At 47.8% G+C, this 57671-nt stretch carries 45 protein-coding genes and 1 tRNA gene (2 of these 46 only partly in view); 26 read left to right on the top strand and 20 right to left on the bottom strand.

Going from position 1 to position 57671, the window contains the following annotated elements; translation table 11 throughout:
• The 5 genes from GQE98_RS17465 to GQE98_RS17445 form a co-directional block, all read left to right on the top strand.
• On the top strand, positions 1–813 hold the 3' portion of the coding sequence (locus GQE98_RS17465; protein WP_161317149.1) for a transcriptional regulator GcvA. Its footprint begins 111 nt before the window's first position; 813 of the gene's 924 nt are visible here — the last part of the coding sequence; its start codon lies off the left edge, out of view; it ends in the stop codon at positions 811–813.
• Positions 814–1077: 264 nt separating this feature from the next.
• A complete protein-coding gene (locus GQE98_RS17460) occupies positions 1078–2280 on the top strand; it encodes a pyridoxal phosphate-dependent aminotransferase (RefSeq protein ID WP_161317147.1) in 1203 nt (400 codons plus the stop codon).
• 191 nt (positions 2281–2471) lie between these two features.
• The gene (locus GQE98_RS17455; protein WP_161317145.1) at positions 2472–4487 is read left to right on the top strand and encodes an elongation factor G; all 2016 of its coding nucleotides are present in this window, start codon (positions 2472–2474) and stop codon (positions 4485–4487) included.
• A gap of 100 nt (positions 4488–4587) precedes the next feature.
• Positions 4588–5562, top strand: coding sequence for a protein-methionine-sulfoxide reductase catalytic subunit MsrP (gene msrP / locus GQE98_RS17450; protein WP_161317143.1), 975 nt, complete (start codon positions 4588–4590; stop codon positions 5560–5562).
• Between the two features lie 143 nt (positions 5563–5705).
• Positions 5706–5999 (top strand): encapsulin-associated ferritin-like protein, encoded by a 294-nt coding sequence (locus GQE98_RS17445; protein WP_161317141.1) that lies wholly within the window; start codon positions 5706–5708, stop codon positions 5997–5999.
• 771 nt (positions 6000–6770) lie between these two features.
• Here the strand turns inward: GQE98_RS17445 and GQE98_RS17440 are convergent.
• From GQE98_RS17440 to GQE98_RS17430, 3 genes are all read right to left on the bottom strand, one after another.
• On the bottom strand, positions 6771–7661 hold the full coding sequence (locus tag GQE98_RS17440) for a LysR family transcriptional regulator (protein WP_161317139.1): 891 nt from the start codon (positions 7659–7661) through the stop codon (positions 6771–6773).
• Between the two features lie 54 nt (positions 7662–7715).
• Positions 7716–8684 (bottom strand): thioredoxin-disulfide reductase, encoded by a 969-nt coding sequence (gene trxB, locus GQE98_RS17435; RefSeq protein WP_161317137.1) that lies wholly within the window; start codon positions 8682–8684, stop codon positions 7716–7718.
• A gap of 116 nt (positions 8685–8800) precedes the next feature.
• Entirely contained in the window at positions 8801–9787 is a 987-nt protein-coding gene (locus GQE98_RS17430) for a mitochondrial fission ELM1 family protein (protein WP_202526371.1), read from the bottom strand.
• A 156-nt stretch (positions 9788–9943) separates the two neighbouring features.
• Here GQE98_RS17430 and GQE98_RS17425 point away from each other — a divergent pair, with 156 nt between their 5' ends.
• From GQE98_RS17425 to GQE98_RS17415, 3 genes are all read left to right on the top strand, one after another.
• Positions 9944–10447 (top strand): Lrp/AsnC family transcriptional regulator, encoded by a 504-nt coding sequence (locus tag GQE98_RS17425; RefSeq protein WP_161317135.1) that lies wholly within the window; start codon positions 9944–9946, stop codon positions 10445–10447.
• A gap of 50 nt (positions 10448–10497) precedes the next feature.
• A complete protein-coding gene (locus GQE98_RS17420; protein WP_161317133.1) occupies positions 10498–12123 on the top strand; it encodes an acyl-CoA synthetase in 1626 nt (541 codons plus the stop codon).
• 89 nt (positions 12124–12212) lie between these two features.
• The gene (locus GQE98_RS17415) at positions 12213–12485 is read left to right on the top strand and encodes a histidine kinase (RefSeq protein WP_161317131.1); all 273 of its coding nucleotides are present in this window, start codon (positions 12213–12215) and stop codon (positions 12483–12485) included.
• A 400-nt stretch (positions 12486–12885) separates the two neighbouring features.
• Here GQE98_RS17415 and GQE98_RS17410 read toward each other — a convergent pair whose 3' ends face one another.
• Complete coding sequence (locus GQE98_RS17410; protein WP_161317129.1) at positions 12886–13068, bottom strand: DUF1192 domain-containing protein; 183 nt, start codon at positions 13066–13068, stop codon at positions 12886–12888.
• 107 nt (positions 13069–13175) lie between these two features.
• Between GQE98_RS17410 and GQE98_RS17405 the strand changes: the two genes are divergently transcribed.
• The 3 genes from GQE98_RS17405 to GQE98_RS17395 all read left to right on the top strand — a co-directional run bounded on the left by GQE98_RS17405 (position 13176) and on the right by GQE98_RS17395 (position 17104).
• A complete protein-coding gene (locus GQE98_RS17405; protein ID WP_202526370.1) occupies positions 13176–14174 on the top strand; it encodes an NAD(P)H-quinone oxidoreductase in 999 nt (332 codons plus the stop codon).
• Positions 14175–14264: 90 nt separating this feature from the next.
• Complete coding sequence (locus GQE98_RS17400) at positions 14265–15035, top strand: DUF1013 domain-containing protein (protein ID WP_161317127.1); 771 nt, start codon at positions 14265–14267, stop codon at positions 15033–15035.
• Positions 15036–15199: 164 nt separating this feature from the next.
• The gene (locus GQE98_RS17395; protein ID WP_161317125.1) at positions 15200–17104 is read left to right on the top strand and encodes a propionyl-CoA synthetase; all 1905 of its coding nucleotides are present in this window, start codon (positions 15200–15202) and stop codon (positions 17102–17104) included.
• Positions 17105–17123: 19 nt separating this feature from the next.
• On the opposite strand, the gene GQE98_RS17390 is transcribed toward GQE98_RS17395, so the two are convergent.
• Positions 17124–17606, bottom strand: coding sequence for an Hpt domain-containing protein (locus GQE98_RS17390; protein WP_161317124.1), 483 nt, complete (start codon positions 17604–17606; stop codon positions 17124–17126).
• Between the two features lie 54 nt (positions 17607–17660).
• Positions 17661–18146, bottom strand: a complete 486-nt coding sequence (locus GQE98_RS17385; RefSeq protein WP_161317122.1) for a response regulator — start codon at positions 18144–18146, stop codon at positions 17661–17663.
• 168 nt (positions 18147–18314) lie between these two features.
• Between GQE98_RS17385 and GQE98_RS17380 the strand changes: the two genes are divergently transcribed.
• Positions 18315–18701, top strand: a complete 387-nt coding sequence (locus GQE98_RS17380; RefSeq protein WP_161317120.1) for a cupin domain-containing protein — start codon at positions 18315–18317, stop codon at positions 18699–18701.
• Positions 18702–18770: 69 nt separating this feature from the next.
• Here GQE98_RS17380 and greA read toward each other — a convergent pair whose 3' ends face one another.
• The 3 genes from greA to carA form a co-directional block, all read right to left on the bottom strand.
• Positions 18771–19247: a transcription elongation factor GreA gene (greA, locus tag GQE98_RS17375; protein ID WP_161317118.1), complete on the bottom strand. Its 477-nt coding sequence runs from the start codon at positions 19245–19247 to the stop codon at positions 18771–18773.
• Positions 19248–19323: 76 nt separating this feature from the next.
• Entirely contained in the window at positions 19324–22566 is a 3243-nt protein-coding gene (gene carB, locus GQE98_RS17370) for a carbamoyl-phosphate synthase large subunit (protein WP_161317116.1), read from the bottom strand.
• Entirely contained in the window at positions 22559–23743 is a 1185-nt protein-coding gene (gene carA, locus GQE98_RS17365; RefSeq protein ID WP_161317114.1) for a glutamine-hydrolyzing carbamoyl-phosphate synthase small subunit, read from the bottom strand. The genes carB and carA overlap by 8 nt, the downstream gene beginning before the upstream one ends.
• A 220-nt stretch (positions 23744–23963) precedes the next feature.
• Between carA and GQE98_RS17360 the strand changes: the two genes are divergently transcribed.
• The 8 genes from GQE98_RS17360 (at position 23964) to GQE98_RS17325 (ending at position 35483) form a co-directional block, all read left to right on the top strand.
• Positions 23964–24422 carry a GatB/YqeY domain-containing protein gene (locus tag GQE98_RS17360; protein ID WP_161317113.1) on the top strand — a complete coding sequence of 153 codons (459 nt, stop codon included), beginning with the start codon at positions 23964–23966 and terminating at the stop codon, positions 24420–24422.
• 75 nt (positions 24423–24497) lie between these two features.
• Complete coding sequence (dnaG, locus tag GQE98_RS17355) at positions 24498–26387, top strand: DNA primase (protein ID WP_161317111.1); 1890 nt, start codon at positions 24498–24500, stop codon at positions 26385–26387.
• 69 nt (positions 26388–26456) lie between these two features.
• Positions 26457–28529 carry an RNA polymerase sigma factor RpoD gene (rpoD, locus tag GQE98_RS17350; protein WP_161317109.1) on the top strand — a complete coding sequence of 691 codons (2073 nt, stop codon included), beginning with the start codon at positions 26457–26459 and terminating at the stop codon, positions 28527–28529.
• A 127-nt stretch (positions 28530–28656) separates the two neighbouring features.
• Positions 28657–28733 (top strand) — tRNA-Ile (locus tag GQE98_RS17345).
• 501 nt (positions 28734–29234) lie between these two features.
• Positions 29235–31916, top strand: coding sequence for a calcium-binding protein (locus tag GQE98_RS17340; protein WP_161317107.1), 2682 nt, complete (start codon positions 29235–29237; stop codon positions 31914–31916).
• 293 nt (positions 31917–32209) lie between these two features.
• Positions 32210–33454 carry a polysaccharide biosynthesis/export family protein gene (locus GQE98_RS17335; protein WP_161317105.1) on the top strand — a complete coding sequence of 415 codons (1245 nt, stop codon included), beginning with the start codon at positions 32210–32212 and terminating at the stop codon, positions 33452–33454.
• A gap of 59 nt (positions 33455–33513) precedes the next feature.
• The gene (locus GQE98_RS17330; protein ID WP_202526369.1) at positions 33514–34446 is read left to right on the top strand and encodes an XrtA system polysaccharide deacetylase; all 933 of its coding nucleotides are present in this window, start codon (positions 33514–33516) and stop codon (positions 34444–34446) included.
• Entirely contained in the window at positions 34443–35483 is a 1041-nt protein-coding gene (locus tag GQE98_RS17325) for a hypothetical protein (protein WP_161317103.1), read from the top strand. Before GQE98_RS17330 ends, GQE98_RS17325 begins: the two co-directional genes overlap by 4 nt.
• An 84-nt stretch (positions 35484–35567) precedes the next feature.
• Here the strand turns inward: GQE98_RS17325 and galE are convergent, their stop codons facing one another.
• Positions 35568–36557 carry a UDP-glucose 4-epimerase GalE gene (gene galE, locus GQE98_RS17320; RefSeq protein ID WP_161317100.1) on the bottom strand — a complete coding sequence of 330 codons (990 nt, stop codon included), beginning with the start codon at positions 36555–36557 and terminating at the stop codon, positions 35568–35570.
• A 614-nt stretch (positions 36558–37171) separates the two neighbouring features.
• Between galE and GQE98_RS17315 the strand changes: the two genes are divergently transcribed.
• A complete protein-coding gene (locus GQE98_RS17315; RefSeq protein WP_161317098.1) occupies positions 37172–38047 on the top strand; it encodes a glycosyltransferase family 4 protein in 876 nt (291 codons plus the stop codon).
• A 46-nt stretch (positions 38048–38093) separates the two neighbouring features.
• Positions 38094–39533 (top strand): oligosaccharide flippase family protein, encoded by a 1440-nt coding sequence (locus GQE98_RS17310; RefSeq protein WP_161317096.1) that lies wholly within the window; start codon positions 38094–38096, stop codon positions 39531–39533.
• A 328-nt stretch (positions 39534–39861) separates the two neighbouring features.
• Here GQE98_RS17310 and GQE98_RS17305 read toward each other — a convergent pair whose 3' ends face one another.
• The 8 genes from GQE98_RS17305 to GQE98_RS17270 all read right to left on the bottom strand — a co-directional run bounded on the left by GQE98_RS17305 (position 39862) and on the right by GQE98_RS17270 (position 49863).
• Positions 39862–40854 (bottom strand): glycosyltransferase family 2 protein, encoded by a 993-nt coding sequence (locus tag GQE98_RS17305; RefSeq protein ID WP_161317094.1) that lies wholly within the window; start codon positions 40852–40854, stop codon positions 39862–39864.
• Positions 40854–41594 carry a class I SAM-dependent methyltransferase gene (locus tag GQE98_RS17300; RefSeq protein ID WP_161317093.1) on the bottom strand — a complete coding sequence of 247 codons (741 nt, stop codon included), beginning with the start codon at positions 41592–41594 and terminating at the stop codon, positions 40854–40856. Before GQE98_RS17300 ends, GQE98_RS17305 begins: the two co-directional genes overlap by 1 nt.
• Positions 41584–42663, bottom strand: coding sequence for a hypothetical protein (locus tag GQE98_RS17295; RefSeq protein ID WP_161317091.1), 1080 nt, complete (start codon positions 42661–42663; stop codon positions 41584–41586). The genes GQE98_RS17300 and GQE98_RS17295 overlap by 11 nt, the downstream gene beginning before the upstream one ends.
• Complete coding sequence (locus GQE98_RS17290) at positions 42656–43849, bottom strand: glycosyltransferase family 4 protein (protein WP_161317089.1); 1194 nt, start codon at positions 43847–43849, stop codon at positions 42656–42658. Before GQE98_RS17290 ends, GQE98_RS17295 begins: the two co-directional genes overlap by 8 nt.
• Positions 43846–44718 (bottom strand): polysaccharide deacetylase family protein, encoded by an 873-nt coding sequence (locus GQE98_RS17285; protein WP_161317087.1) that lies wholly within the window; start codon positions 44716–44718, stop codon positions 43846–43848. The genes GQE98_RS17290 and GQE98_RS17285 overlap by 4 nt, the downstream gene beginning before the upstream one ends.
• 219 nt (positions 44719–44937) lie before the next feature.
• On the bottom strand, positions 44938–46326 hold the full coding sequence (locus GQE98_RS17280; protein ID WP_161317085.1) for an exopolysaccharide biosynthesis polyprenyl glycosylphosphotransferase: 1389 nt from the start codon (positions 46324–46326) through the stop codon (positions 44938–44940).
• 507 nt (positions 46327–46833) lie between these two features.
• Positions 46834–48351 (bottom strand): O-antigen ligase family protein, encoded by a 1518-nt coding sequence (locus GQE98_RS17275; protein WP_161317083.1) that lies wholly within the window; start codon positions 48349–48351, stop codon positions 46834–46836.
• Positions 48352–48372: 21 nt separating this feature from the next.
• A complete protein-coding gene (locus tag GQE98_RS17270; protein ID WP_161317081.1) occupies positions 48373–49863 on the bottom strand; it encodes a GumC family protein in 1491 nt (496 codons plus the stop codon).
• Between the two features lie 521 nt (positions 49864–50384).
• On the opposite strand from GQE98_RS17270, the gene GQE98_RS17265 reads away from it, so the two are divergent.
• On the top strand, positions 50385–51269 hold the full coding sequence (locus GQE98_RS17265) for a class I SAM-dependent methyltransferase (RefSeq protein ID WP_161317079.1): 885 nt from the start codon (positions 50385–50387) through the stop codon (positions 51267–51269).
• A gap of 214 nt (positions 51270–51483) precedes the next feature.
• Here GQE98_RS17265 and GQE98_RS17260 read toward each other — a convergent pair whose 3' ends face one another.
• On the bottom strand, positions 51484–53208 hold the full coding sequence (locus GQE98_RS17260; RefSeq protein ID WP_161317077.1) for a cation:proton antiporter: 1725 nt from the start codon (positions 53206–53208) through the stop codon (positions 51484–51486).
• A 336-nt stretch (positions 53209–53544) separates the two neighbouring features.
• On the opposite strand from GQE98_RS17260, the gene GQE98_RS17255 reads away from it, so the two are divergent.
• The 3 genes from GQE98_RS17255 to GQE98_RS17245 all read left to right on the top strand — a co-directional run bounded on the left by GQE98_RS17255 (position 53545) and on the right by GQE98_RS17245 (position 56245).
• Positions 53545–54408, top strand: a complete 864-nt coding sequence (locus tag GQE98_RS17255; protein ID WP_161317075.1) for a universal stress protein — start codon at positions 53545–53547, stop codon at positions 54406–54408.
• 434 nt (positions 54409–54842) lie between these two features.
• Positions 54843–55835 (top strand): virginiamycin B lyase family protein, encoded by a 993-nt coding sequence (locus tag GQE98_RS17250; protein ID WP_161317413.1) that lies wholly within the window; start codon positions 54843–54845, stop codon positions 55833–55835.
• A complete protein-coding gene (locus GQE98_RS17245; protein WP_161317073.1) occupies positions 55832–56245 on the top strand; it encodes a c-type cytochrome in 414 nt (137 codons plus the stop codon). The genes GQE98_RS17250 and GQE98_RS17245 overlap by 4 nt, the downstream gene beginning before the upstream one ends.
• Before the next feature lie 163 nt (positions 56246–56408).
• On the opposite strand, the gene atzF is transcribed toward GQE98_RS17245, so the two are convergent.
• Positions 56409–57671 carry the 3' portion of an allophanate hydrolase gene (gene atzF, locus GQE98_RS17240; RefSeq protein WP_161317071.1) on the bottom strand. 528 nt of this gene lie beyond the right edge of the window, so 1263 of the gene's 1791 nt are visible here — the last part of the coding sequence; its start codon lies beyond the right edge, outside the window — the gene reads right to left on this strand; it ends in the stop codon at positions 56409–56411.

The raw sequence follows: 57671 nt of genomic DNA, 5'->3' as shown, positions 1-57671 counted from the left end.
CAAATCAAGGCGCTGGAGGATTGGCTCGGTGTAACTTTATTTAAGCGATTAAACCGGGCAGTTATTCTGACGAATGAAGGGCAGAATTATCTTGTTGGTGTCAGAAATGGTCTTGAGACAATTAGTTCTGCGACTGAAAAAATTATGCAGCAGGATGTTTCCGGTGCTTTACATGTGGATACCTTGCCCTCATTCGCTTCGCGTTGGCTACTGCCACGCCTACGCCTATTCCGGGAAGCCCATCCTGATATAGATGTACGGCTTTCCGCGTCTGACCATCTCACAGATTTCAACCGTGAGGACGTAGATGTTGTCATACGGTATGGACATGGGAATTATCCCGGCCTTCGCGTGGATAAGATATTGACGGAAGAGGTGATGTTTCCTGTTTGCAGCCCGAGCCTCCTAGAAGGCGAAAATCCTCTTCGCACGCCGGCGGACCTGAAATACCATACCTTGTTGCATGACGATATGCGGATTGACTGGCAGGCCTGGCTCGCCATGGCCGGAGTGATGGATGTAGATCCGAAACGCGGGCCAAGCTTTAATGACAGCTCTATGCTACTCACCGCCGCAATGGAGGGGCAGGGGGTGGCGCTGGGCCGGAGCACGCTTGCTGCAGACGACCTGATCGCGGGCCGACTGGTCCAGCCTTTTGATGTCCAGCCCATGAGAGCTGATCACGCCTACTATATCGTGTGCCCTGAAGAAGTTTCTGATCGCCCGCGGATTGTTGCATTTCGAAACTGGATATTGGAAGAAGCGTCGGTTAGTTCAGGACGCTTTAAATCCCGCACGGAAAAGGCAAGCTGATCACCTCAGTTAAGAAAATCAAGCATCTCTGCCTGTGTTCAACGCGGAACCGGTTCTGTTGGACCGATCTAGGAAAAGGCCAGCCGTTATTGTACGGGTAGTAAAAAATTTCACGATTACGAAATGACCCCGAATTTTATTACGATTTTTGGTTTTTACTATTGAAAACGGGTGGCCTCAGAGTGGAATAAGCGCTATAGACCAATTGCTTGTTGGTGCGAAATTGCACCTTGAATTTACGCTAGCCGAGAGAGATAGGAAGTTATGTCTATAATTGCGGAAAGCCTGGGACGCATTAAACCCTCTGTTACCATTGCTGTGACCACTAAGGCCGCCGAACTCAAGGCAGCCGGACGTGATGTGATTGGCCTGGGTGCCGGTGAGCCGGATTTTGATACGCCGGACAACATCAAGGAAGCTGCAATCCGTGCCATTAATGAAGGCAAGACGAAATATACGGCTGTGGATGGTATACCGGAGCTGAAACAGGCGATCTGCAAGAAATTCAAGCGCGACAATAACCTCGACTATGAACCCTCTCAAGTGACGGTGGGAACCGGCGGCAAACAGATTATTTATAATGCGCTGGTTGCGACCTTGAACCCGGGCGACGAAGTTTTGATCCCGGCACCTTACTGGGTTTCCTATCCTGATATGGTGCTACTTGGTGGCGGGGAGCCGGTTTTTGTGCCGACGACGGCCGCAAATGGCTTCAAGATGCAGGCGGCGGATCTGGAGGCGGCCATCACGCCGAAGACGAAATGGCTAATTTTCAACTCTCCGTCAAACCCTTCTGGCGCAGGCTACAGCCATGACGAACTTAAGGCGCTGACCGACGTATTGGTTCGTCATCCACAGGTCTGGATCCTGACAGACGATATGTATGAACATCTGGTCTATGATGATTTCAAATTTGCAACTCCGGCGGAAGTGGAGCCGGCGCTTTATGACCGGACACTGACAATGAACGGGGTCTCAAAATCCTATGCGATGACGGGCTGGCGGATTGGTTATGGTGCGGGTCCGGTGGAACTGATCAAGGCGATGGCGAAGGTACAATCGCAAAGCACGTCCAACCCCAGTTCAATTAGTCAGTACGCTGCGGTTGAAGCATTAAACGGGCCGCAGGATTTTATTGCGGAGCGGGCAAAAGTTTTTGAAGAGCGACGCGATCTTGTCGTTGGCATGCTCAACCAGGCGACTGGTTTAAGTTGCCCAATGCCCGAAGGAGCCTTTTACGTTTATCCGTCCTGTACGGGCTGCATCGGTAAGAAAACACCGGAGGGTAAGGTGATCGAGAATGATTTCGACTTTGTCTCGGCACTTCTGGAAACCGAAGGCGTGGCCGTGGTGCATGGTGAGGCATTCGGCCTGTCTCCACATTTCCGTGTTTCCTACGCCACCTCGACCGAGGCGTTGACAGAAGCCTGTGAACGTATCCAGCGGTTCTGTGCCAGCCTGAGTTAAGAGATAAAAAATATCAGTTAAAAGGCGGCCGATGATTCGGTCGCCTTTTTTTATGTCTGCCAGAATAATAAGAAAAATAAACTGGTGAGCCCACAATTCTGCGCGTCGTTGTTCCTTGCTGAAATTTTTCCTTGCGCCATTGAGAGCGGAAGAAGAACATTAGAAATATCTAACAAACAAGGGAGGCACGCATGGTCGTAGACAAACCAAAGGGGCCTCGCAGCATCGCGCTGGTAGGCCCCTATTCAAGCGGGAAAACAACTCTTTTAGAAGCCATCCTGCATATCTGTAATGAAACAGACAGAAAGGGGAGCGTTACGGCGGGCACCTCTTGTGGGGATAGCTCCAAGGAGGCGCGGGAGCGTCAAATGGGGGTAGAGGTCAATGCGGCCCATGCTCAATATCTTGGAGATGAATTCACGATCCTGGATTGTCCCGGTTCCATTGAATTTTTTCAGGAAACGGAGAATGCGTTGGCTGGCGTAGATGCCGCTGTGGTCGTCTGCGAACCTGAAAGTGAACGCGTGTTGACATTATCGCCGCTACTGAAAAGCCTGCAGGAAAAAGGGCTGCCAACGTTTATCTTTGTCAATAAAATGGATAAAGCCTATGGGTCTGTGCATGACCTGTTCAACTCCCTTCAGGCTGTTACCGATCGTGCGCTCGTATTGCGCCAGGTTCCTATTTTCAACGATAGTATCATCAGTGGGTATGTCGACCTCGCATCCGAGAGGGCCTATGTCTATAAGGAAGGCGAAGCCTCGCGCATAATCGACCTCCCGCCGGAAATGGCGGAGGAAGAGGGGACGTCTCGTTTTGCAATGCTCGAAAAACTGGCGGACTTCGATGATCATCTGATGGAGGAACTGTTAGAGGATATTGAGCCCGAAAGAGAAGAGATTTATGCGCTGCTCCAGAATGACCTCCGCGAAGGACTGGTTACGCCCGTATTCCTTGGATCAGCCGAGAATGAAAACGGGGTACGCCGCCTGTTGAAAGCCTTACGTCATGAAGCGCCGGAGGCTTCGGTTGCCGCAAAGCGCGCAGGTTATAATCCTTCTTCAGGTGAACCGGTCGCGCAAATTCTCAAGACCTATATGTCCGCACAGGCGGGAAAGCTCTCTCTTGCCCGAATCTGGTCGGGAGAAATAAGCGATGGTGATAGTTTTGCGGTTGGCCGGGTTGGCGGCATTTATCGGTTACAAGGTGGAAAATCTGAAAAGCTGGAAAAGGCGACCGAGGGTGAGATAGTGGCTTTTGGCCGTTTGGATTCGGCACAAACCGGAGATGTCCTTATGGTGGACAAAACAATTAATGCGCCACAAGATGGCGCTTTTGCACCTGTTTACAGTATCGCGCTGGTACCGGAGAGACGAGACGATGAGGTCAAACTCTCGGCGGCGCTGAGCAAGATCCTTGAAGAAGATCCGTCCCTAAAAATGGAGCATAAACAGGAAACGCAGGAGCTGCTGCTCTGGGGGCAGGGGGAAATCCACCTGAACGTTGCCCTTGACCGGATGCGGAATAAATATGGTCTTGAGGTCAAATCTCGACGCCCGAAGGTCGCGTACAAAGAGGCAATCCGCAAGGCGGCAAAGCAACATGCCCGTTATAGAAAACAAAGTGGCGGTCATGGCCAGTTCGGCGACGTGCATATTGAGATAAAGCCGTTGCCGCGTGGATCTGGTTTTAATTTTGACGAGAAAATTGTCGGCGGCTCTGTGCCGCGCCAGTATATTCCGGCGGTCGAGCATGGAGTGAAGGAGTATCTTGAAGAAGGTCCACTTGGTTTTCCAGTAGTCGATGTCGCCGTTACCCTGTTTGATGGGCAGTTCCACTCAGTTGACAGTTCTGAAAATTCCTTCCGCTCTGCCGCGCGAATTGCCATGAGTGAGGGTATGCCGAAATGTGAACCGGTTCTTCTGGAGCCCATTTACAAGGTGGAGCTGTCGATGCCATCGGAATATACGTCAAAGGTAAACAGCATTGTCAGCGGTCGTCGCGGTCAGATCCTCGGCTTTGATGCGCGTGAAGGCTGGGGCGGCTGGGATGTTCTTGAGGCCATGATCCCGGAATCAGAAGTGCACGACCTCATTGTTGATTTGCGGTCTGCAACGCTCGGGGTGGGAACCTATCGGAGTGAGTTTGATCACCTGCAGGAGCTGACAGGACATAATGCGGATAAGGTCCTTCAGAACAAGAATTGAAAAGTTTTCTGAAGGATGCTCACAGACAATTGACTTGTAGTTGATGGTGCGTCGCCTGATTATTCCTCATTTGCTATAAAATATGGAAGGAACAGGGCGCGTGTTGATTAAAATTCCAAAAGGCTGGGAAATTTCCGGAGGCCGAGCGACATCCGAAACCATCTATATGAACCGCCGGAACATACTGAAAGGTATGGCAGGGGCAGGGTTGATTGCCTCCATAGGATCCAATGCCGCTTTTGGTACTGCTTTCGCCGCCGATGGGGAAGACCCGAGCGCAAGTCTTTATCCTGTCCCGCACAATGACTTTTATAAAGTGACGCGGGCGCTGACGCCGGAAAAGATCGCGACAACATATAATAACTTCTATGAGTTCGGTTCACATAAGGAGATTTCCGAAGCTGCTCAGGCTCTTAAAATCCGTCCCTGGACTGTCAAAATTGATGGTATGGTCGAAAAGGAAATGGAAATTGACATTGATGATCTGCTCGCGAAGATGCCGCTTGAAGAGCGTGTGTACCGCCATCGCTGCGTAGAAGCCTGGTCAATGGTGGTTCCCTGGAGTGGGTTCCCGATGAAAGAGCTCGTCAAGCTGGCGGCGCCTATGTCTGGCGCCAAGTATGTCGTCATGCAAACCTTTGAAGATAAATCTGTCGCGCCGGGACAGAGGCAATTCTGGTACCCTTGGCCCTATACAGATGGGTTGACGATCGAAGAGGCGACGAATGATCTTACGTTCCTCGTGACGGGGCTTTATGGGAAGCCCCTGCCGAAGCAAAATGGATCTCCCTTACGGCTCGCGGCACCTTGGAAATATGGTTTCAAGCAGGTCAAATCTATTGTTCGGTTTTCTTTTACGGATAAGCGGCCAGAGACCTTTTGGGAAAAGTTGATTAAGAATGAGTATGGCTTCTGGGCTAATATTAATCCAGAAGTTCCGCATCCGCGTTGGTCACAGGCGACTGAGCGGGATATTGGGACGGGAGAGAGGATTCCGACACTCCTTTATAATGGTTACGGTGAATATGTCGCCGACATTTACAAGAATATGGCGGGGGAACGGCTCTTTATGTAGCACGCCCCTGCTGGCCTCTTTGGATTCTCCATGCATTTGATAAATGAATGCCCATCGGCTTGCGAATGCCGTCGGTTCTGCTAACAATGTGTGACCAATCAATTTGGAAATAGTCGAAACAACGCCAAGGAGGGCGATGCTAAATGGCAAATGAAGGGTATCACGAGCCGATCGAGGAACTTTCTGACGAAACACGGGATATGCATAGAGCAATTACCTCTTTGATGGAGGAGCTTGAGGCTGTTGACTGGTACAATCAGCGAGTTGATGCATGCAAAGATGAGGAATTGAAGAAAATTCTGGCCCATAACCGTGATGAGGAAAAAGAGCATGCCGCGATGGTTCTGGAATGGATTCGCCGGAGAGACTCGACCCTCGATAAGGAACTGCGGGATTATCTATTCAAAGAAGGCAGTATCGGCCATCATCACGGATGATCGGTAATATCAAAAAATTGCCGGCCATAAGTATGGCCGGCAAGTCTGACAGGGAGATGCATCTTCGTAGAAGATGCAAAGGGGTAGACAAGGCAGGGAGGAAGCCTTTTTGACCCCAGCCGGCAAAGCCGATAGTCAGATGATATATATTTCAATATCACATGTTTGTTATATTAGATTTTTCCCCTAAATGTGAATATTTAAAGCCACATGTTGGGTAAGTTTTTCGGAAATGTTGCAAAAAAAGACCGGCCTCAATAAAGAGGCCGGCTTAGTCTAACAGGGAGGTATTGTCTTTCGACAATACAGATTACATGTGATTGGGAGGAATACATGTAACCAATATCAGCAGGGAGCTGATATATAAGGAATGCTGCAATGCAACATTCATGCATTATAAGTAGCCATTGTTAGTCCGGATTTCCACCCTTAATATTGCAGTGCACCCATGCAAAAAATGCATACCTCTATTAAAGCCAATGATTGCTTATTATGCCCATGCCGAGCATATCGACTTAAATTCATTGAAAAAAAATGCCGGCCAAATGAATGGCCGGCAAGTCTAACAGGGAGGTAATATGTCAAGAAGACATAGGATTGCATAAATCAGGGAGGAGATTTTGCAAACCCACCAAAGTACAAGACTTCGGTGAAAACGATTATTGCGTTGCAACATCGTTCGCCGTCTTTGTATAAAATTAGGGTGGAATAGAAAAGATCAATCTTGGCAATGCTACCATGCGCGCTCTGCATAGCTTTATCTGAGATATGCTAAAAGGCGTACTCAGCAACCTTCTGGATCAGGAAATCACGAAAAATAGTCACTCTTTTGGATTTGCGCAGTTCTTCCGGATATACATAATATGAATCGAAGGTCGGACCCCCAATATCCGGCAAAATGCGTATGACGTTGCTATGGCCATGGACAATATAATCCGGCAGGCTGGCAATGCCGAGGCCGCTTTGTACCGCAAGCAGCAATCCATAGACATTATTGACTTTAAAAACCGGTTCTCTCGTTCGCCCGATCTTTGTTAGCTTCTTCATCAGCCAATTTACATTTGATATATTGGAAGGAGCTTCATTCCCGTAAATAATAAGATTGCTTTCGATGATGTCTTCCAGGCTCTTGGGGGTGCCATGCTTCTTGAGAAAATCCGGGGAGGCATAAACATGATGATTGACGGTCATCAGTTTGCGCTGGATGAGGTCGGGCTGTACAGGTGCGCGTAAACGAATGGCAATATCAGCCTCGCGCATACCAAGATCAAGCTCCCGATCAGCAAGGATCAGGTTGACGGTAATTTCAGGGTATAACTCAATAAATTCTCTTATCCGAGGTGTCAGCCAGTTGGCACCTAAGCCAACTGTTGCCGTTACCCTCAATTCTCCAGAGGGCTTCTCGTGAGCATCCATCAGCTGGGCTTGTGTCATCGCAAGCTTCGCAAAAACTTCATGGGCGGTCTGAAACAGCAACTCGCCCTGCTCGGTCAGCAGAAGGCCACGGGCATGCCGATGGAAAAGGGCGACTTGCAGACTCTCCTCAAGCGCGCTTACCTGGCGGCTGATAGCGGATTGACTTAAGTGTAGAGTTTCACCGGCCCGCGTAAAGCTGCCGGCCTCAGCGACCGCATGAAATATGCGTAACTTGTCCCAATCCATTTTTCTGCTCGCAGTGGCGTTCCGACAGTAGTGCCCGTTGGCCTTGCGACCTCTCTATTCGGCGGCTTCAGCCGAGGTGCTTTCATTTTCCGCAAGGAATTTCTCAGCTTCCAGTGCAGCCATACAGCCAGTACCTGCGGCAGTGACCGCTTGACGGTATATTTTGTCCTGGACATCTCCACAGGCAAAGATACCAGCAATATTTGTCGCCGTGGAGTCAGGAGAGGTGATTAGATATCCTTCCTCATCCATGTCGAGTTTACCTTTAAACAGCTCCGTATTTGGCGAATGCCCAATGGCAATGAAGACGCCATGGACGGCAATATCCTGTGTCTTACCGGTTTTGGTATGACGAAGGCGCGCGCCTGTAACACCAAAGGGATCCTCTTCCCCGAGAATCTCCTCCAGAACATGATCCCATATAATTTCGATCTTCGGGTTCTTTTTCAGTCGCTCTACTAATATTTTTTCCGCGCGAAGCTCGTCTCTGCGATGCACCAGCGTGACTTTATCCGCATGATTGGTGAGGTAGATGGCTTCTTCCACTGCCGTATTGCCCCCGCCGATGACCATGACTTCCTTGCCACGATAGAAAAAACCGTCACAGGTCGCACAGGCGGAAACGCCAAAGCCCATGTATTTCTGCTCTGTCGGCAGGCCGAGCCATTTCGCTGCGGCGCCGGTTGCGATAACAACGGACTGGGCAATATACTTGGTGCCTGAATCGGCGGTCGCAACGAATGGGCGCTGCTGCATATCCAGGTCGACTATATAATCATTGAAAATGCGCGTTCCGACATTGCGGGCCTGGGCTTCCATCTGCTCCATCAGCCATGGGCCCTGGATAGGATCTGCGAATCCGGGATAGTTTTCGACGTCGGTTGTAATCGTCAATTGGCCTCCGGGCTGCAATCCATGCACGAGAATTGGGTCAAGAGAGGCGCGGGCCGCGTAAATTGCAGCTGTATCGCCGGCCGGGCCGGAGCCAATGATAAGAACATCCGTGTGGTGAATTTCCGCCATGCCGAACTCCGGGACCAATTGTGCTGTGTTTAAGATACAGGATTATTTATAGCTTGCGGAGAGGCCATGCAAGGGGCAGCTGCAACTTTGCGGGTCAAGACGCCCTTTTTGCTAATTTACCGACCCTGAGAGTGATTATTCCAAGCTTCTGCAACTTCACAGGCAATTTTTTGCGTTTCAAGGAGTGGCGTATAGCTCCAATGTTCAAGCTTACCTGTGAAAGGCCGTATATATCCTTTATCACGCATGCTTTGGTGAAAATGGTTGAACTTCGGATTACCCCCGGGAAGGTCGAAAATATAGACTGGTTTTCCCATGGAGCAGGCTTCACACACCATGTTGACAGAATCGCCTGTTACGATTAGCGCCTCAGCGAGGGCGAGATATCCAAAGTAAGGATTTTCACCCTCCCCCGTCCATAGTTGATGTGGGAGGTCCTTAAGCACCGATTTCAGGATACGTTCATTTTTCGCACCCGTTCGCCGTGATGTTGTTATGAGAAAACTGCAATTTGTCTCTTGATGCAGCGCTTCCAACCTATCGGCAAGATCCTGCATCACCTTATCAGTCATGTCATAGCAACGATTGCTTCCTCCCACCAGGACAGTAACGAGGGGAGAGGGTAAATGTGCTACCTGCGGGGTGAATTTTTCGCCAGCTTCATGCAGTTTGTCCGGTGTGATCCGGCCTAGTGCCCCTAGGCAGACCAGCACATTATCCCCGCGCAGCTTGTCATGCTCGGGCACAATAACCAGGTCGAACTTGCTTGCATCGCAGTTCGGTGTCTGGATATGAATAGTGAATGTTTTTTCGCCACTTGCCTTTTTTATCGCCAGATTAATCGGTATGGCCTGTCGCCCGCAGGTAATCAGAATATCTGGCCAAGGGGGTTCTGGTAAGTCGCCGCTTTTATCGAGGAATTTTAGGGGGCTAATCCAAAGATGGGGGGGCAACCAGCGCCAGGGCTTCGTGGTGACAATTCTTTTCACTTGAAAATCAAGCCCTAAAGCCTCGGCAAGGCCAATACACTGGATCTCCATTCCCGCGCTACCATCGGTGAGAACCCAGCAGGAAGCCTCCTTGATTGTGCTTTCCATAGTCATTTTGCTGGCATAGGCCCTGTATCCCGCATGGGTCAAGTGTTTTGGGGCAGGTTCGTGTAATTTTCTTTCTCTTTTTGGCATAGTCCCTGCTTCTATTGCTTGGCCTTGCGCAATCTTTGTAATAATATTGCGCGCAACTGATAGTCGGAGGACATAATGCAACGCGTTAAGCTGGACGAAATCGATCGCCGTATCCTGCATGATCTGCAGGAAGATGGACGTATCACCAATGTGGAACTGGCCAAAAATGCCGGTATTTCCGCGCCTCCGTGCCTCAGGCGTGTCCGGGCCCTTGAAGAGGCAGGGTATATCGGAGGGTATCATGCGCAGTTAAACGCTGAGCATCTGGGATATGGCGTTACTATTTTTGCGCTGGTCGGACTGCAAAGTCAGGCGGAAACTGATCTTTCCGCTTTCGAAGGGCTGGTCAAATCCTGGCCATTAGTTCGCGAGTGCTACATGCTTGCGGGCGAAAATGATTTTATCTTGAAAGTGGTGGCAAAGGACTGGGACACATACCAGCATTTTCTGACGCATGAACTAACGGCTGCCCCGAATGTCGAACATGTCAAGACATCTCTGGGCATTCGGGTTTCGAAATTCCTACCCGGAGTACCAGTGGACCTGGGCGATAACCTTGAAGATGGCAAAGAAGGCTGAAAAGGCCCGACAAGCAGAAGTACGTTCTGGAAAAAGATTGGGAGACTCTTTTGACTAAAAATCCATATCAAACGGATCTTGACAGTAATTCCGCAAATTACGATTCCTTGTCACCCCTGACTTTCCTGTCCCGGTCGGCGGAAGTTTATCCTGAGCAGACCGCAATCATTCACGGAGATCTCAAATATAACTACCGGGAGTTCTATGCGCGGTCGCGTCAGCTAGCGAGTGCGCTGACGAAGCGCGGTATCGCTGAAGGGGACACGGTATCGATGATGGCGCCGAATATCCCATCGGTTCTGGAGGCACATTACGGTGTTCCCATGACGGGGGCGGTCCTGAATACGCTTAATACTCGCCTTGATGCCGCAGCGCTCGCTTTCATTCTGGATCATGGAGAATGCAAGGTCTTGCTAACGGATCGTGAGTATTCTTCTTTGGTCAAAGAGGCTTTATCTCTTGCTGAAGTCAAACCCTTTGTCATTGATATCGATGATTCTCTTGCCGATGGCGGTGAAATGATCGGTGATATGGAATACGAAGATTTTCTGGCTACAGGTGATCCGGAGTTTGAATGGCGTGGCCCCAAGGATGAATGGCAGGCGATCTCACTTAATTACACTTCCGGGACGACCGGGGATCCAAAGGGCGTTGTCTATCATCATCGTGGCGCGTACCTCGCGGCAATGGGAAATGCGGTTTCGTGGAGTCTGCCGAAACATCCAATATATCTATGGACCCTCCCGATGTTTCATTGCAATGGATGGTGCTTTCCCTGGACCCTGACCGCAGTCGGCGGCACTCATGTTTGCCTTCGCAAGATCGAGGCGAGTGCGATTTATAGCGAGATGCAGAGGTGTCAGGTGACCCACATGTGCGGCGCGCCGATTATTCTATCTATGTTGATCAATGCGTCAGATGAAGACAAGGCAAAGGCGCCTTCTGGTGTGAAATTTATGGTTGCTGCGGCGCCGCCACCGGCCGCAGTTCTTGCCGAAATGGATAGCATGGGATTTGATGTCACGCATGTGTATGGTTTGACAGAAACCTACGGCCCTTCAGTCCTATGTGACTGGAATTCCAACTGGAATGAAAAACCGGTGGAGGATAGAGCTGCACTCAAGGCCCGTCAGGGCGTTCGCTATCATGCGCTTGCCGATCTTGAAGTCATGGACTCAAAGACGATGACGCCCGTCCCGCGGGACGGGAATACGATGGGTGAGGTGATGTTGCGTGGCAACTTGATCATGAAGGGTTATCTCAAGAACCCTAAAACCACCCAGGATTCTTTTGCAGGCGGTTGGTTCCATTCAGGGGATCTTGGTGTCGTTCATGAAGATGGTTATCTGGAGCTCCGCGATCGCTCCAAAGATATTATTATCTCTGGCGGAGAGAATATATCCACCATTGAAGTCGAAAGCGTGCTCTACAAGCATCCGGCGGTTCTGGAAGCTGCTGTAGTTGCGCGCCCGGATGAAAAATGGGGTGAAACTCCCTGTGCCTTTATTACGCTGCGCGCGGGAAGAAATGTGTCAGAGGCAGAGATCATCAAATTCTGTCGTGATAACATGGCTCACTTCAAATGTCCGAAAACGGTCGTCTTTGACGAGCTGCCAAAAACCTCTACGGGTAAGGTGCAGAAGTTTGTTCTTCGTGAAAGGGCGAAGAATTTTTAGTGTAATTTGGAAGTAAACTGGCAAATTATCAAAAATTTAACCGAAAATAGGCATATTGATCCCCAGATCCTGGTAAGGAGGGCATTAATGTGACCCACTATTTGGTAACTGAAGAAAATCCTGAGGGTAAAAAACTTGAAGATGTCCTTTCTATGGTGCGAAAGGATATTCTGGAACGCTGCGCATTGATCACCGATGATCAGCGAACCGAGGCGAAAGCAGTGTTGGCCAACAATATGCGTATCCTCAACCTATTGACGGATGCTGTATTACTGGCAGAAGACAGCACAAACATTCTTGATAAGGCATTTGGGCCGAGCCAGGCATCAAAAGGGGGGCCGCCCCGTATTGGTCATTTATGAGAATTTGGAAATTGTACTAGAAATAGCTGAGGGGGCTGTCATTTCCGACGCCCCCTCTTTTTTTTATGCCTCAACCTGTCAGACTTGCTTCTGATGGGCGAAATTAAAACTCTGAATACGCGAAAGAGTCAAGGGCTATGTTGCATTTTTATGAAGCATCGAAAATGCCATCATACAAAAAAGGAGCCGCCCTTATAAAAGGCGGCTCAAGTCAACAGGGAGGCGTCATAAAGACTGGAAATAGGGATTCCAACCTTATGTAACCCAAGCCGGGTTACAGTATCCAATTTAACCATCATTCCTTAAATTACAATTAATGAATATACACTTTTAGGTTTTTTTTGAAGAAAACAAAGCCTTGATTCGCCCTTAAGGAGGCTTGAAACTGGAGTGTTTAGCGTTAGTTTTTAAAGAATCCGGAGGCGGCTTTTTGGGCTGCTTCCTTTTTGGTGATTATTTTCCTGGTTTTCTCAATTTCCTCATTCAAGCTGGCAATATATTCATATAGATCTGTAATTGACATACTGTCGAAATTTACGGGGCTGTTCCCGAAGATAGGTTTATCGTCATCATTACTTGTCATCGCCAAATTCCTCAATATGCTAGGCAGCCATTTCAATAAGATAATGAATCATGATCCGACTGTCTGCGCCTTTAGGTCGGACTTTCTAAAAAATCCTGGAGATTAAAATGACAAATTTGCCCGAAACAATGACAGCCATCGAAATCAAGGAATTTGGCGGGCCGGAAGAATTGGTCCCGACAAGTCGCCCGGTACCGGAACCTGGTCATGATGAGGTGTTGATTAAAGTTGCTGCCGCCGGGGTGAATCGGCCTGATGTGCTGCAGCGAAAGGGTGGATATGCGCCACCTCCCGGTGCATCTGATATTCCGGGTCTTGAAGTCTCCGGGACAGTTGCAGCAGTAGGCGCGGGCGTTACAAAATATAAAGCGGGAGATCAGCTCTGTGCGCTGGTTGCCGGCGGCGGCTATGCAGAATATTGCGTTGCTCCCGAGGCGCAATGTCTGGATGTTCCGCAAGGTTTTGATTTGGTGCAAGCTGCGGCGATACCGGAGACCTTTTTTACCGTCTGGACAAATGTATTTGACCGTGGTCGGCTAACAGGGGGCGAGACCTTCCTGGTGCATGGCGGTGCGAGTGGTATTGGCACAACGGCAATTCAGCTTGCCAAGGCGTTTGGCGCGCGTGTTTTCACGACGGCGTCGACAGATGAAAAATGCCGCGCCGTAGAAGAACTCGGGGCAGAACGTGGAATCAATTATAAAACCGAGGATTTTGTCTCGGTCGTCAAGGAACTCACCGGTGGCAAGGGCGTCGATCTTGTTCTCGACATGATCGGGGGTGATTATATTCAACGAAATATTTCGGCAATGGCGGTCGAGGGGCGTCTTGTCTATATAGCTTTCCTCGGCGGTGCGGAGGTTAAAGTTAATTTCGCTCCCATGATGCTGAAACGTTTGACAATTACCGGATCGACCCTGCGCCCCCAATCCGTTCAGGCGAAATCGGATATCGGGGATCGGCTGAAGGCGAAAGTCTGGCCTTTGCTGTCTGCCGGTACCGTCAAGCCTGTGATGGATAGTACCTTCCCCCTTACCGATGCCGCGGCAGCGCATCGACGTATCGACGATAGCGCCCATATTGGGAAAATCGTTTTAAAGGTTTAGGTGTGGACTTTGCGGCGGTTTTTCGCCATATACATAAAAGAATTATGTAGGGGTTCGTATGTTCAGTAGTCGGACCGAAAAGGAGACTTTATGGTAACGCCATTATTGCCAAAGGCGACGGCTGTTTGGCTCGTTGACAATACATCCTTGTCATTTGGTCAAATCGCGGATTTTTGCGGCCTGCATTCGCTGGAAGTTCAGGGAATTGCCGATGGCGAAGTTGCTGTGGGTATTGTTGGACTGGATCCCATTGCCAACGGGCAGCTTACGCAAGAAGAGATTGACCGCTGTCAGGGCGACCCGGCAGCGCGGCTTGAAATCAGCAAGCCCGCAGGCGATGTTCCGCAACCTCGTCGGAGGGGAGGACGATACACGCCGGTTTCCCGTCGTGGTGATCGACCAGATGCTATTTCCTGGCTGATCAAATTTCATCCTGAGCTTACTGATGCGCAGATTTCCAAGCTGGTTGGAACAACAAAAACCACGATTACGGCGGTGCGCGACCGGAGCCATTGGAATGCTCAGAATATTCGTCCCCGGGATCCGGTTAGCCTTGGCATTTGTACACAGCTTGAACTTGACGAGGCTGTCCAGAAATCCGCTCATCGCCGTACGGATGAAGATCGCGGTAAATTGATGGAAGAAGTTGCTGCCGCCGTTGCGGCGGAAGCTGCGGCTGTGCCACTCACACCCTATGAGTTGAAGAAGCAGCAGGTTCAAAAAGAAGAGGCCTATGATCCGCGCGCTGAGGCTGAGGCAGTTTTTGGTAAAACGGCTGCCAAGAAAAAGGAAGATGAGGAGGATCGGAAGGGCGGCGCCAAGACGTTTGATGATCTGTTTAAATCTTCTTCAGAAGATTGAGTAAGAAGTAACCACCGAAACCCGCGGGAATGCAATTTCCCGCGGGAATTTTTTTGATGTCAACTGTTGGAGATGCGATAATTTGTCTCGCTTGTTTCTGTTGACATTCCCGTCTGACAATTGTTTTTCTATAAATAAATAGAAGAAACTCAGGGAGGCAATCCATGGCCAGTTATGAAGAAGATTACAAAGAATCTTTGCAAAACCCGGAGACGTTCTGGGCTAATGCCGCGAAAGAGATTAGCTGGAGCAAACCCTGGGATCGTGTGCTGAATTCAGATAATCCCCCCTTTTACCGTTGGTTTGAAGGGGCGGAGATGAATACCTGCTATAATTGTCTCGACCGTCATGTCGAAGATGGGAGAGGTGATCAGGATGCCCTTATTTATGACAGCCCGATAACCGGCCAAATCAAGAAATATACCTATCGTGAACTTACCGATGTGGTGGCACGGTTTGCTGGTGCTCTGACGGGTCTGGGAATCAAAAAAGGCGATCGGGTGCTGGTTTATATGCCGATGATACCAGAGGCATTGGTGGCCATGCTGGCCTGTGCGCGCATCGGTGCAATACATTCTGTCGTCTTTGGTGGGTTTGCGCCACAGGAATTGGCAACACGTATCGACGATGCCAAACCTGTCGCGATAATCGCCGCCTCCTGCGGAATAGAACCTAACCGCACCATCGCCTACAAACCCCTGATTGATGCGGCGATTGACATGTCCAATCATAAACCGGCCAACAGTATTATTTTGCAGCGCCCAGAGTGTGAAGCGGAAATGAAGGCCGGACGGGATCATGACTGGCGTGAGTTGGAGGCCGGGGCTGAGCCCGAACCATGTGTGCCCGTTGCGGCAACCGATCCGCTTTATATTCTCTATACATCGGGCACGACCGGTGTACCAAAAGGGGTGGTTCGCGATAATGGCGGGCATGCGGTTGCCCTTCGATGGTCCATGAAATATGTTTACAATATTAACCCGGGCGATGTTTTCTGGGCGGCATCCGATGTCGGCTGGGTGGTAGGCCATTCCTATATTGTTTATGCGCCACTCCTGCATGGGTGCACGACTATTCTGTTTGAAGGAAAACCTATCGGGACTCCGGATGCCGGGACATTTTGGCGGGTCATACAGGATCACAAGGTTAAAGCTCTTTTCACTGCGCCGACTGCTTTTCGCGCTATTCGTCAGCAGGATCCGGAGGGGAAATTCATATCAAAATATGACTTGAGTAACTTTGATACCTTGTTTCTCGCAGGAGAACGAGCAGATCCTGATACAATCAGTTGGGCACAGGAACAGCTTAAGGTTCCCGTCATCGATCATTGGTGGCAGACGGAAACTGGCTGGGCTATTGGTGCCAATTGTATGGGGTACGGCATGAAGCCAGTTAAGCTTGGCAGTCCGACGTTCCCGGTTCCAGGTTATGATATCCGGATCATCAATGAAGAGGGCGGCTTTGCTGAAATGAAGCGCGGTGACATTGGTGTGATTGCCGTGAAATTACCACTCCCCCCCGGATCATTACCAACGCTTTGGCAGAATGATGACGGGTATGTCAAAGCCTATATGGCGGATATTCCGGGGTATTATAAGACCGGGGATGCCGGATATATTGATGAGGACGGATATCTCTTCATCATGGCGCGAACCGATGATATCATCAATGTCGCGGGCCATCGTCTTTCTACAGGCGGTATGGAGGAAGTGCTCTCCGGTCACCGTGATGTTGCTGAATGCGCAGTGATGGGGGTTCAGGACAGCTTGAAAGGGCAGGTGCCCATGGGGTTCGTTGTTCTCAACGCTGGTGTCAATCGTCCGGAAGAAGATATCCAGAAGGAGTTGGTTGCCCTCGTTCGAGAGAAAATCGGCCCTGTCGCAGCCTTCAAACTTGCCCTTGTCGTGAAACGGCTTCCCAAAACCCGGTCAGGAAAAATCCTGCGCGGGGTTATGCGGAAGATTGCAGATGGAGAAGAGTATAAAGCTCCTGCGACGATAGATGATCCTGAAGTACTGACAGAAATTACAGAGGTTCTGACAAAAGTGGGCTATCCTGCCGAGAGATAGAGGTCTCTCCTCGTTGCTGTCATTTAGGCTTTGCTCCAGATAACGCATTAAGAATCGGTACGGCGTTTGGGTCCGTATCGTCCTTGATGCGTTTAGCCATCACATAACCCAATATATCCAAATGAACCCGTATTAAAGGCAGGTTCATTGACGAGGTATTGACTTCGTCATTCGTCAACTCACATAAGCCTTCGCCGATTGTACCCATAATAGGGTAGCCGAAAGATCCGCCCATGCCTTTCAAGTCGTGTCCTTGGCGAAAGAGGATTGCCTTTTCCGCATCTCCGCCACTGCCATTTTCTAGTTGGTTCAAGGCTCCCTGGATATTTTCAATTACGGCCGGTATTCCAGCCAGAAATTGTTCGCCCAGGCTATCCATCTTCTTGGACATGCGTTTTTCTATTTCAGGAAGCGATAACCCGCCTTCTTTATCTACTTTACTGTCTAGTGTGACACTTGGATGATGAATTTCATACCCATCCATCTTGACAATTTTAGTCATAAGGATCCTCTTAACGTACAGCTTTTTCGGGCTAGAGCCATAAATAATCTCATGCTACTTCCGTCGCTCCATGCCTTCATAGCCGCGCATTGCACGTCGGCGATCAGGTCCGATGAACTCAGATGCCTTGATAAATACACGCGGATTTTCAATCATCCACACCAGCCGATCATATAGAGAACCGACCGATACCGGTTTAGCCAAGAATTCAGTTGCGCCAGCATCTCTTGCTTCAATGACATTTTGTAACTTGGTTTGGCCAGATATCACCAGGATGGGGGTGTATGGATCAACACCTAGTTCTCCCTGCCGGATACGTCGTATTAAATCCAGTCCATTTTCGGGATTGGGAGATAGGTCAGAAATGACAATATCTGGTGCTTCCTCATGCATCTTCTCGATGCAGCTTTTCGCATCATAGCATCCCCTTGAATTGACAATATTCATTGCCAGCAGGATACTTCTCATAAGCAAATGCATATTTCTGTTGTCATCGACGAAGATGACATTGAGATTTCTAAAATTGTAGTAGTTTGTCATTCGTTCAACTTATGATTATTTACCCGTCTCAATATGCTGTTTATCCCGGAAAGATAGCTAAAAATCCCTAATTTTTTATAAAGCGATACATTAAGCATTTACGATATATAGTAAATAGCTGAATATTAGTTTATCGGTGTAGTGTCGTCTTTGAAACAAGGGATAAAAATGCCTAAAGCCATTGATATTAATGCGATTCTTAATACCTTATCTCCACTTCGCAATCGTGGCCTCGAAACCACAGAAGAAGAAGCAAAGGCAGCTTTCGCCACTCTTGAGTCATTTAACAACGGGGCTGTTTTCACAGGTAGTTTCGATGGGGTAAGTCCATGGGAGCGGCATTGCGGAGGCGATGAACTGGTTCATATCCTAAAGGGAGAGACCCGTCTGACAGTTTTATCAGATAGTTCGGAGGATATACTGACCCTTAAATCAGGGATGATGACGGTGGTTCCGCAAGGATGCTGGCATCGATTTCATGCACCGGGTGGGGTTACGGTACTAACAGTGACACCGCAACCGACAGACCATTCTACGGCGGATGATCCGCGCTAATTTGTTTGATGTACAAATAAAATACCCATGGCGTGGCGCGCCATGGGCATAATTCCAAAGGCTATATTATTAGCCTACGTAGCTGACTTCAATTACCTCATAGGCTTTTGAGCCACCAGGTGTAGTTACTTCGATACTGTCGCCTTGTTCTTTACCAATTAGAGCCCGGGCAAGCGGCGCCGTTACCGAAAGGCGTCCTTCTTCAATGTTGCTTTCATCTTCGCCGACAATCTGATAGCTCGTTTCTTCATCGGTATCCTCATCCGCAAGCAAGATCGTTGCGCCAAACTTAATCTGACGGCCGGAAATGGACGTTACATCAATGACTTCGGCACGACCAAGTTTATCCTGCAATTCGGCGATACGACCTTCGATATGAGATTGCTGTTCTTTTGCCGCATGATATTCGGCATTTTCCGACAGGTCTCCATGTTCGCGCGCCGTTGCAATCGCCTGAATCACGGCAGGACGGGCAGTCGATTTCAACTCTTTTAATTCTTGTTCAAGCCGCGTATATCCCGCAGCCGTCATTGGTAGTCTTTCCATTTGAAATCTCGATTACGTAATTTGTTAATCGCAAAAGCTGCATTGACTAATGTTTGGTGCGCAGCTTGTCAAGGAATTAAGAATAGGATTGAAGGGAATTAACTTCAAGTGTGCCCGTTACAATTTTCTCGATTGCTTGCACTGTTGCGTTGGCGCCGGCGACAGTTGTTGAATAAGGGGTTTTCATAACCAGGGCCGTATGGCGGATATCATAGCTATCCCGAAGTGCCTGGGCACCTTCTGTTGTGTTGAAGACCATCGCTATTTCCCCATTTTTCATGGTATCAACGATATTTGGCCGCCCTTCCATGACTTTGTTGACGCGCGTAACTTCAAGACCCTGCTCGCTCAAGTACTGAGCGGTCCCGCCAGTAGAGACAATCTTGAACCCAAGGCCAATAAGCTTGGCGACGGCATCCTTTATGGGGCTTTTGTCCAGATCTTTGACCGATACGAAGACAGTGCCTTCTGTAGGTAATTTGACACCAGCGGCGATCTGGGATTTCAGGAAGGCCGCGCCGAAATCTTTATCGATCCCCATAACTTCACCCGTGGAACGCATTTCCGGTCCCAAAACAACATCAACGCCGGGAAACCGGGAGAAAGGGAAAACGGCTTCCTTGACGGTTACATGGTCAAGTTTCCGGTACTTGAGATCGAACGAGGCAAGGCTTTCGCCAGCCATGATACGCGCGGCAATTTTCGCTATGGGGTAGTTGATGCTCTTTGCGACAAAAGGAACAGTCCGGCTTGCGCGCGGGTTGACTTCCAGAATAAAAATTACGCCATCTTTGATCGCGAACTGGACGTTCATCAGGCCAACAACATTGAGCGCAAGAGCCATTGCCTCGGTTTGCCGTTTGATCTCCTCGATAATTTCGCCAGAAAGCGTATGCGGCGGAAGGGCACAGGCACTATCCCCGGAGTGGATGCCCGCTTCCTCGATATGTTCCATGATGCCGGCGACAAAGACCTCTTTACCATCACTCAGGCAATCGACATCGACTTCAATGGCATTCTGCAAATATCCATCGACGAGAACAGGATCTTCCCCGGAGACGATTACGGCCTCGCGCATGTAACGATCAAGGGACTCACCATCGCGGACAATTTCCATTCCACGGCCACCCAGCACATACGACGGGCGGACAACAACCGGGTAGCCAATTCTCTCAGCGATTTTGAAAGCTTCCGCCACGGATCGGGCGATGCCATTTTCCGGCTGCTTAAGACCAAGCTTGTGAAGTAGTTGTTGAAATCTTTCCCGGTCTTCCGCGAGGTCAATGGCATCTGGTGAGGTGCCAAGAATCGGAACGCCTGCGGCTTCCAGTCCTGCCGCCAGTTTAAGCGGTGTCTGGCCACCGAATTGGACGATCACGCCATGAAGCGCCCCTTTCGATTGTTCTTTCCTGATAATTGCCAGCGTGTCTTCGACCGTCAAAGGCTCGAAATAAAGGCGATCAGACGTATCATAATCAGTCGAGACGGTTTCCGGATTGCAGTTCACCATAATCGTTTCATAACCTGCCTCAGAGAGAGCGTAGGCGGCATGAACGCAGCAATAGTCAAACTCGATTCCCTGGCCGATGCGGTTGGGGCCGCCTCCAAGGATAACAACCTTCTTTGCCTCAGTCGGTTCCGCTTCGCAGACGGCCTCGTCCCATTCATTGCCTTCATAGGTCGAATACATATAGGGCGTTTGCGATGAAAATTCCGCAGCGCAGGTATCAATGCGCTTATAAACAGGCTCGACCCCAAATTTCTGTCGGGCAGCAAGCACATGTTCCTCGCGCGTGCCGGCAAGCTCGGCAAGGCGATGGTCACTGAACCCCATGGACTTGAGGGTCAAAAGGCCGCCTTTGGTCGTTGGAATGCCGCCAGTGCGCACCGCGTTTTCCATCTCGACGATGGACTGGATCTGGGAGAGGAACCAAGGCTCATATTTACTGGCAGCCCGAACTTCTTCAAGGGTTAGCCCTTCACGGAAGGCTTGCGCGATGTTTAGAAGACGCTCCGGTGTTGGCTGCGCGAGTATAGCCTGAATGCGTTGTTTGTCGGCATGTTGCTCGCCGGGGCCTGCGAAATTCTGTTCGTTGAGACCGGTTAGGCCTGTTTCCAAGGACCGGAGGGCTTTCTGAAGGCTTTCCGTAAAAGTCCGGCCGATTGCCATGGCTTCGCCCACGGATTTCATGGCTGTACCAAGCTTAGCTTCGGCGCCTGTGAATTTTTCAAAGGTGAAGCGCGGAATCTTGGTGACGACATAATCGATTGTTGGCTCGAACGATGCCGGCGTCACGCCGGTAATATCATTATTGAGCTCATCAAGCGTATAGCCGACGGCCAGCTTTGCCGCAATTTTCGCAATTGGAAAACCCGTAGCCTTGGAAGCGAGCGCGCTGGAGCGTGAGACGCGCGGGTTCATTTCGATAATAATCAGGCGGCCATTTTCTGGATTAACGGCGAACTGCACATTGGAGCCACCCGTCTCTACACCAATTTCACGCAACACCGCAATCGAGGCATTGCGCATAATCTGATACTCTTTGTCCGTGAGGGTCAATGCGGGGGCGACTGTAATAGAATCGCCCGTATGGACGCCCATCGGATCGACATTTTCGATGGAACAGATAATGATACAGTTATCCGCTTTATCGCGAACAACTTCCATCTCATATTCCTTCCAGCCGACGATGCTTTCCTCCACCAGCACTTCAGTGGTGGGGGAGGCATCAAGTCCGCTGGTGACAATTTCTTCAAATTCTTCCCGGTTATAGGCGATACCACCACCGGTGCCGCCCATGGTAAACGAGGGACGGATAATACAGGGGAGCTTTACCTCTTCCAATACCTTCCAGGCTTCCTCGAGTGTGTGGGCGACTGCGCTTAAGGGCATGTCCAGGCCGATTTTCAACATGGCGGTCCGGAATTGGTCTCGGTCTTCCGCCTTGGCAATGGCCTCTTTATTGGCGCCGATCAACTGTACACCGAGCCGATCAAGCGCACCGCTTTCGGCAAGCGCTAGGGCCGTATTAAGCGCGGTCTGGCCTCCCATAGTCGGCAGAATGGCGTCCGGCCGTTCCTTTTCAATGATCTTTTCGACGACTTCCGGGGTGATAGGCTCCACATAGGTGGCGTCCGCAAGGCCCGGATCGGTCATAATTGTCGCCGGGTTGGAATTAACCAGGATAACTCTGTAGCCCTCTTCCTTAAGAGCCTTACAGGCTTGAGTGCCAGAGTAATCGAATTCGCACGCCTGCCCAATAATAATGGGGCCGGCGCCGATGATCATTATGGACTGGATATCTGTACGTTTAGGCATTTTTTCTATCAACCAGATCTATGAAACGCTTGAAAAGATAATAACTGTCCTGTGGGCCCGGGCTCGCCTCGGGGTGGTACTGCACCGAGAAAACAGGTTTTCCGTCGATCTCAATCCCTTCGACAACACCATCAAACAAGGATTTATGGGTTTCCGTTACGCCTTCAGGCAGGCTTTCGCGGGTGACGACGAAGCCGTGGTTCTGTGAGGTGATTTCGACCTTCCCCGTTGTTAAATCCTTAACGGGCTGGTTGGCACCACGATGGCCCTGATGCATCTTCATGGTTTTCGCGCCAACAGCAAGGGCTAGCATCTGGTGGCCAAGGCAAATTCCAAATGTAGGAATGCCACTATCCACACATTTGCGGATTACAGGGACAGCGTATTCCGCGGTGGCCGCGGGATCACCAGGTCCATTGGCGAGAAATATTCCGTCGGGATTAAGCGCCAGGATGTCGTCAAATGTTGTCTTTGCGGGCACTACCGTAATGCGGCAGCCAAGCTCAGCGAGGCAGCGGAGAATATTGCGCTTTATGCCGTAATCTACAGCGACGATATGACGGGTCGGCGTTTCCTGCTGGCCAAAACCTGTGTTGCTATCCCAGTTAGTTTCTGACCATTCATAGGGAGCGGTACAGGAAACCTCTTTCGCAAGATCCATGCCTTCAAGTCCTGGCCAGCTTGCGGCCTTCTCCTGAAGGGCGGCAATGTCAAACTTGCCATCCTTACTATGCGCAATGATCCCGTTTGGTGCGCCGGATTTACGGATATGGTGGGTAAGGCGGCGCGTATCGACCCCGGTAATACCAGTAAGTTTTCTTGACACTAACCAGTCATCAAGAGGACCAACCGCTCGCCAGTTTGCCGGTTCTGTGATGCTTGCCCGAATAATCAGGCCATTTGCCGCAATGCCGGAAGTCTCGATATCCTCGTCATTGAAACCGACGTTACCGATATGCGGGAAGGTAAAGGTGATGAGCTGTCCGGCAAATGAGGGGTCTGTAAGGCTTTCCTGATAGCCGGTCATCGAGGTGTTAAAGCATACCTCACCGACTGTCTCGCCTTCCATTCCAATGCCAAAGCCGTGAAAAACAGTGCCATCGTCCAGAACAAGAACAGCCGTTGCAATCCGTTCGCTGTTCAGATCGACCGCGTTGCCATTGTTTACATAAGACATGATAATAGGGACCCTCTTGCGGCAATTCCGCTGAGCCGAAAATTCTCTGGCCTGATAGTTGAATATTGCGCAGCAACATAAGCAGTTTGTAAGTGCGCGTCAAGTTTTTAGACATAAAAAAAATTGTTTAATATCAATAACTTAGCAATAAAATTTGGTTTGCCTTAAGCGGAGGTTTCGGCTAGTATGGCGACTTTCTTCATAACGGATTCGGTTATTTATGTTACGAAACGAAATAAAAGAGTCACTGAAAGAAGCAATGAAATCAAAGGATAAGCGACGAATTTCAACGCTTCGTCTTATCCTTGCGACACTGCAGGACCGGGATCTCGCCGCCCGAGATAAAGGTGCGGAAGAGGGAATCACGGATGAGGAGATTCTGCAGATGCTGACCACCATGGTTCGCCAGAGAAAAGACTCTATCGCCGCCTATGAAAAAGGGGGGCGTGTTGACCTTGCTACCTCGGAACAGGAAGAAATTGACATTATTTCTGGCTATCTTCCGAAGCAGTTTGACGAAGCCAAAACGCGCGCAGCAGTAGAGGCTGCAATTAGTGAGATCGGGGCGACTGGTCTGAAAGACATGGGGCGCACTATGGCTGAACTGAAGACGCGGCATGCCGGGCAAATGGATTTTTCCAAGGCGAGCGCCATTGTAAAGAGTATACTCGGAGCATAAATCTGGCATATTGCACTGGTTAATCTTGATTATCCAATTAACCGGTTAACATAAAAAAATAGGTTGGAAGTAGCAATGGCGTTTCCGCCGCAATTTATGGAAGAACTTAAGGCGCGTGTCAGCCTTGCGGATTTGATCGGGCGGCGGACAAAGCTAACCAAAAAGGGCAGGGAGCACTCAGGTCTCTGTCCCTTCCACAACGAAAAAACACCTTCTTTCACAGTGAATGAGGAAAAGGGTTTCTATCATTGCTTCGGCTGTGGCGCGAACGGCGACTTAATTGAGTTTGTTAAGCAGACTGAAGGCGTTGCCTTTCCCGAAGCCGTGGAGCGGCTCGCTGCTTTCGCTGGCCTTCAGGTGCCCGAGGAACGACCAGAAGAAAAGGCGCGACAGCAACGGACGGCCACTCTACATGAAGCGATGGAACTGGCCGGAAAGTGGTTTACCTCACAGTTGACAAGTCAGGCGGGAGGGCGAGCGCGAGAGTATCTGTCACGCCGTCAGGTGTCCGAGGCTGCGGTGGCGTCTTTTCGACTCGGATTTGCGTCGAATAGCCGGACAGCGTTAAAAGAAGCGTTAATTGCCCGCGGCGTCACGGAGGCAACCCTGATTGAGGGGGGGCTTGTTATAAAGCCAGACGACGGGCGAGAGAGTTATGATCGCTTTCGGGATCGTTTGATGTTTCCTATCACAGACCGTCGAGGGCGCATTATCGCCTTTGGAGGCAGAGCGCTTGGCGACGCGCCGGCGAAATACCTTAATTCCCCGGAAACGCCGCTCTTTCACAAGGGTCATGTGCTGTACAATATGGCGATGGCGCGCCAAAAGGCATTCGATACCGGCACGATTATCGTGGCCGAGGGCTATATGGATGTCATTGCCTTGAGCGAGGCTGGCTTCACGCAATCTGTTGCGCCGCTGGGGACGGCAATAACGGAAGATCAATTGCAGATATTGTGGCAGATGGCGGCAGAGCCAATTATGTGCCTGGATGGCGATACGGCGGGTTGGCGGGCAGCTTTGCGGGCATCGGAACGTGCATTGCCCCTTTTGCGTCCGGGCTATTCCCTCCGATTTGCCCTGTTACCGGAAGGAGTGGACCCAGATGATTTGATTCGTAAAGAGGGGGCGGGGGCCATCAAGGCCATTCTCGATAAGGCGCTACCTCTTTCCGAAATTCTCTGGCGCAAGGAAACAGATGACCGTCCAATCGATACCCCAGAGCGAAAAGCGGCTCTGGAAAAATCTCTTTACGATCTTTGCGATGAAATGCGCGATCCGGCGGTGCAGAATTACTATCGGAGCTTTTTTAAAGACAAACTCTGGCAGGCATTTAGGCAGAAAAAGCCTCCCAAAGAATGGCAGGGCGATGGTCGTTCGAAACAAAGCCGATTCGGGCGATTCGCGAATCAAAGGAGCGATTCGCATAAAATGTCGTCTATTTCCATGCGAAATCCTCCGTCACCCGGTGGAGGTCGGCGCGAAGAATTAATCCTGCTAACCATTGTAAATCACCCGGAAATAATAGAAAACCACTTTGACGCTATTGCTTCCTTGCAGTTTGCCAGTCCTCAGCTTGACAGACTGCGGCGGGCAATAATAGATATTGCAACGGTCGAATCATCCCTTGACTATTCTGGTATGGCGCACCATCTAGCTGAACGTAATTTGTCTGCACAGGTAGAGAGCTTGCAGGGGCCGACGACCAAGTCGCTGGACTGGTTTGCTGATCCTGCGGCCGCTTATGAAGATGCGTTAAACGCTTGGTTACATATTGTGGCTCGTCATAAATTGGAGGCGCTACAAAAAGAAGTTAAAGCGGCAGAGCGTCAATTGGGGGAAAATGCAACGGCGGAAAACCTTGATCGGTTGAAAATGGCGAAAAAAGCATTGGAGGATGCCTCTGGTAATGAGGCCAATCTTGACGGGTTCGGGCAGGCGTCCGGACGTAATATCAGTGTTTAGGCAGACAGAATCCATACGGACCGTACTTTGCGGGACAAAAAAACTGGAAGATTTCAGGAGTTAAATTTTATGGCGACAAAGAGTGCGGAAGCCGTCGATACGTCGGATCAAAATGATGAGAGCCCCGACAGCCCGCTGATTGATGCCTCCCAAGCGGCCGTCAAGAAGATGCTCGCAAAGGCAAAAGACAAGGGATATGTGACATTCGACGAACTGAATGCAGTGTTGCCTCAGGACCAGATGTCGTCGGAGCAAATCGAGGATACTATGTCCTTGCTCTCGGAAATGGGTATCAATGTCGTCGAAAATGACGAGGAAGGCGCGGATGACGCGCCCGCCCAGAAAAGCGATGATGATGACGATGACGGCGAAGACGAAGTCACGGAAAAGGTCGTAAAAGAAACTCCGGAGAAACCTGCGTCGACGGCGGGTGACCGTACGGATGATCCCGTCCGGATGTATCTTCGTGAGATGGGAACCGTGGAGTTGCTCTCGCGCGAAGGCGAAATTGCTATTGCCAAAAGGATTGAAGCGGGCCGCGGTAAGCTAATCGGAGCTATTTGTGAAAGCCCGCTCACCATCCGTGCCATTTTGAACTGGCGCGAATTGATGCTTCAGGAAAAGCTGTTGCTTCGTGATGTCATTGATCTTGACGCGACTTATGGAGCCGGCGCCGCAGCTGAAAAAGCATTGCAGGAAGGTTTCAGTGAGGATAGCGAGGATGACGAACTTCCCGCTGCGGGATTGAGTGATAACGAAGAAGACAGTGACTCCGATTCCGACGAGAATGACGACGAGGATACAGACGAAGAGGGCGAAGAAGGCAGCAGTCGGAAAGATCAGGATGATGACGAGGACGATGCCGAAGAAAACACGATGTCACTCGCCGCTCTTGAGGAGACATTGAAGCCAGAAGTTTTTGAACGCTTTGATGAAATCGCCAAGACATATAAGAAGCTGCACAAACTTCAGGAAGCGCGCCTGACCGCAGCACTTGAAAATGAATCTGTTTCTAACTCCCAGGAAAAGAAATACGAAAAGCTGAAGCTAGAGTTGGTGAAACTCATGGATGATGTCCATCTCACCAATAATCGGATTGAGGCGCTTGTTGATCAGCTCTATGGCATCAACCGACGACTGATGAGCCTGGAAGGCAAACTTTTACGCCTCGCTGAGCGGCACAAGGTCTCCCGGGTCAGTTTCCTTGAGAATTATTTCGGGAATGAGCTTGATCCGGGCTGGGTTGACAAGATGGGAACCCTGAAAGCCAAGGGCTGGAAAGACTTCGTTGCCAATGAGGAGAGCGGTATAGGTGAAATCCGGAGCGAGATTATCAAGATCAGTTCTGAATTCGGTATGCCCATGAACGAATTTCGTCGCATCGTAAGTACGGTCCAGCAAGGTGAGCGGGAGGCAAGTCGGGCCAAGAAGGAAATGGTGGAAGCCAACCTTCGTCTCGTGATCTCCATTGCCAAGAAATACACCAATCGCGGCCTGCAATTCCTTGATCTTATTCAGGAAGGGAATATTGGCCTGATGAAGGCGGTGGATAAGTTTGAATATCGCCGCGGCTATAAGTTCTCAACCTACGCTACCTGGTGGATTCGACAGGCGATCACCCGTTCAATCGCCGATCAGGCACGAACTATTCGTATTCCAGTGCATATGATTGAGACGATCAACAAGCTGGTACGGACATCACGGCAGATGCTTCATGAGATTGGCCGTGAACCAACACCAGAGGAGCTGTCTGTTAAGCTTGGAATGCCGCTTGAAAAAGTGCGCAAAGTCATGAAGATAGCGAAGGAGCCGATCAGTCTGGAAACGCCAATCGGGGATGAAGAGGATAGCCATCTTGGCGATTTCATCCAGGATGAGAATGCGGTGCAGCCGCTGGATGCGGCGATCCAGTCGAATTTACGGGAGACTACGACACGCGTTCTGGCTTCTCTAACCCCGCGTGAGGAGCGTGTCCTGCGTATGCGCTTTGGTATCGGAATGAACACCGATCATACTCTGGAAGAGGTGGGGCAGCAGTTTTCTGTGACACGTGAACGTATTCGTCAGATTGAAGCTAAAGCGCTCCGCAAATTGAAGCACCCGAGCCGCTCACGTAAGCTGAGAAGTTTCCTCGATACCTGATGACCTAGATAAGGAGGATGATAAAATTGGTGATTACGTCAATTCGCCAATTGCGTCCTCATTCCGAACAGGCTAAATAGTCTCGGATACATGCTACTGGCGTTGTCTGTCGCATGATAAAAAATTAGGGCCTGTAGCTCAGCTGGTTAGAGCCGTCCGCTCATAACGGACTGGTCGTAGGTTCAAGTCCTACCGGGCCCACCACTATTCTTGAGGCGAACCTGGATCTAGTCCAGGTTCGCCCATGAACCCGCAATTCAGCGAATTTTGGCGATATTCAATCAGAACAGAGACGCTCACTTGAGAGCAATTAAGCTGCAAGTCGGCATTCGTCACTGCCGTCCTGTTTCGGTGTCCAGTTAATAGGTTTAGTTGGAAGATAAAATAGGGTAGCCGAGCCGTTCTTCCCTGACAAGGTTCAATAGTAGAATCCAACCTTTATGTGGGGTCTCTGGATATAATGTTCCTCTTCGTATGAAATATAAGTAAAAATAATAAGTAAGTAATACTTAGTATTTATATAAAAAAATTAGTAATTAAGTTGTATAAAAAATATTTAAAATTTTATCAATATAACTTATCCATAAAAATGCCTTAATTCGATAATATTTACTTTACTAATTCATTGTATACTAATCTATGAAATTGATTTAACGAATTTTTTAGGTGCTCACGGTAATAGCGCCACATTCAGGAGAAATATTTATGAGCTCCGAGGTTTCTGATGCAGAAAAGGAATTGCTTGAGCAATACGCAAAGGATTTGGGGGTAGGTGTAGTAAATTTGGGTCGGGAAAATACGCTCTTTCCCGTTAATAGTTTTACGCTTAGTTCGACCTTTGAGTTAAATAGCCTTACAGGCGATCTTCAATCAGTGCTTTGGAATCCCCGGCAATACGGTATCCATGTAAAAAATGATGATCTGAAAATCTCTCTGCGTGAAGATGACGGGACATTACATACGACAACAATTCAAAATATATTTAATGAGGCGGGCTGGCATGACGTCCAGGTTGTTCTGGATGCTGAAGTCGGAAGTTTAATTATATGGCTTGATGGAGCGGTTGTCTTTTCCGGCTCTGGTGAGCATGTCGCGTTGACATCTTCCATTTACAGTGATGTCAAGGCAGGGGGGTGGCGTAACGGACGGTTTGAATTGGACGGTCAGGTGGCTTCTGTAACAATAGCGGACGAAGCCCTGGAAATCGACGGTTCTCAATCGCTGTTTGATCGCATGACCCTAGTTTCCGAAAGCGATCTTCGTGAAACCTTTACTTCACTAAAGGACAGTCCAGAACCTGTTGTTGTTGGGACTATTGAAGATCCGGATGCGGAAAATAGTAATCCACCAACGATCGGAAATACAGTGATTGACGATGCTCCAACTCAAAAGGAAGCAGATGCAACCCTGCCTATGGAAGACGAAAAGCTACCTTTCGAGAATTCAAATGATGATGTGGAAATAGCAGGCATATCCGTTGGAGCTGTTGGAGAAGACGGCTATCTCGCTGCGGATAATATCATGAATGAGGAAGACACGGACGTAAACGCAGGCGCTTTTCTGGCGGCGGACGAACAAGTAAAAATGGAAATGGGTACAGCCGGCGTGCCCATCGATTTAGCTTTGTCACGAGACTATGAACTGATTTTCAAAACATTGTCGGATGCAGGAATAAACGCATTTCTACCGCTTACAATTTATCAAGAAATACCCGAGATAAAGAGCTTGCATTTGGAAGCAGACTTTTTTCCGCCACCTTTCGGGTCAGCTACTACCGAGCTTTATGATCTGGCCCGACAGTACGGTATCAAAATCGCTTTTAGCGCAGATATTATGTATCCGGTAGGCACAGAAATTCCAAGTGCCGACGCAGACCCTCTAATGGCAATCATTGCCATGGGCGGGCGCGATATTATTCACAGCGTGATTAATTATGATGAGCCCGTATACAATGGTTTGGATCCCGCCTTTTCACAAGCTGTTTACGAACATGTCAAATCAATAGATTCTACTCTAAATGTTCAACAGATCCATGCACCTGTCGGTGAAGAAGCAGATCAGTCCGCTTATCTTCAATCTGTCCTGGACCATGCGGAGTGGGCAGATACAGTAGGGTTTGATGTTTATCCTGTTGGCGCTCATTCTGGCGCGAAATCTCCACATAGTGGCGGGCAGATTCTTGAGCCGGCTGAAGCTCTTAAGGACTATGTCAGCTGGCTTGACATTAACCTCGCGGACAAAGAGCATGTAATGGTCCTTCAAGCCTTTGAAATAGCTGACCTATACTCGACCGAAAAGCTTGGAACTTTTTCTGCCGAAGAACGGGCGATGTCCCGTGAACCGACAGAATTTGAAATGTACGCCATGTTAGAGGCTGTGTCGGGTGTTGATTCTGTTTTCTGGTTTGGTCCGAGTTTTCAAGCCGCTCAATCTGCTTCAACATGGCAAGGAGTTCTGACGGTCTCAGAAATGGCCATGAAAGGGACAGCTTACCCGCAGCTTGGGGAGTTGATTGACATAGATAGCAGCCCAGATATCGTAAATGAAAATGCGGGAGAAGGATCGCCGACGGGAATTCAATTGGCTGTTCAGGATAGTGATGCGATAGATGCTGTTACTTACGTCCTGGACGATGACCGGTTTTTCGTAGATGAACTCGGCATTGTTAGAGTTGCAGAAGATGCATTTCTAGATTTTGAAGTCGAGAGTTCGATCTCATTTACTGCGACAGCTCGGTCAGCGGATGGATCTGAGAGTAAAACACAACTAACACTGCAGTTGAACGACGTAGCGGATGTTATGTCGGGTACGTCTTCCTCTGATTATTTGGTTGGGGGAGAGGGTGCTGATGAAATTCGCGCATATGAAGGCGATGACCTGATTGGTGGTTTTGGCGGGGATGACCTGATTTTCGCTGGCGATGGTGCAGATGTTATTTACGGTGGTTCTGGCAATGATACAATTTCAGGCGGTTCGGGTAAGGACGCGATGGTAGGCGAGGCTGGCAACGACGAACTCTACGGTGATGGCGGCAATGATTACCTTGCTGGCGGTGATGGGGACGACATTATTGCGGGAGGGGATGGACAGGATGAACTTCTTGGTGATGCTGGTGACGATAGACTATCCGGAAATCTAGGCGATGATGCGCTTATGGGCGGTGAGGGTAGAGACACCTTCGTTTTTGCCGCTGGTGACGGAACTGATTACATAGTGGATTTTGATGTAAGACAGGATCATCTCCAGTTTCAAGGAGAGATTAGTTTTTCAGATTTGACGATTTCCGGAACTCTTGATCACACTCAAATAACTTATGGGGATGATAGTATTATCCTGCTCGGTGTAACTGATAGTTTACGGGAAGATATCGATATTATGTTTGGCTGATGTTCGCCATCTTGATTGCTTGCAGAGCCTATGACTGTTAAATTACCAAGCTGCAAAAAAGCTAATCAAAGCTCAAACCTGAGCTTACAAGTATAGTTATTATCCTTAAAAGATTTTTAAAAAAATCCGAGAGGTTGCTTCTTTCCCGGAGTGAGCAAGACCAAAAATAAACTGTTTACTACCTACAAATGATTAAAGTATTTCGGTTCTTTATTAAGTTGCGGGAGCGATAATCGGGTGTTACGGTTTGGCCTTGGCTAAACCTCAATATTATCGCTAGTCTTGGGAAGTAAATGGTCGGCGAGTTGACATATAAAACGCGTTTCTTGGGTAGTAAAATACTCTTACTTTTCGTATTGATTTTCACGGCATTAATCTCTGGGCCGCTTATGGCGGAGGAATATCGTCTGGATTCTGGGGATGTGTTAGACATCAATTTGCTTGAACGCAGTGATATGTCGGGTGACGTTAAAGTTGGAATTGACGGTACCATATCCCTTCCGGGTGTCGGTATTGTGATGGCGCGCGGGAAAACACTCCGTGAACTGGAAAATTCTGTCCGAGAACTTATCGCTAACACGATAGTGCAGCCATCACTAGCTATACAAATTCTTGAGTATCGTCCCTTTTTCGTACTTGGCGAAGTTGTTGAAGCGGGACAATACCCGTTTATTTCTAAATTAAATGTATTGAAAGCGGTGTCTCTTGCGAAGGGTTTCAGGCGTAACAACCAGGACGGTGACCCACTAACAAGACAATTATCCAATATAAGGGCGAAGCAGGCACTTAGGAATAATATTGTTTCTCTGGCATCTGCCCGGGTTCGTTTGGCAAGACTACTGGCAGAGGAAGCCGGCGAAGAAACGTTCAATTTCGAGGCTCGCAGTGAAATGCTTGCTAATTTTCCTGACCTTGAAAAGATGCTCATAGAGGAGCGTGAACTGTTCGCGAAGCGAAGAGATGCCTATGAAGCCCAGGTGGCACAGGTCAATGCCACAATTTCGGCTGGTAAACTGGAAGTTGAGAGTTATAAGAAAAGGAGTGCTTCTCAGGACACCCTTAGCGAACATATCCAAAAGGAAATTACAGAGGTACGAGAGTTAAGAATAAAAGGTCTCGTTCCTATTGAGAGGTTAAACAGACTTATTCGAGAACAATTAGAGATAAGGGGGCGAGTTTTGGATACAATGAGTTTGTTACGGCAATCTCAAGTCGCTCTCAGTTTGTCGGAAGAAAAGTTAATAGACTTAACCTTTGGGCATAAAGCACAAATTGCACAAGATATTCGCAGTTTGAATGAGCAAATCGCAATTCTTGAAGCGTCCATTGATGGGGAAATTGCCATTGTGGATAACACAGATGATGGGCAGTTGCGTTCAAGTGAGCCAGATAATATCGGATATGATTTCTCGATTTACCGTGATGGCATATTGCTGGATGAGGAGATTAACTTTAATACGCCGGTTCTGCCCGGCGACACATTGATCGTTATTCGAAAATCCTCTCGATCAGATACAGTGCAATTATATAACGATTAGAAACAAGTAAAAGAAATCCTTGGAATGTAGATGATTGGCCTCTAAGACATGGGTGAGGGATGGTTCAAGCAAGCAAATATCGGGAACCACAATATTTGACAAGACGAGATGATAATAATCGTATTATCAATGTGATGAGTGTTGATGTTGAAGAATATTATCATGCTCACTCTTTGGAACAACAATTTCCCAGAGACATTTGGAACTCGTTAGAAGGACGAGCTGAGCGTTCTACCAATCGTTTGCTGGATATGTTCGACGAATTCAAAATTAAGAGCACCTTCTTCGTGCTAGGCACGGTTGCTGAGCGGTTTCCCAGTCTTATTCGCGAAATGGTCCAGCGTGGCCATGAGGTGGCCAGTCATGGCCTGGATCACCATCGGGCGTATGATCAAGAGCCAAAGGTTTTTCATGCAGACATATCAACAGCCAAGTCTATCCTGGAAGACACCATAGGAATTGAGGTAATGGGCTATAGAGCGGCAAGCTTCTCTATAGGGCCTGCAAATTGGTGGGCATATGATGTGCTGGAGGAGGTTGGATATAAATATAGTTCGAGTTTGTGTAATGGACGTTTTGATCGTTCGGATATTGCGATACCCGCATCTCCATTCATTCCGGCACGTGGAAATCTAGTCGAGATTCCTGTTACTACCGTTCCTGTTTTTAACCGGCAGTTTCCAACAGGCGGGGGATCGTTTCGCTTGTTGCCTTATTCGATATTTAAAAATAGCCTTGGTAAAGCAGTGAATAGTAAAGGAGCTAAACCGCTCATATTTTATTGCCATCCATGGGAAATCGACCCATCACAACCGGTAGCGAAGGTGAATCTGAAAACTCGCTGGCGTCATTATGGAAACCTCGGTCGAATGGAGAAGAAACTGGCTCGAGCGCTCAGTGATTTTTCATGGGGACGAATGAAGGATGTATTTGAGGACGTCATCAATGTAACTTCAAATAATGCTGTTTCGGATAGAATGAGAGAGAAGTGATTAGATTTCTATATAGTTCTATAAATCAGCTGGGCCGTTTATCTGTAAAACAGATTTTAACATCAATTTTGCTTTTTGTGTTCTCAGCCACTCAAGCTCCAGCTATGGATTTTGTAATAGCGGGCGCACCTCGTTCCATCGTAGTTGATAGGAATTATGAGGCACTATTTAATTTGATGCGTTCTAATCACATTGTCGGGTTTTTCCCTACCTTTCAGTATCAGGAAATACCAGAACCTAAATCATTTGGCTTTGAATCCGATTTTCTAGCGCCTTGTTCATCAAACGATGCATCATTCAAGGCGCTTCGCAATGCAGATATCAAACTTGTAGTCCCAGGTGAGCTTTTGTATCCGGACGCGTCTATTTTGCCTTTGCGTAACGATCGCAACGATCCATTGAGACAACTGATTGCCTGTGTTGGGCGAGACAATATATATGCTGTGACAAATTACGATGAAGCGGCATATCATGGCCGACCTCTGGTCGATGTGCAACGTCTGTATCAACAGGTAAAGGAAGTAAGTGCAGATATTCCAGTTTTAATGGTGCATGGACCATTGGTGATGGATATGGCGCAGTTTTCGACGTCAACAAAACGAGCAAGATATCTCGATAACGTTGTAAGCTTTAGTCAGTATGCCGATGTTGTCGGTTTTGATGTATATCCAATCCCCGGTATAATAGCGAAACTGGCAACACCATTGAGTGATGGAGAGATAGTTGCCTCCGAAAATACGGTGGATGGGTACCTTCAATGGATGTCAGAAAATTTGCCGGATAAAAGAAAACTTATGGTATTTCAGGGGTTTGCATATTCTGACATGTATGAGTTCGAATTTCTGAAATCGACTGTACCATTAGCGCTTAGAAAAATCGTCCGGCCGCCAAATAGCAAAGAACTCGAAGACATGGTTACTGCGGCCAATCAACATGGAGTTGAAATGATAGTCTGGTGGGGGCAGGCAGCACTTCGAGACGCGTCGCTGGCTCCCTGGCCTGACATTCTGAAGCTGGCACGTCAGTTTGCCGACTGATATTGCGCCGAGCTATAGGGTTTTGTCGGTTTGCAATGGTATATTCTGCGCTGGTAAGAGCGCGAAAAGTATGTTTGATATCTTTTAAGTAAGGCCTGATTTTTTCAGATGTTTTTCCCAATCCAAGGCGTGTTGGGTTATGACTCTAAGGTCATCAAATTTAGGTTGCCAATCTAGAGTTTTAAGTATTTTTGCGTTTGCTGCAATCAACGCCGCTGCATCACCAGTGCGCCGATCGGAAAACTTTACGTCAAACTCACAGTTTGAAATTTCCTTAACAGTATTTATTATTTCAAGCACTGAGTGTCCGTGGCCATATCCGCAGTTTAATATTTCACTTGGTTTGCCATTTCTTAGATAGCGTAGGGTAGCGGAATGCGCCGAAACAAGATCTGAAACATGTATGTAATCCCGCACTCCGGTCCCGTCAGGGGTATCATAATCGGAGCCGTATACCTCCATGTGTGAGCGTAGGCCCAGACTGGCTTGGCAAGCGACTTTAATCAAATGGGTTGCGTTTAGATTGGATTGGCCTGTTCGCCCATTAGGGTCCGCCCCGGCGACATTGAAGTAACGCAAAGCCACATATCGGAAGTCGTGAGCATTGGATGCATCCTGAAGGATTCTTTCAATCATCAATTTTGAAGATCCATAGGGAGAGATCGGCTGCAGAGGGGTTTCTTCGGTTGCTATATGATTGTCAGGCATACCATATACCGCTGCAGTAGAGGAGAAGACGAAATGCTTTACTCCACCCTCTATTGCGGACGCTATTAAGGAGCATGATTTCAAAGTGTTGTTTTTATAGTATCCAAGCGGATCTTGAACAGATTCCGGAACAACAGAAGAGCCCGCAAAATGAATTACGGCGTCTATTCTATGATTTTCGATTATTCTGGAAATCAAGGCTTCGTCGGCTATATCTCCCTTTACGAATAAGGCTGCCGGCGGAATAGCCCAATCAAAGCCCGTCGAGAGATTATCCAGCACGACAACGCTTTCGCCCTCATCCAGCAGTTGATAAACCATATGACTGCCGATATAGCCTGCGCCGCCTGTAAGCAGGACACTCATTTAGCATCCCCTGATAGTATTATTGAATTGTGTAAAAAAGGTATGGAATATTCCTTTTTTTGCAATTGTTACCTTATACTTACTCATTTTAATCAACACATAATGTTAATACAATGTATAATTAACAACGCTAAGTTATATTCTATAGTCGCGCACCTTTAGTGCTTGTGCCAGTTTTACTTGACGGAAACTTCACAATCATTCCCTGAATTGCCTGCCTTGCGAAGTATTGTAACTATAGGTAAAGTTGATTCTTTTATATCGGAGCGTTTGTTCGGTGCTCGTAAACTTGAATATGATAAGAAATTTCTTTTCCACGGCGGTATTCAATGTATCGAATGTGCAGAGTGGACGGTAAACGGTGAGATCGCACGTGACTATTTGGTCGAACAAAATATTCGGGAGCGCCAATGCGTGTTCTATTCATTCTACCCCATCCAATTGAGGGGCCGTCTAGTCGATTTAGAGTTTATCAGTATATTCCGTACTTAAGGGAGCGCGGAATACAGTGCGATATTCGGCCCTTTGTATCGTCTAAACAGGTTCATACGCTTTATGCTACTGGCAGAATAAGTGCGAAAGTTGCGCTTACTTTACGCGGCTTAGCGGCGCGGATGGTAGATATCATTAAGGCTTCAAATTATGATGCGATATTCATCCTTCGTGAGGCGTTTGCGCTTGGGCCTCCCTTTGTGGAACTGGCATTGCAAAAATTTTGTGGTCGAATGATCTTTGATTTTGATGATGCAATCTACACGAAGTCACTTGCATACAGAAACCCGATAGATCGCCTTCGGGACTTCAGGAAAACAGCCAAGATTATTGGATCCGCAGACACGATTATCGCGGGAAGCTCTTATCTCGCCAGATATGCGACGGAGCATTGTCGATCGGATGCACGCGTTGAAGTGTTGCCAACCGTCGTAGATCACAATTTATATCATCCAAGACGTAAAGACGATAACGGGTATATAACTCTAGGATGGATAGGCACGCCGAGAGGGTCTCATTATGTAGCGGACTTAATGCCGGTGTTTAAGCGGCTCTGCACACGCTTTAAGCAACTTCGCATGGTTTTTGTTGGGGTTGAGCCTTTTGATACACAAAACCTGCCTATCGAAATACGAGACTGGTCTCTGGCGCGAGAAACTAAGGATATTTCGGAATTTGATATTGGTATAATGCCACTAACAGATGATGAGGAAACACGGGGGAAATGTGGCTTTAAACTCATACAGTATATGAGTTGTGCTGTCGCGCTTGTTGCCAGTCCCGTCGGGGCAAATAACGAAATAGTTCAAGACGGTAAGACTGGGTTTCTTGCTGATACCCAGTCGCAATGGGAAAGTCGAATTGCGATGCTCATTGAGGATGATTTGCTACGCAAAAGAATGGCCGATTGTGGCCGTAAAAGAGCAATAGAACACTACTCGCTTGAGGTGACAGCCCCAGTGTTGTTTAAGATATTGACGGAGACAGCAAAAAGATGACCTTCGCGGCGAGGCAGCACCTATCGATAAAAATAGCCACTTGGTCATGAATTCATCCAAAACAGTAGGGGGAAGGATCCAGGTTGCACGCGCCAGTGCGGTTTACCTTGGCTCGCAACTAGGGGCGCGGGCGCTTAACTTTTTGTTTTTCATCATGCTTGCCCGAAACCTGCCCACCGCTGAATTCGGTATACTAAACTTCGCCCTAACAGTTGTGGTGTTCCTTGATATCATTATAGATTTAGGGCTTTCGCGATATGCAATGCGAGAGATATCGAAATACCCTGAAAAGACAAGTTGGTTCATTGGTATTCTTCTTCCATTTAAATTATTAGCGGCAACTTGCACCTACGCATTTGTGGTCTATGCCATCTTAATGTGGGGCGATTTTGATGACGATGGCATCGTTTTCCTGATCGTTTTTCTGGCGGTGTTTTTTACTGCGCCATCGATGTTTTTTGAAAATATCATGCAGGCGCACCAGAAATTTTCTCTAATTTCATTTGCGCATGTGGCGCTCAGCGTTGCACAAATTGTGAGCGGCGCACTTGTAATATTGGCGGATGGTTCGACATTTGCGATTGCGTTCGTTTTCTCAGTTTCTAATCTCTTTTATTGTATGCTGATGTTACGGGGTGTTTTACGGCTCGGTGTATTGCCATTCCCCCGAAGCAAACTGCAATCTTTCATTAAGTTGCTAAAGCCCGCCTTTCCTTACCTCTGCTCCGCATTGATCATTATGCTGGCGGTACGGGCGGAGTTTCTGTTGCTTGGGTATTTTGGTTCGGCTGAGGATCTCGCGATTTATGGCATGGGAACAAAAATTGTTGAGGCTTCTTTATTGCTGCCAATTGTATTTGGAACCGTGCTCGCACCACGTTTTTCAATTGCCCACGCACGGCCGCGTGAAGTCCTGACGACTTTATATGCATCTGGTATACAAGCCTTGCTGCTAATAGCAGTACCTTGTGCTACCCTGGCATATGGTCTTGCATCGACTGTCATATGGGTGCTGCCAGACCGGGATTTTGAACAGCTAGTTCCCTTATTGCAGTTGCTTTTTGTAGGTTATCCGGCGGCGTGTCTCTATCTGCTAAATACCTTCGTCCTGTTTGGCGCAATAAAACAGACCAAGCCCCTCATCTTACTAACCGCACTCGCGATCCTTCAAATTGCTATCAACATGGTTCTTCAAGGTAGTTTTGGCCTGTGGGGGGCTGCGTATAGTTTTCTCGCATTTATGGGGGTTGCGGCGGTGGCTTCAACTATTTTCACCATCAAGAATTTCGTGAATGCTGATCAAGTTGGGATGGCCTTGGTCGCTCCTGTTGTAGGTGCGCTGGTGATAGTTTTAATTTTTGTAATTGCGCCGTTAGAATCGGAGGCCGCCAAGCTTCCCTTTGCTCTTGGAGCTTACTTTGTCTCAATTGTCATTATCCGGCGGTTAATGCCGGAAAGGTATAGAACTCTTAATTTCGAGACATGACGGAAGAGATTTCTGCGTTTTTCAGATAGCTTGCCATAGCGCGAAAATGCATGCCCAAGACAGAGCGCAGACCGTAGTAATAAGCAGTATACTCACGCGCCAGCTAACAGGCTCTATGTCTTTCTGATGATTGCTGATGTCATGCAATGTACTCTCATTGGCAATCACGGGTTTGCTCTGAAATCGTGTTTTTTGTAAGCCACTGGTACTATGCACTATCTGCCCTCTCTTGACCCAAATGGTATGCGGGTTCATTTCTGATGCTTGTATATAGTCACGTGAGAGAGGGTTGCACGAAATTATTAATAAAACCTTAAATTAAGCAAAATCAGAGCGATCGATTAAGGCGAATTGAACGGATAGTTGTTGCAATGAATTGACTTGCCGTTTCCGATCGGAGTGTCGCAAGAGCCCTGCGTTTTCTAATACTGTCCCCGGCCTCTTTTAGAGCTGCGAATAGTCCTGAAAAAAATGCAGCTCGATGATCGCGAAGAGACCGCGGCTTTCCTACAATAAGGCTCATAAGGAGAGCAACCATTTGTGCTCCAAATGTACAGACCAAATAAACAGGGATTAACACTGCGGGCACATTTTTCAGGATAACTCTATAAGTATTGCGGGTTGTAAGCCGAACAGAAAATGCTGAAGCCTTGCCGCCGGAAGAAGCGCTACCCATATGATAAACAATAGCGCCTGGCACAAAAATACATGAATATCCAGCCATTTGGGCTCTAAGGCCAAGATCGATATCTTCCATATAGGCAAAGAAATCCGTATCGAAGAGGCCAATTTTTTCTAACATTTCGCGGCGGTAAACGGAAGCTGCGGCACAGGCACTTTGAACTTCTGTTATTTCATGTACATTATTTAGACGCCCACTTCCGATTTTGAATGAAACTCCAAACGGATAATACCCATCACCAAGTGAATCTATTTTATCACGGCTTTTGAAATCCATAAGTTGCGATGCACAGAAGCCTGCGTCGGTGCGTGTATCCATGGCAGTAACGATCGTTTCAAGCCATGCTGGATGGGCCTCCGTATCATTATTCAATGCTGCAATATATACGCCACGGGAATTTTCGATTCCGGTGTTTATAGCTGCGGAAAACCCTAGATTCTCACAATGCCGTAATACCACTACTTCAGGATATTCATCCTCTAACAGGTGAATGGATTGATCGATGGAACCGTTATCGACGATATATACAATGAAATCTTGAAATGTCTGTTTTCGAAGGCTGTCTAAGCAGAGCCGTAACAGGTGTTCGCCATTCCAGTTCGGGATTATCACCGAAACGGTCTCAATTCTATTTGTCATTAGACATTCTTACCCTGTATCAGCACTGAATAATTGTTACTTGCTCTAAAGAACGTCCATAGTGCCCAGTGCAGGAAGCGTACGGATAATGCGCTGGCACCATGTGTCGGCTGGAAGGCAATAATTTTAAAACCGGCCTTGTTGAGAAATTCTTTGACGGACGCCGGATCATAGCGTCGGAACTGATCTCGTTTACCTAAAAGGCGCCAGATCCAATGTGTTCTAGAGTTAATAAAATCAAAATAAATATATCCGTCTGGCTTCAAGAAAGGGCGGAGTCTTAAAATCAGGCTGTTCATTTCAAGCGCTTCTTCGAAGAAAACGTCATGTATGATCATTAAGTCGAAACTGCTTTCCGGGAACTCTATTGCCTTGGCATCTCCTTGTTGGAAAGAAGTATTTTTGATGTAGCCTTCTTCTTGTAAAATTTGATGGATAGGGGCAAATTCAGGAGTGTAATCGAGTGATTGTATTTTCTGAAATTGCAGGGATTCAACAAACAGTTCTGTCGCAAAAGGGCCGCATCCGACATTCAGCACATCCAACCCATGGCCTTTTATGTATCTTTGCAGAACCGACGCAAGTGTTCTTAATCGTTGTGTTCCCGCAAAGAACGACCCAAATCTGGAAAATTTTTTAGGCAGTTGGTTTTGAAGAATTTCAGCATACTGTTCGACATAATCAAGATTGCAAAGACCCTTGCCATCACAATGCTTGATATCTACTTGTTCATACGACATCCATGTCCCCCCAGGAAAAGCTCCAGACGTGAGGTTCCATTGCTGTATGGCCAGCTGATGTTATTTCGCGGGCAACCATTCGGAATTGTTTGGGATTAAACCGTTGAGGTACTTTTATGAAACCGCATCGTACTAACGCATCCGAATAAGGACTGTTTGGATGCTGTTGATCCACAAGGATTGATATTTTACTCTCCTGAGCAACTTTTGCGGCTGCATTGATAAGTTGTTCTGAGATTGCGATTTCGTTTCCTGCTACAGATAGCTCACAGATCAAGCCAGCAAGGGTACCAAAGACTTGTCTTGGACTGACGACTATGTAGCCTAACAGCTGATTGGCTGACGACGCGGCCAGAATTTTATATTGGTAAATCGGATGTTGAGTATATCGCCAATTCAAATATCGGGAACCACGATCCAAGTGTAACTTTCCATCGCTCATGATGGTTGTATTTAGCTCATCAAATCGATCATCAAAATGATCTAGATCTTCTAAGGTAATATCTTTGCTTCGCCGCCAGGATCGCACAGATGAATATACTGAGGTCAATCGTGCGGCAGAAGTCTTTAGGAGTTGAGTAGGTAAACTGTCATCGTTTTCGCTGGAAAAGCGAAAGCAGGGCAGGGGTCTTACAAACATTTGAGGTTTAAACAAAATTTGATAACCAAAATGCTTGGAGGTTTGCAAACGAACGGAGCTGTCGTTTGGAAAGCTGACCGCGAAATCGGCACCGAGATCTTTAGTGCGCTGGGAATGCGCTTTTATAATTCGAAATGGGACGCGGCTCAAATTACTTGTGGTGTCTGGATCCACCATGAAATCGACCCCTTGGCATCCGAGCAAGGTCTGCGTTCCTATCTGCGCAGGCCTGAGGATTAACCCGGCAAAACCAACGACTACATCGTCATGTATGGAAACGACGCCGCTTCCCATACCAAATGGGCAGTCCTGGAAAAGCCATTTAAAGAATGATTCATCTGTATGTGAATGATCGGCACCCCACACTTTTGCTCTTAGCTTGAGTACAGCTTTATCATCTTCGCCGGGGCGGTAGGGACGTTCAGACATTGACAAACTCCCCGGTTGTACCTTCCAACAACTGCTGATAAAGCGCTTCAGTCCGCATCACCATTGCATCTTGAGTGAACTCAGTACAAAGGCGATTATAGCCAGCTTTGCCGAGTGTTCTACGGGCGTTAGGGTCGCTAAGTAAATCTGAAATATTCTTGGCTAATTTTACAGGGTCACGGGCAGGAACCAGATACCCGGTATCACCGTGCAAGATTAATTCGGAAATACCACCCACATCTGTCGCAACAATTGGTAATTGCGCAGCCATTGCCTCAAGCAGGGAAATGGGTAATCCTTCTGAAACTGAAGAAAGCACGAAAAGATCGGAGGCGCTTAGAATGGCCGGAATATCGCGCCTCTCCCCGCAGAAATGTATGAATTCCTCGATACCAAGCTGTCTGGTTTGTGCCATTAGAGTATCGCGCAGTTCACCGTCGCCGATGATGGCAAGCCGGGCGCTGGGGTGTTCTTTTAAAACTCGGCTAAAGGCATTAATGAGGGTATCAATGCCTTTAAACCATACCAGGCGCGCAACACAAACAATAATGACTCCTTCGGCATTACCAAGAATTTCGCGCCGAAATTCTGTTTCCTTTTTGGCGCTGGCTTTAAACTCCTGAAGCCGGATACCATTGGTAATAACATGAACACGGTTTCCCGGTGCGACTTTGGCCCGGATGATTTTGTTCGCGACCATTTGCGATACTGTAATTATCGCATCAAAGCCAAGTGCGCTGATAATTTTGTCATAGGCCCAGAAGACGGCCTTCTTCCAATATTGCGGTATAGCGATAAAGCCAAGATTATGAGCCGTATTAACAACAATAATATCCCGGGAAAAAGTGCCGACAATGGCACCCAGTAAAGCGGCTTTGGACATATGTGTGTGTAGAATATTGAATTGGCCATCTTTCAATATACGGCGTAGGTTTTTTAATGCTTTCAGGTCCGATTTTACACTGACTAGCCGTTTCATTTGTAATAGATGAACCTTAACGCCAGAATTTTCTATATCTGCTAGATGATCTGCATGAATACTGTCGGTGATAAGCGTAACGTCGATGTTGCGGCCAAAACCATCAAGCAATGTCATAATATGATCTGGGACACCGCCAATATCCATGCGCGTTACAAGCATGGCCAGGCGAATGGTATTATTAGCTGGAATTTCGTGCGTAATCATGTCGCCGTACTGTCTTTAGCTTGGCCGTGGCGGGCAAATAGACTGTTTATTCTGCGCATTGTATTTCGGTACTTTACGGTATCGCGGAATCCCAGCCAGTCATATACCCCCTTCAATTTCAAACAAAATAGGGCGTGGTGATCGCTCGCGGACACTTCGGTGCGCATTAATCTCAATTTTGAGGTGTCTTTCCAGTTTGCTCCGGAACGTGTTGAGAAGCCCAACGAGTATCCTGTTTTCTCCGCGGCCGCGGCAACGCGTTCATTTACATCACCACCCGGATAAGCCAGCGATTTACATGATATGTTGAACGTTTTCTCTATCATGTCGCGGGATGCCTCTAGTTCACGAGTAAGTTCCTTATTGCCGAGTGTTGTCAAATCTGGATGAGAACAAGTATGAGAGCCAATTTCATGACCTTCTGCAAGCCATTGGCGGATAGCTTTTTCATTCATGAGTTGGCCTAATTCTGGAGGGTCTCCCATTGGCCAAACGGAATTATTGCGCCCAATCATTTCTGACACCAAAAACACTACCGCCGTAAATCCATATTTCTTCAGTATCGGCGCCGCAATTTCAAGGTTATCGGCATAACCGTCATCGAACGTGATCAACACAGTCTTTGTATCCATGCGTTGTTGTCCCGTCAGCATTTCTTCAAATTCGGTTAACGTTATTGAACGGTAGCCTTGTTGAGCCAAATGGGCCAGTTGCCGTTCAAACGCTGACTTTTGAACAGTTATCTCGCGTGAAACCATTCCAAGCTGTGAGAAAGAAAAAGAATTAATTCGATGATAGAACAGGACCCTCAAACCATCTTTTTTTCTAGGAAGCAGGAGACCTACAGGCGCCAAGGCATACTTGAGCACTATTTTGATGCTCAGCCTCGTTCGGGATAGAAAGGTACTTAAAGTAATCATGTAATTCAGTTCAAAGCCAAGTGTTTATTAACATAAACTGTTGCACAGGGTTCCGGAATTTCGTCCTTAAATTCGTGACGCAGTATGACAATGGTTGCCATTGAAAATGTATATTATTCAATTGAAGAACCATTCTTAGAGACATTAAATTCTACCCATTTCTCTTTTCTAACGCGCCCCCTCTGCGAACAAAACGATGCGGATAGTTTGAGCAATAATTGCAAGATCAAGCCAAATAGACCAATGCTTGATGTAGTAAATATCTAGCTGGGTTTTACGCATAGTTTCTTCTATGTTGGCGCTGTATGGGAGATTGATTTGCGCCCAGCCTGTTAACCCTGGCCTGACACGATGGCGCAAGCTATATCCCGGAATTTGTGCTTCAATTTCACTCACCATCTCGGGGCGTTCAGGGCGGGGGCCAACCAAAGCCATGTCACCGCGAATGATGTTAATTAATTGTGGTAATTCATCGATACGCGTCATACGGATAAAGCGGCCAATCCGCGTTACTCGTGTGTCGCCAATTGTTGCCCAACGGGCTTTCCCATCAGCTTCGGCATCTTGAAGCATTGAGCGAAATTTCAGAACAACAAACACGCGATTTAATCTGCCGACACGCTTTTGACGATAGAAAATCGGGCCACCATCATCAAGTTTGATCGCGATCGCAACGCTGATCATAATTGGCAGGACAAAAATAAGCCCGCAAAGTGCAATGAGTGTTTCAACCCAGTATTTGACGCTGCGCGCTATTGGATCATGGCGAATATGAGCAACATTATACTCGGCTTCTTCGATCCCTGACCAACGCGCGCATTGTTCTATGACTGCGGACATAGGTACTAGTACCTCACGATTCCCTTTTAACTGAACCAGCTTGTTATTGGCGTTCAATATTTCAAATTCCTGAAATGGTAGATCGACAATAATTTGGTCGATATCGGGTCGCATGCTTAAATCGTGGAGAATACTTTTTAGGTAATCTTTATCTTCTACAGAATTGACCTGTTTGCTTTGTACGATGACGAATTCAGAAGGAACAGTTCTGGAAATCATTCCTGAAAAAACCGATAATTTTGGTTCTGATCCTACAAGTGCAATGCGGCGCTTTCTGGCGAATCTATTGTAATAAAAACAAATGGTAGGGCGTGCAGCTAGCAGAACCGCCAGCAGAACCACATGTATAATAAGGAATTCATGGGTAGATATATCACTATTGAGCAGTCTGGCCCCGGCAATAGGCCATCCAGCACAGAGCCAAATTAACAAACCTGCCGTCAGCCCGCTTTTCAGGAGTCTCGTGCCATGAATGTAGACACGCTGATAAAGACCCATAACAAATAAAAATGCCAAAATTACAACGCTATATATTACCGCAGGAAGAATTGGCATGATAGGAGTAAACAGGGTGTTGTTATTCTTATTCCAACTCTCGCTAATATTGAACGGTGCCGTGAAATTAGTGAGAATTCCAACGGCGGCCCCAAGAATAATCAAATCAACTAATAATAACGTTTGGGCTGTTTTCGGAACACTGATGCTTGCGATATTCATTCGGATCCCTCCCCAACGCGCGTAATATTATATTAGATTATTTTAATTATTTACGCGTTATAGTTAAAAAGTGCGCAATAAAAATCATTATGGTTAATAAATAGTTTCACGACTTTTCTCGAGAATAAGGCAATTGAAAGTACGCAGTCAATATACAACGTATGATAAAACAATAAAAATCTAATTTTTTGAGGGGAGGGAGCGATTGTTCAATAGTATTTACTATTATGTAGTAGACGAGAATAAGAACCTAATATTTCTACCGCCCTAGTTTTTCAGTAACAGGATGTAGAGGTCAATCTGGATATGGTTTGCTATAAGTTTTCTTAAGTCAAGATTTTCTCACTCTGCTAATATACCGCTGGCGCTATCGATTGAGGTAGACTTCGGCACGCAAAGTAGATTGGAGCTTTTATAACCTTTCCGGTTTTTTCAGCTCTTTAAATTGCCGTAGTTTATCTTTTAACTTTCTTGCATTATTGACCATCGTCTACTTCTCCGAGCAATTTAATTTACTCGAACAGACCCAGGAGACCTCTCTTTCCCATATTTAGCTCCCGGGTTCTTGATGCCACGCGACAGGATTACAGCCGATGCCAGGAAAACGCCAAAAAACAACGTGGTAATTGTGTAAAGGAGAATGTTTGCGACGGTTAGCCCACTTAATAAATAAGCGGAAACACCACCGAATGACCCCAGAGTGAGTGTGCGGGCCTGTGTTGATTGTGTCGTTTGCAGGATTTTGCGGATAATACTAAAGTATACTACGAGTACAAAAAAGAACGCGGTTAGTCCTATCAGCCCAGTCTCCGCGGCTAGAGTAATGTAAATATTTTCCAGTGTTGTTACTCGCTCAATGTGCTCCCACGGATATTCATACATTGGTCCGATCTGGTTATGCCTTATGGACTCAACATGGTGTGCTGGATAAGCACCGTAGCCGATACCAATAATCGGATTATCCTGAAAAATGGCAAAACCATTTTCCCAAAGGCGAAATCGTAGAGAAACATTGTCAGACCCTTGAAGCCTGTTCATTAGTCTTTCACTGAATATCCAGGGTGACGCCAAAACCACGCCAACTAATAAGCAGAAGGCGCCAGTAGCTACCCATCGCCGAAGTCGTTTCTCAAAAATAGTCAGTATGATTATTGTAATAATCAGGGCTAAGGTCGGGCCACGTGAGAATGTAACCACAAAGCCTGCAAAGATAATGAGCGTGGCAAGGCCATAAACCAACCTTCGTGACAGCCGTGTCTGGTTCACAAAGCTGAGCATGGCGAAAGGTAATAGCATGATCATGAAAGCGGAAAGTTCTAAGGATTGAGTAAAGAAGCTAAAAACTCGATAGGGCTCTGATTCTAGGTCGCCAAGTTCCCTGTTGCCCTCAATAAGATACCAAAGAAAAAAGTCTTCGTCTTTTGAAATTGGAGGCGCAAATAAATCAACCATGATGTTAGAGTGTGTGAAAAACTCATGGATAGATAAAATTCCATTAGCGACTCCGGCGATAAGTAGTACATCGAACACCAGTTGAAGCGACTTCTCATCTGGCACCGTTCGAAGGAGCGAAAAGAAAAGCAGCATAGGAATTAGGGCTGCTTTTATCCACATTGGTAGTGCGGTAGGCGCTGAAATACCGACAAGTATAGAAAATAACAATACACCACAATATATGAGTAAAGACTGGGTCAGTATTCCCCCATATTCGCCCATTTCTATTTTCTCTGGTTTCAGCATTTCCTTCAGTACAAGTATTCCGATAAATGCTACCAGCAGCATAAGTGGCGGGGGAACAGAAGGAATGCCGGGGATTGGAACTCGTATGTAAACCGGTATCAGTATTTGCGATAGAATGACAATACTTAGCGAAGCGACAGTATGCTCAAGGGTTAACCAGACAAAAAATATACCGAATAAAAAGAGAGCCAATCCTGCGCCAACAATAAAGGGGCTGACGAACGATGCAGCCAGGCTGATCAGTCCGCATATTCCCAAAACCGTTAAAATCAGAAAGCCATACATCACGCTACCGGGTGAAATATATCAGGAGCCATTCTGTTCAAACAAATTTCTTTTAAAGCTTGCCCTCCGGTCGAGTAAGTTGGAACCATCGGCAGGAATATCGGTTTTCCCAGAGGTTTCCGTCTGACGTGCGGTCTCTTCTGATACGTGATCTGCTTCGCTGGATGATGAAGCAGTGGTTAAATCGTTAAAGCTTGGAGGGTGGAATGCATAGATCCAGCGGATGAGTAGAACCCATTCAACAACTAAAACGCCAATCAAGGCTATTACAGCGGCCAACGCAAAACCTATAGCAACAAGAACGAGCCGAGTAGGCTTTTGTGGAAATAATGGAACAGCTGGAGCATCTATAATATGAACAAGAATTTGGTTGTCACGATCAAAAAATGTTTGACGATCTTTCGCTGCCTTGCTGTAGGTTTCATATGAGGTTGATAGCAAGCGCACTTGTCGGGAAAGCCAGTTATAACGTGGTTCAATTTCGAGCAGTCTCTCCAATTCGGCACGATCCTGCTCTATCACATAGGCTAGTGCTTTTAATTCTTCATTCAACACTTCTCTTATGCTTGCTATTTGTGCATCAAGGCGGAGAACATCTCGCTGGTTTTTTGTAAAACTGGCTGCAAGTCGTACCCGTTCATTTAACAGTGCGTTGAGATTAGCATTTTGTTGAAGTATTTGCGGAGGGGCATTTGGACCGGTGATTGTAAAGATCATGTTGCCCGGTTCATCCTCACTCGCATTCGAAGATTTCGCAAGAGATGACAAAGTATCGAGGCGCTCCAGAATTTGTGATTTTTCTAGGGCAATATCAACAACACCATTCTCAACCATAAAATCGGTAAGTGCGCGCTCCGCTTGCTCTAGCTCCTTGTTGAGTTGTTCTGTTTGTTCTAGATAGATTGTAGCGCCCTCGGATTTAGCGCGTAAATCGGCGAGGCGTTTTTTATAGATGTTGATAAAAGTATCGAGGACAACCTTGGGAGCTTCGGGGTTTTTTGATGAAAAACTTACTTCTATCACCTGTGACTTACGCACCGGGAATATGTCGAGGCCGCTTTCAATTGTTTGTATGTTCTTGTGGTGTGGATTGTCAGGATTTATCAGGAGCATTTTCACCAGCAAAAGCTTGATGTTTTTAGTCACTGAATTGACGATATCCGACACAAGGCGAATATACCACTTCGAAGATGGCGTTTGTTCAAACACCCAGGCTGGAACTGAATTAACCAACTCTTCAGCGAGTTCCCGTGTTCGCATCAATTCCACTTGAGAGGCGACAAATTCTTCCGATCGCAATGTTGCGACGCTATTGCGTTGTTCGGAATGCGTTGTGTCAAGCCGCGGAGAGGTAAGTGAGACAAAAATAGTAGCAGTGGATTTGTACCATTGCGATTTTAAATATGCACCCGCGGTTGCGGCCAGAAAGCAGACCATAAAAATCGAAAGGTACAAGCGGCGCCTTTGGACAAGGGTTCGGCCAAGTCGTATGAGCAGTTCGTTAAAATCCATGCAATATCCTCAAAAAAGAATGGCGCACAAGATCGGATGGGTTGAACTTCCTAATAATCATAATATTAGTGATGCATTTGTTTAATTTAATGTCCAGAAAAAAACAGCACATTCTGATATATATGTATAAGTATCTATAATTCCTCTGGTTGATTTTTATATTCACTGGCCTGCTTGTCAACTATCTAATATTAAACAAATTCTTGAAAAGTAACCAGTTAGCTTTTTTGCTATTTTTGCGGGAGAATCTTGACAGGGGGTAAGGGGGCAGAGATGCCAGTGTATTATCCATTTCGAGGCTAATTGGCGTGGGCCTTTAGGGTGTGTAGATCAAAGTATAAGGCACAATAATTATATTTCATGCTAAGCAGTAGAACCAATATGTTTTGATTTTAGTGTCAATATGAGTAAGACATTAAGAAAATTGTAAATATTGCAATGCGTGTGGGTTGCTTTGGAAGTTTGATTTTTACCGGCTCATTAGAGGTAACCTTCAGTAGTTTTTTGATCGGGCAATTTGAATGATAAGCGCGGCTAAAAGTATAACACATCAACATCTCTTAAGTGTCTTAAACACAGAGACAGAAGGTTTTTCTGAGTTAAGGCGGCTTAGAATTTTGGATATTGGGTGCGGTGATGGGCATCTGATAAACTATTTGATGGAAAATATTGCAGTCCTAAATCCAAACTTAAATTTCGAAATTTTTGGATTTGATGTTGATGATCATGGAGTGCAATCAGAAGGATATTTTGTAAAAACAATAGAGGTTTTAGAGGAAAGATTTCCAGACATTGCGTGGGAAGATAGATTGTGCGTTTTCTCTGCAAGAGATACATGGCCGTATCCTGATGATTTTTTTGACATTGTCATTTCAAATCAAGTTGTCGAGCATGTTGATGATCACAATTTGTTCTTTTCAGAGATTAAGAGAACCTTATGTCCTGACGGTTTTTCTGTTCATCTATTTCCCTTAAGGCACAATATTTATGAAAGTCATTTGCACTTACCATTAGTACATATGATTTCAAATCATGATTTCATGGTGTCTTACATAAAGGTTTTGAGTAAAATTGGACTTGGAAAATATAAAAATCACAATAAATCCAAAGCTACGCCGTTGAACGAGTACGCTAAAAGTCATGCGGACTTCATATTCTTTTTTACGAACTATCTGTCATATTCTGAGGTTCTAAAATTGGGTAAACGGCATTCTCTGCCGGGCTCATTTCGGTATACGCAAGAGTTTTATTGGGCAAAATTGCGATCAATCTTTGGTTTTAAGCCTATATATAAGTTCAAAAAGAACAGATCTGCCGTTGCCGATTGGTTCGCCATTTTTCTATTGAAATATGTTGCTGCCGTTACGCTTGTTCTTAACAATAGCGAAGACTACACTAAGAAGTAGAGGCTCTCAGTCGGTTAGCCTGGAGTAGGGGGGGCATCGCATCAAATGGGCTCAATTGATCAGGTGGCCCGAACTTAAGCATCTTTCCGGCTCTTTATGTGGCAGAATGAGGATTATCTTCAGCCTGATTGCTAGATCGCTCTTGATTTTCTCGCCACCAAATTACTGTGATAATGCCAAACGAGTATTATTTACGCCTATATCAAGTATTCTTTTAATATGGTCGCTGCTGTTCTTCTGTTTCGATTGGGGGAATGTTTGCCCGTTCTTCTTCCGGCGCGCCGCAAAGAATTTCAACTGCCCGATCTGCAGCGTCCTGAAAAGGCTCTAGGATAATATCAGCGCCGGCGCCAATTAGGTCTTCAGTATCTGTTGTCGAGTGGGATGTCGCCGCAATGCGTCCTCTAAAACCGGCTGTTCTGGTAAGCTGAAGGAGAGTCATGCGAGTGTCTTCATGGGAGAGACCAAGAGGATGCTCGGGAACTGTCGAGACAATCCACTCCGCTCGTGAGAGCGGCAGCGCTGTTACGAATTCGGGATCAGTTGCATCTCCGAACTCAACATCGAGACCAAGCTCACGCCAGCGCCGAACGGCGTAAGGATTAAAGTCCACACCGAGCACGGGAATGCCCCGTTTTTTAAGGCGCACGCCAATGGATGTGCCAAAACGGCCCAGACCAAAAATGATTACAGGATAGGTTCCCTTGTCATGCGTTCCAAACTCACTCGGTTCTCGGGGGGTCTCCTTACGTTCAAATATGCCTAGGATCGGCTCAAACAGACCGTAAAGCTTGTGCGAATAGGTAATCATATAAGTTGATGCCGCAATAGTCACAAGCCCGACCAAGGTTACAAGTCCGAGTGCTTCTTCCGCAACTTGTCCAAGTGATACGCCCATAGCAATGAAAATTAGGGAAAACTCGCTAATTTGCGCCACTGTCAGGCCGGCGAGGAACCCCGTACGCTTGCGATAGCCCATGGCTCCCATGATTGCGAGTACAATCATGGGATTACCAATCAAGACAAACAGAGAGAATACAATCGCCGCAGAAACATGGGCTCCGAGAAGGGATAGATCCAGTGTTGCCCCCAAGGCGATAAAGAAAAACAGCAATAGAAAATCGCGAAGAGGCGCCAAACGGGCTGCAACTGTCTCCCGGTAAGGCGTTGACGCCAGAGACACACCGGCAAGCAAACCTCCGACTTCCTTGCCCAGTCCGACGAAATCTCCAATTGCTGCGAATATTGCGGCCTGTGCGATCGCAACAATTACCAGAAGTTCAGGCGCACGAGCGAGCCGTTCGGTCAGTGGGTTTGCAACGTAACGAACAAACAGCATCACCAGGCCGACCATTGCAACGCCGGAAAATAAGACGATCAAAATGTCGCTATTTCTGAACTCGTCATCCGTGCCGATACCCACAGCGGACAGAACGATCATTGCAAGAACGACAACAAGATCTTGAACAATTAAAAAGCCAAGTGCGATCTGGCCGTGAAGGGAATCAATCTCTCGTTTGTCTGATAGAAGTTTCACAATGATGATGGTGCTGGAGAATGTGAGCGCCACTGCAACATAAAGGCTGGTAATAGCGTCGAAACCAAACGCAAGTCCAATCAGAAATCCAAAAATTGATGTGAAGGCAACCTGTCCTAGCCCCGTCATCAAAGCCACGGTACCAAGAGACCGGATTAATTTAACATCAAGCTTTATACCAACGAGAAACAACAGCACGGCAATGCCAAGCTCTGATAAAAGACTGATTTGCGCATCGGAGTGAACCATGTCGAAGCCGGAAGGACCTGCAATCAGCCCCACAGCGATAAAGCTGACAATCAGGGGTTGGCGTAGAATAATACCGATAAGGCCAATTCCTGCGGCCAAAACGAGAAGGACAGCGACTTCTCCAAATACAGAATGAGTAATGATTTCTGACAACTAAAATCCCTCGTTAGCTATTCTTAGGCCTCTAACGCTTGATGATGATTTCTCTGTCTACGAAAAGTTGTGCATCGACAGAAGCTGGTCCAATTATTTTGCGCAATCCGCTATTCCTGTTCAATTTCTATTTCCTTCGGTCGGTTATTCTTAAGTCAGGGGGGTATCAGACCAATAAAAAGCTGAAAAAGCTCACTTTTTTCCGCCACCAGGGCGCCGCTCACTCGCCATTTTTGATCGCCAATTAACCTGTTCTATGGTACCATAGAATGATTGGATTATTGAAGGTAGAATTTACTATGCGAATTGTTATTCGCATTTAAATTGTGGTGCGAAATGAAAAGCTTACTCGTGGCAACCGATTTTTCCGAACGTTCTGACAGAGCGATCCGCCGGGCGACATTGCTCGCGCGAACCTACGATGCGGCGGTTATGCTTATTCATATAGTTGATGACGATCAACCAAAACGCCTCATTAAGGCGGAAGAGCAGGCAGCAAGTAAACTTTTGGAGGAACAGGCAAGGTCTCTGCGTGAAATTGACGGGCTTGAATGCGAGTTCCGTATCGCGCTTGGCGACCCATTTGAGAAAATCATGCAAATAGGACGTGAGGAAGATGTTGATCTGGTGATCATCGGACCACATCGCCGGCAAATCCTGAAAGATGTTTTCGTGGGAACAACAGCCGAGCGGATAATCCGGACAAGCGATCGGCCAGTGCTGATGGCAAACGCAGTTCCAGCAGGTGCTTACCGACAAATATTGATCGCGACTGATCTTTCTGACTGCTCAGGTGATGCCCTTCGGGCCGCAGTGGGGCTCGATTTAATTAAAAAGTCAGATGTATCCGTACTCCACGTTTTTGACGCTCCACCAACCGGATTAATGAATAGGGCATCTTTGAGCGATGACCAGATACAAGACTATCTGTACAATGAAGAACAACGTGCATCCTTAGATTTATTAGCATTTCTGGTGGAGCATGATTTAAGGTCAGTGCCTTCTATTCTTAAACCCGCGATTTCGTCAGTCGAGGAGGTCATTCTATCCGCCGCACGAGAAATTTCTGCAGAGGTCATCATCATAGGTTCGCGCGGCAAGACAGGGTTGGCAAAAACTCTTCTGGGCAGCACTGCGGAAAAGCTGTTGTGCGTGTCGGATCATGATATTCTGGTCGTGCCACCCAGACTTCAGGACTAATGCGCTCATCCATGCGGAATGAACTGCAGGGCAGCACTATAATTACGAGAGGGTATATCTTTACCTAAGACTTGAACCTTTAGTTGTAGCAGATTGCTCTGGCACCGGTATCTCAACCTAAATTCGGTAACCGGTTTTTTCTTAGTAAGACGTTAAATTCCGCACCAAACAAGCTCAATCACATTTCGTTTAACTGTACCCTGTATAGTAGTCTTGGTCGCCGCTATTGTGCTAATGTCTATACCGTGAACTGTATATGGGGATTAAGGATATGAGGCTGCTTGAACGTAGTGTGGCGGCTCCCGTTCATCCCCTTAAGACCCATGAGAAAATACTAAACAAGGAGGTAGTAGAGTGACATTTCTCTCGCGGCATAGCCGGTCTCCTAATGACCAGATTCCAGTGAAACCAGAGGAGGATATCTGATGAAATCTATATCGCGACGTGACTTCACTATGGCGGCCGCGTCCTGCGCAGCGGTGCTTTCAATGCCGATTGGCCAGGCCGCACTGGCAGCTCCAGGTTTCAGCTTGACTTACTTCGACGCCCGACCCGGATCCCGTTCACGCGACCTGGCTTTTGATCGCGATGGTATGGTCTGGTATTGCGGTCAGCGTGACGGGACGCTGACCCGGCTCGATCCCGCGGATGGATCGTTGCATCCGGTTTCACTCGGCGATAATGCAGCGCCACATGGCGTGACGCTGGGTCCGGACGGGGCCATGTGGGTAACGGAGGGGGGGCAGAACGCCATCGCCCGGCTCGATCTGGCATCAGGCGATGTCGATTTGTTTCCGCTGCCCACGGAATTTGCACGGGCTAATCTCAATACCGGTACATTCGATCTTGATGGCATATACTGGTTTACCGGGCAAAACGGAGTTTATGGCCGTGTCGATCCTGCAACCGGCAAGCTCGATGCCTGGCCGAGTCCCGGCGGGCCCGGCCCGTATGGGATCACGGTAACGCCGGGCGGCGATATCTGGTACGCCTCTCTCGCCGGAAACCATATCGCGCGCATCGATCCCGCGACCGGACAGACAACTCGGGTCGACCCCCCGACGCCAAGGCAGGGAGCGCGCCGCGTTTGGACGGATTCGCGCGGGCGGTTATGGATCAGCGAGTGGAACAGCGGCCAGGTGAGCGTGTATGACCCTGCCGAAGAATCTTGGCAGCAATGGAAACTGCCGGGTACTGGGCCGCGTGCCTACGCCGTTTATGTCGATGAGCGCGACAAGGTCTGGCTAACCGATTTTGGTGCAAATGCTATCGTTATGTTCGATCCGGAAAGCGAGAGCTTCAGCAGCTTTCCAAGTGACCGGGCAGGCGCGAACGTCCGCCATCTGATAGGGCGCGCAGGCGAGGTTTGGGGAGGTGAATCCGGTAATGATCGCATCGTGCGTATTCGGTTCGGGGATGCTGCATGAAACCATTTTCAATGGTTATCGCCCTGATTGGTTTGAATGCTCCAATCTCAGGGGCGATTGCCGGAGAAGTTGCTGGGCGTGAGGCTTTTGCCCCCTGTCGCGCCTGCCATAGCCTGAAGGCGGATGCCGGGGTTATGGCCGGACCGTCGTTGTCTGGCCTGATCGACCGCGCAGTTGGCGGAGATCCGGAATTTGATTATTCTCCGGTTCTGCGCGCTGCGAATTCCGCCGGCGAGGTCTGGACCCCTCAACTGTTGGAAGAATTTCTCGCGGATCCGGAAGGAGTGTTTCCAGGCATGTGGATGTCCTATCCGGGCATACGGGACGAGGTTGAGCGCGCCGCTTTGGCACGGTATATCGTTTCGGTATCCAACCGTGATTCCTCGTCTGCGCAGCAGAAAAAGGAATGAGTCGGATATAGTATACTGCCCATGCGCAGTATCGAGCGCATTGGACCTCATCAAAAAGGTTAAAGCGGGGCAGGGCACTTGGCTTCCGTAGATCAATCCTATGAAAATGAACCCACTACGTGACATGCTCTAAGCTGGCGAGCAACTCGGACCCACCATAACCCTAATCCGCGTGAAGAAATTTTCGCCATCCACCGAAATTTGTAATATCAGTGGCGCCCTCAAGTCCGGCGGCTTCACAGATGAAACCGTTTACAGCTGTCCCATCGGAAAGAGATACCGTGCCAATTCCCAACGGTGCCGGGATGCCTCGAATGAATTCCCCGAACTCCTTCACAGGAATTGCCCAGATTTCCAGATCGATCATGGTCCCCTTTTTATTTCGCACTAGGCCAGGGCGATAAGGAGGGCCGCCAGCAAGACTATAGAGACGATAAATTGGTGCGGTCTTGGCGTCCTTCAGAAACCGACCGCCGAGTTTAGTAAGCTCGCCATTCAGCGGCAGGCCGGACATATGTGCGCCCACGGCCGCTAGGCAGATTTCATCTTTGGAAACGACCGGGTTGTTCTGTGGTGGCAGCGGTTGTGTCCAGTTGGTTGCCCCGAGAAGAACCCCGGAGCGGTAATGCAGAAGCGCAGCGAGGCTAGCAACAACGGCATCCTTGCCGGCTTTGGCGAGAAGGGTAACACTTCCCGGCCGTCCATCTGTGCGGGTGGTTACAGGAACGGCAATTCCGCAAAGATCGAGAAGATTTACAAAATTGGTATAGGTGCCGAGCCGCGCATTTGGACCGATTGGATCTTCTTCGAGGTCTGCGAGCGAATAGAATGTCGGAATTGAGGGAACGCAGAAAATATCTACAGAATTGATAAGCGGGGCGATGATGCGCTTCAGTTCTTGAAGCTTATACATTCCGCAGAAAGCATCTGCTGCGGATAATGATTCCGCTTTGCTGACAATGGCGCGCGTTACTGGAAGGATCGCCTCGGGATTTTCCCGCAGAAGATCGGCGATGACAGTGAAACGCTCTGCGACCCACGCACCTTCATACAACATATTTGCAATGTCATAGAAAGGGGTAAAGTCGATCTCGACAATTTCACCGCCAAGCGCTGTTATGGCGGCGAGAGCAGCATCGAAGGAGTTGGACTGGACAGCATCTCCAAAGAATTCCCTTGTTTCGACTGTCGGCACACCAACGCGAAAGCCTGGTCGCATTTCCTGTAAACCATTTACAGGAGTTTCGCGTGAATAGGCATCCAGCGGATCATAGGCGCTTGCCGACTGAAAGGCGCGATAGGCATCCTCAACTGTCAGGGCAAATATTGAGATCGTATCAAGGGTCCTGCAGGCCGGAACGACACCTGATGCCGATAACGCACCAAGGGTTGGTTTGAGGCCGACTATATTATTTAGTGCGGCGGG

The sequence above is a fragment of the Sneathiella litorea genome, from assembly GCF_009882915.1.
GTDB lineage: Bacteria > Pseudomonadota > Alphaproteobacteria > Sneathiellales > Sneathiellaceae > Sneathiella > Sneathiella litorea.
The sequence above is the reverse complement of the archived record's forward strand: the minus strand, read 5'-3'. Positions and strand labels throughout refer to the sequence as shown.

Excerpts from the sequence above, each read along its gene's own strand:
- GQE98_RS17460 (WP_161317147.1), top strand. The coding sequence starts at position 1,078 with ATGTCTATAATTGCGGAAAGCCTGGGACGCATTAAACCCTCTGTTACC.
- GQE98_RS17455 (WP_161317145.1), top strand. The coding sequence starts at position 2,472 with ATGGTCGTAGACAAACCAAAGGGGCCTCGCAGCATCGCGCTGGTAGGC.
- GQE98_RS17445 (WP_161317141.1), top strand. The coding sequence starts at position 5,706 with ATGGCAAATGAAGGGTATCACGAGCCGATCGAGGAACTTTCTGACGAA.
- GQE98_RS17440 (WP_161317139.1), bottom strand. The coding sequence starts at position 7,661 with ATGGATTGGGACAAGTTACGCATATTTCATGCGGTCGCTGAGGCCGGC.
- trxB (WP_161317137.1), bottom strand. The coding sequence starts at position 8,684 with ATGGCGGAAATTCACCACACGGATGTTCTTATCATTGGCTCCGGCCCG.
- GQE98_RS17430 (WP_202526371.1), bottom strand. The coding sequence starts at position 9,787 with ATGACTATGGAAAGCACAATCAAGGAGGCTTCCTGCTGGGTTCTCACC.
- GQE98_RS17425 (WP_161317135.1), top strand. The coding sequence starts at position 9,944 with ATGCAACGCGTTAAGCTGGACGAAATCGATCGCCGTATCCTGCATGAT.
- GQE98_RS17410 (WP_161317129.1), bottom strand. The coding sequence starts at position 13,068 with ATGACAAGTAATGATGACGATAAACCTATCTTCGGGAACAGCCCCGTA.
- GQE98_RS17405 (WP_202526370.1), top strand. The coding sequence starts at position 13,176 with ATGACAAATTTGCCCGAAACAATGACAGCCATCGAAATCAAGGAATTT.
- GQE98_RS17400 (WP_161317127.1), top strand. The coding sequence starts at position 14,265 with ATGGTAACGCCATTATTGCCAAAGGCGACGGCTGTTTGGCTCGTTGAC.
- GQE98_RS17395 (WP_161317125.1), top strand. The coding sequence starts at position 15,200 with ATGGCCAGTTATGAAGAAGATTACAAAGAATCTTTGCAAAACCCGGAG.
- GQE98_RS17390 (WP_161317124.1), bottom strand. The coding sequence starts at position 17,606 with ATGACTAAAATTGTCAAGATGGATGGGTATGAAATTCATCATCCAAGT.
- GQE98_RS17385 (WP_161317122.1), bottom strand. The coding sequence starts at position 18,146 with ATGACAAACTACTACAATTTTAGAAATCTCAATGTCATCTTCGTCGAT.
- GQE98_RS17380 (WP_161317120.1), top strand. The coding sequence starts at position 18,315 with ATGCCTAAAGCCATTGATATTAATGCGATTCTTAATACCTTATCTCCA.
- greA (WP_161317118.1), bottom strand. The coding sequence starts at position 19,247 with ATGGAAAGACTACCAATGACGGCTGCGGGATATACGCGGCTTGAACAA.
- carB (WP_161317116.1), bottom strand. The coding sequence starts at position 22,566 with ATGCCTAAACGTACAGATATCCAGTCCATAATGATCATCGGCGCCGGC.
- carA (WP_161317114.1), bottom strand. The coding sequence starts at position 23,743 with ATGTCTTATGTAAACAATGGCAACGCGGTCGATCTGAACAGCGAACGG.
- GQE98_RS17360 (WP_161317113.1), top strand. The coding sequence starts at position 23,964 with ATGTTACGAAACGAAATAAAAGAGTCACTGAAAGAAGCAATGAAATCA.
- dnaG (WP_161317111.1), top strand. The coding sequence starts at position 24,498 with ATGGCGTTTCCGCCGCAATTTATGGAAGAACTTAAGGCGCGTGTCAGC.
- rpoD (WP_161317109.1), top strand. The coding sequence starts at position 26,457 with ATGGCGACAAAGAGTGCGGAAGCCGTCGATACGTCGGATCAAAATGAT.
- GQE98_RS17340 (WP_161317107.1), top strand. The coding sequence starts at position 29,235 with ATGAGCTCCGAGGTTTCTGATGCAGAAAAGGAATTGCTTGAGCAATAC.
- GQE98_RS17335 (WP_161317105.1), top strand. The coding sequence starts at position 32,210 with ATGGTCGGCGAGTTGACATATAAAACGCGTTTCTTGGGTAGTAAAATA.
- GQE98_RS17330 (WP_202526369.1), top strand. The coding sequence starts at position 33,514 with ATGGTTCAAGCAAGCAAATATCGGGAACCACAATATTTGACAAGACGA.
- galE (WP_161317100.1), bottom strand. The coding sequence starts at position 36,557 with ATGAGTGTCCTGCTTACAGGCGGCGCAGGCTATATCGGCAGTCATATG.
- GQE98_RS17315 (WP_161317098.1), top strand. The coding sequence starts at position 37,172 with ATGGTAGATATCATTAAGGCTTCAAATTATGATGCGATATTCATCCTT.
- GQE98_RS17310 (WP_161317096.1), top strand. The coding sequence starts at position 38,094 with ATGAATTCATCCAAAACAGTAGGGGGAAGGATCCAGGTTGCACGCGCC.
- GQE98_RS17305 (WP_161317094.1), bottom strand. The coding sequence starts at position 40,854 with ATGACAAATAGAATTGAGACCGTTTCGGTGATAATCCCGAACTGGAAT.
- GQE98_RS17300 (WP_161317093.1), bottom strand. The coding sequence starts at position 41,594 with ATGTCGTATGAACAAGTAGATATCAAGCATTGTGATGGCAAGGGTCTT.
- GQE98_RS17295 (WP_161317091.1), bottom strand. The coding sequence starts at position 42,663 with ATGTCTGAACGTCCCTACCGCCCCGGCGAAGATGATAAAGCTGTACTC.
- GQE98_RS17290 (WP_161317089.1), bottom strand. The coding sequence starts at position 43,849 with ATGATTACGCACGAAATTCCAGCTAATAATACCATTCGCCTGGCCATG.
- GQE98_RS17280 (WP_161317085.1), bottom strand. The coding sequence starts at position 46,326 with ATGAATATCGCAAGCATCAGTGTTCCGAAAACAGCCCAAACGTTATTA.
- GQE98_RS17275 (WP_161317083.1), bottom strand. The coding sequence starts at position 48,351 with ATGTATGGCTTTCTGATTTTAACGGTTTTGGGAATATGCGGACTGATC.
- GQE98_RS17270 (WP_161317081.1), bottom strand. The coding sequence starts at position 49,863 with ATGGATTTTAACGAACTGCTCATACGACTTGGCCGAACCCTTGTCCAA.
- GQE98_RS17265 (WP_161317079.1), top strand. The coding sequence starts at position 50,385 with ATGATAAGCGCGGCTAAAAGTATAACACATCAACATCTCTTAAGTGTC.
- GQE98_RS17255 (WP_161317075.1), top strand. The coding sequence starts at position 53,545 with ATGAAAAGCTTACTCGTGGCAACCGATTTTTCCGAACGTTCTGACAGA.
- GQE98_RS17245 (WP_161317073.1), top strand. The coding sequence starts at position 55,832 with ATGAAACCATTTTCAATGGTTATCGCCCTGATTGGTTTGAATGCTCCA.